A 55,712-nucleotide genomic window follows, 5' to 3' on the forward strand; every position below is an offset into this window, starting at 1 on the left:
GGGCCTGGGGCTGGTTCTGCTGGCCCCGGTTGCCGCGCTGGCGCTGCTGCCCTCGCCCGCCGTGGCCCAGGCCGATGCACGCGTCGTGTTTCCGGCCAGCGCCTCGCAGGGTGCGATGGTGATCGGCAAGGTGCCGGCCGGCAGCGTGGTCCGCTATGACGGGCGCACGCTGCGGGTGAGCGGCTATGGCAGCGTGGTGTTCGGGATCGGCCGCGACGCGCAGGGACCGCTGCAGGTGCAGGTGCAGCGGCCCGATGGCGGGAGCGAAACGGTGAGCATCGCGGTAACCCCGCGCGACTGGCCGGTGGAGCGCGTCAACGGCGTGCCGCCCAAGACCGTGAACCCGCCGCCGGCCATTGCCGAACGGATCAAGCGCGAACAGGCGCAGGTCACCGCCGCGCGTGCGCGCGACGACAACCGCACCGATTTCGCGCAGGCCTTCATCTGGCCGGTGCAGGGCCGGATCAGCGGTCGCTTCGGCAATGCGCGGGTGTACAACGGCCAGCCCGGTTCGGGGCATTCGGGCATGGATATCGCGGTGCCGACCGGTACGCCGGTGAAGGCGCCGGCTGCCGGTGTGGTGACGTTCGCCGGCCCGGATCTTTACCTGACCGGCGGCACCTTGTTGCTCGACCACGGGTTCGGGATCAGCTCGAACTTCCTGCACCTGTCGCGGATCGACGTGAAGGTGGGCGACCGGGTCGAACAGGGCCAGGTGATCGCCGCCGTCGGCGCCACCGGTCGTGCCACCGGCCCGCACCTGCATTGGGGCATGAACTGGTTCGATACGCGGATCGACCCGCTGTTGGTGCTCGAACGCAACCGGTGACGCCGCGCCCCATCCGATACGTCGTCGACGGGTCGCCGGTAGGGCCGGTTCCCAAACGGCCGCCGATAACGGTGATCGGTGCGACGAACGCATGACCCAAACCGAAGGGCGCGTTCCGATCAGGGGTCATGCCCCAACAGAACGATGCACAGGGATCGGCGGTCGATCGGGATGCGACCCTACCGGCGATGCGTGCAATTGCACGCATGAACGGATGTCGCGTTACCCCCGTGCTGCCCACCAGGTGCGCAGCAGCGTCCTCACCGGCGTCGCTTTGAGCTCCTGCCCCTGCGACCACGCCTGCTGGCGGGTGCGCGCCAGCGAGGCGTACAGGCGGCGCGGACGCGGGCCGGCGACGCGGGCCGGCCAATTTCGCAGCAGCTGCTGGCCCCAGCGATGGGTGGCATTGCCGTCGTCGTCGGCCAGCAGCGAACGCGGCACGGCGGCCACGCCGGCTTCGTGCAGGCGCTGGGCCAGGGTCTGCAGCACCACCGGGGTGGCGACATCACCACGCGCGGGGGTCTCGAACATCACCGCTTCCACCGCCGCGACCGCCGCGCCATAGGCCTGCAGCGCGCGTTGCGCCTGGGCCGGGTCGACCGGCACCGCACGGGCTTCGATCAGGTCCGGCAATGCCTGCGCCAGTTCCGCCCACGGTGCGCGTACCGGCTCGAGCATCCGCCCCAGCGGATGCCGCGAGCGCTGCGCGGCCCAGCTGCGCAGTTCCTCGCCCCACCACGCCAGCTTGGCGTCGGCCGGCATCGGGTCGCCGCTGGTGTTGAGGATGTCGTCGAATTCCTGCAGCAGCGAGAACCAGGCCACCACCAGCGTGCGCTGGGCTTCGGGCACGAACGGTTCGGCGACCTGCCATTCCGGCCAGCGGGTACGCCATTTGTCGAGGAAGCTGTCGAGGGCGGTGGAGGTGGTCATTGCGGGTTCCTTGCCGCCGGCCAGGCGCGCGCGTGCTGCAGCTCGGCAGGCTGTTCGACCATGACCTCGGCGCCCCAGGCCAGCGGATTGTCTTCGTCGAGGCGGTAGCCCCACAGGGCGGCTACCGAGGCCATGCCGGCGGCGTTGGCGGCGACGATGTCGCGCTCGTCGTCGCCGACGTAGATGCAGGTGGCCGGGTCGATCTGCATGCGCTCGGCGGCGGCCAGCAGCGGCAGCGGGTGCGGCTTGCGCTGGGCCAGGGTGTCGCCGCCGATCAGCACCGCGCAGCGCGTTTCCCAGCCCAGCTGCGGCAGGATCAGCCGAGCCAGGTATTCGGGCTTGTTGGTGACGATGCCCCACACGCAGCCAGCGGCTTGCAGCGCGTCCAGCATGCCTGCCACGCCGTCGAACAGCACCGCGTGCTGGCCGATCAATGCTTCATAGCGCTGCAGGAATTCGGGAATCAGCGCATCGCGAGGTGCCTGCTCCAGCTCGGGAAACGCGACCGAGACCATCGCACGGGCGCCCTTGGACACTACCGGGCGCAGTGCGTCCAGCGTGATCGGTGCGCGACCGCGCGCGTCCAGCATGGCGTTGGCGGTGGCCAGCATGTCCGGCGCGCTGTCCAGCAACGTACCGTCCAGGTCGAACAGCACGGCGGCAGGAAATGCCGCAGCGGTCGAGTCGATCTCAGACACCGGCGCGGTCTTCCGGCTTGACCGCATGGGCCAGGTAGTTGATGTCGGTCCGCGAGCTCAAGCGCGCGCGGTTGCGCCACGGCTCGTAGGCCATGCCGCTGACATCGCGCAGCGTGAAGTCGGCTTCGCGCAGCCACCTGCCCAGCTCGGCCGGCTTGATGAAGTCCTGGTAGTGGTGCGTGCCCTTGGGCAGCAGGCGCGCGACATACTCCGCGCCCACGATGGCCACTGCGAACGCGGCCGGGGTGCGGTTGATGGTGGACAGGAACAGCTGGCCACCGGGCTTGAGCAGGCGGTGGCAGGCGGCGATGATCGCGCCCGGGTCCGGCACGTGCTCCAGCATTTCCATGCAGGTGACCACGTCGAAACTGGCCGGCTGTTCGGCGGCCAGGTCTTCCGCAGCCTGCACGCGGTAGTCCACGCTCACGCCCGACTCCAGCCCGTGCAGGCGCGCCACCTTGACCAGCTCGGGAGCCAGGTCGATGGCGGTCACGTCGGCACCGGCCTGGGCCAGCGCTTCGCTGAGCAGGCCGCCACCGCAGCCGATGTCGAGCACGCGCGCGCCGCGCAGCGGTGCGCGGTCGGCCACGTACTTCAGCCGCACCGGGTTCAGCGCATGCAGCGGCTTCTGCGGGCCGTCGGCGTCCCACCAGCGGTTGGCGAGCGCGGCGAACTTGTCCAGTTCGGCCTGGTCGAAATTGGTGGAAGCGTGGGGAGCGTTCATGGGGGTCCTCAAACGTTTAGCGGACGTGGCGGATGCGCTCGCGCCACTGGCGGGCGTTGGCCACGAGGGCGGCAGTGTCCATGCCGACCAGCTCGCGCTGGACCAGCTTGGGCTGCCCGGCGATCCACACGTCGCTGACCTGGTGGCGGCCGGCGGCGTACACCAGCTGCGAAAGCACGTGGTGCAGCGGCTGGGTTTCCAGCGCCGAGAGGTCCACGCAGACCAGGTCGGCCTGCTTGCCCACTTCGATCGAGCCGATGCGGTCGCCGAAGCCCAGCGCGCGGGCGCCACCCAGGGTGGCCGCACGCAGCGTGGTCGCCGCGTCCAGCGCGGTGGCGTCGTTGGCCACGGCCTTGGCCAGGATCGCCGCGGTGCGGTTCTCGCTGAACATGTCCAGGTCGTTGTTGCTGGCGCAGCCGTCGGTGCCGATCGCCAGGTTGACCCCGGCGCGCTGCAACGCGCAGGCCGGGCAGAAGCCCGACGCCAGCTTCAGGTTGGATTCGGGGCAATGCACCACGCTGACGCCGCGCTCGGCGCACAGGTGGATTTCCGCTTCGGTCAACTGGGTCATGTGCACCGCGATCAGGCGGTCGTTGACCAGGCCCAGGCGGTCCAGGCGCGCCAGCGGGCGCTGGCCGTGCAGCTTGATCGAGTCGCTGATCTCCTGCGCGGTTTCATGCGTGTGCAGGTGCACCTGCATGTCCAGCTGGTCGGACAGCATGCGCACGCGTTCGAAATTGGCGTCGTTGACGGTGTACGGCGCGTGCGGGGCGAACGAGGTGCCGATCAGCGGGTCGTTGCGCCACTGGTCGTGCAGTTCGCCGGCCTTGGCGAAGTACTCGTCGTCGCTCTTGGCCCAGGCGGTCGGGAAATCGATGATCACCGCGCCGACCAGCGCACGGAACCCGTGCTGCTTGTACACGGCGGCCTGGACGTCGGCGAAGAAGTAGTTTTCGTTGGCGCAGGTGGTGCCACCGCGCAGCATTTCGGCAATCGCCAGGGTGGTGCCGTCGGCGACGAATTCGGGGCCGATCACCGCCGCTTCCACCGGCCAGATGTGCTGCTGCAGCCACACCATCAGCGGCAGGTCGTCGGCAACGCCGCGCAGCAGGGTCATCGGGTTGTGGGTGTGCGCGTTGACCAGGCCGGGCATCAGCGCCGCGTCCGGGCGCGAGACGGTCTGCTTCGGGGCGAAGCGCGAACGGGCCTCGGCACGGGGCAGGATCGCGACGATTTCGCTGCCGCGCACGGCCACGGCATGGTCTTCCAGCACCACCGCATGCGGTTCGATCGGGACCACGTAGCCGGCTTCGATCAGCAGGTCACAGGGTTCGGGAATGCGGGGGGTGTCGGTCATGCGGGCTCGCTTGGGATCTCGGCGATCCGGCAATGCGAATCACCGCGGTTGTTCGGGGTGGGTAGCGCCGGCCGTTGGCCGGCCCAGGCGATCCGTGGGCCGGCCAGCGGCCGGCGCTACCCGTAATTCGACCGTCGGTCGAATTACTTCGCAGCGCGTGCGGAGTATTCGCCCGAGCGGGTGTCGACCTTGATGATTTCATCCTGGTTGACGAACAGCGGCACGCGGACCACGGCGCCGGTTTCCAGGGTGGCCGGCTTGCCGCCGCCGCCGGAGGTGTCGCCACGGACGCCCGGGTCGGTTTCGGTGATCTTCAGTTCCACGAAGTTCGGCGGCTGCACGAAGATCGGCTCGCCGTTCCACAGGGTGACGATGCAGGACTCTTCGCCCTTCAGCCACTTGTCGGCGCCGCCCATGCCGGCCTTGGTGGCCTGGACCTGCTCGAAGGACTCCGGGTCCATGAAGTGCCAGTACTCGCCGTCGGTGTACATGTAGTTCATGTTGGTGTCGACAACGTCGGCCTTCTCCACGTCATCGGTCGCCTTCATGGTCATTTCGACCACGCGGCCCGACTTGATGAAGCGGTACTTCATGCGGGTGAAGGCCTGGCCCTTGCCCGGCTTGACGTACTCGGTCTCGGTGATGACCGCCGGTTCATTGTTGATCAGGATCTTCATCCCGTTCTTGACGTCGTTCATGCCAACAGTGGCCATGCTGAAACTCCTGAATGGGCAAACGCCGCGCGGGCGCGGCGAGCCGGATAGAATGGAAAGGCTTTCCCTATGATAACCGCAGGCCCCCATTCCATGCAGCTTTCCGCCACGCCCCTGCCCACCCCCGTCCGCTGGCAGCAGCTGTGGCGCGAGGCGGTCCGCGACCCGCGGGCCCTGCTGGAACAGCTGGGGCTGGACCCGGACGCGCTGCCGATCTCTGCCGAGGCTGCCGCACAGTTCGCGGTGCGGGTGCCGCAGGGCTTCATTTCCCGGATGCGCAAGGGCGACCGCCATGACCCGCTGCTGCGCCAGGTGCTGCCGGTGACCGACGAGCTGCAGCATGCGCCCGGCTTCACCTTGGACGCGGTGGGCGACGGGCTGGCGCGCAAGGCCACCGGGGTGATCCAGAAGTACCACGGCCGGGCCCTGCTGGTGACCACCGGCAGCTGCGCGATCAACTGCCGCTACTGCTTCCGCCGCCATTTCGACTATGGCACCGAGAACGCGGCCCGCGAGGGCTGGCGCGAGGCGGTGGACGCCATCGCCCAAGACCCGGGGATCGACGAGGTGATCCTGTCCGGCGGCGACCCGCTGTCGCTGGCCACCCACAAGCTGGTCGAGCTGACCCAGGCGCTGAAGCAGGTTCCGCACCTGCGCCGGCTGCGCATCCACAGCCGCCTGCCGGTGGTGCTGCCCGAACGCGTGGATGACGAGCTGGTGCAGTGGATCGCCGGGCTGCCGTGGCCGGTCGCGTTCGTGATCCACGCCAACCACGCCAATGAATTCGATGACGCGGTGGACGCGGCGATGGCGCGCCTGCGCGGTGCCGGCGCCACCCTGCTCAACCAGGCGGTGCTGCTGCGCGGGGTGAATGATTCGCTGCAGGCGCTGCAGGACCTGAGCGAACGCAGTTTTGCGGCGGGCGTGCTGCCGTATTACCTGTACCAGGTGGACCGGGTACAGGGCGTGGCGCATTTCGAGGTGGACGATGCAACGGCCAAGGCGCTGCATGCGCAATTGACTGCGCGGTTGTCGGGATACCTGGTGCCGAAATTGGTGCGGGAGATTTCCGGGGATGCGAGCAAACGCCCCGTGTAACGGGGCCCATCACCGCCCGGATTCAATCATCTCCACGACCTCGGTGGCGGTGATCGGCACGCTCAGCCAATAGCCCTGCGCCAGGTCGCAGCCGCGCTGGCTCAGCAGGTCGAACTGCACTTCCTGTTCGATGCCTTCGGCCACGACCGTGATGCCCAATGCATGCGCCATGGCGATGATCGCCGTGGTCAGGGCCAGGTCGTCGGGGTCGCGCTGCATGTCGGCGACGAAGCTCTTGTCGATCTTGACCCCGTCCACCGGCACCTGGCGCAGGTGGCTCAGGCCGGAGAAGCCGGTGCCGAAGTCGTCCAGCCAGACCTTCACGCCGGTGCGGTGCAGCTTGTCCAGCAGTGCTGCGGCCAGCATTTCATCGCCGATCACCGCCGTTTCGGTCAGCTCCAGGTGCAGGCGCGAGGCCGGTAGGCCGGTGTCGCGCAGGCAGTCGGCCACCAGCGCGGGCAATTCGCCACCGCGCAGCTGGCGCGGCGACACGTTGACCGAGACGAACATGCCTTCGCCGTCGACCGAATGCGGCCACTGCACGGCCTCCATGCACGCCGCGCGCAGCACCTTGGGCCCGATCACTTCGATCAGGCCGCTTTGCTCGGCCACTTCGATGAACACCGACGGCGGAATGGTGCCCAGGGTCGGGTGCTGCCAGCGCAGCAGTACTTCCACCCCGACCATGCGGCGGTCGCGGGTGCGGAAGATCGGCTGGTAGACCAGGCGCAGCTCGCCGCGCTCCCACGCGCCGCGCAGTTCCTGCTCCATGTGCACGCGGCGCTCCACCGCGTGGTCCATAGCCCGGCTGTAGTAGCGGTAACAGTTCTTGCCGGCGACCTTGGCCTGGTACATGGCGATGTCGCCATTCTTCAGCAGGGTGGTCGCATCGGCGGCATCGTCGGGGAACAGGGTCACGCCGATCGAGGTGCCCAGGAACAGCTCCCTGCCCTGCACCACCAGCGGCTTGCTGAGCTCGCGCACCAGCAGTTCGGCCAGCTGGCGTGCCCCGGCGGCAACGTCGCCGTCGCCGATCAGGATCACGAACTCGTCGCCACCAAACCGCGCCAGCAGCGCTTCATCGCCCCCGGCCTGCGCCACCGCAGCACTGATGCGCTGCGCGAACTGCAGCAGCGCTTCGTCGCCGGCCTCGTGGCCCAACGTGTCGTTGACCCGCTTGAAGTCGTCCATGTCCGCGAACAGCAGGCCGAGGCGGTGCCCGGAGGCACGCGCGGCCATCAGCCGGTGGTCCAGCGCCTCGCGGAACGCCAGCCGGTTGGTCAGCCCGGTCAGGGCGTCGGTGTAGGCCATGTGCCGCACTTCGCGGTCATGCCGGGCAATCGCCTCGCTCATCCGGCCGAACGCGCGGACCAGCTCGCCCACTTCATCCTGGCGGCTGTTGTGGCTGAGCTGCGGGCGGTAGTCGCCGGCCTCGATCTGGCGCGCCGCCGCGGCCAGGCCACGGATCGGCGCGACCAGGGTGCGCTGCACGTAGACGATGACCATCGCACCGATCACCAGCAGCAGCCCGAGCATCAGCAGCAGCCAGCCCAGGTGGCGCTTGCCGACCTGCTGCAGGCGCTCACCCAGGGTGGTGTTGGCGCGCTGCTCCATCGCCTGCACGTCGTCCAGCGCCATGCCGACGCGGACCCCGCCGATGCGCTGGTTGCCGACCATGATCGGCATGGCGTTGTCGAGCACCTTGGGCGATTCCTGCACCACCAGCTTGCGCGCGGCCACCGCACCGGGTGCCAGCGGGTCCTGCATGGACTTGCCGAAGTCGATCACTTCGGTGCTGCCGTCGTGGATCAGCTTGCCGTCTTCGTCGAACACCAGCACGTAGCGCACCACCTGCTGCCGCGAGGTGTTGCGCACCAGCGCACCGACCTGGGCCAGGTCGTTGTAATAGAGCGGATTGGCCAGCGCGTCGGACAGCTCGCGCGCCAGGGCCTCGCCCCGGCTGCGCACGCTGCGGTCGAACAGCTCATGGATGACGCTGCCGCTGAGGCTCTTGACCTCATCCTGCATCGCCGCCTGGCGCCCCAGCACCACGGCCACGATCGCCACCACCACCACCATCGCCCCGCCCATCGCCAACACGAAACGGGACTGCATTCCGGAACCCAACGGCCTCATTCCACTTCCATCCGCACGCGTGTAAGACCCTGTTTCAATTCATCCAAACGGTGCTGCATCTGCGCATCGACCCGATGGAACCCGGACGTACCAAAAAACTTTTCCAGCGCGTCCTGCGCCTGCGGATCCGAGGCGGCATCCAGCAACACCTGCTGCAACCGGTCGCGCACCTTCGGGTCCAGCCCCGAACGCACCACTTCCACCGCACGCGGGTACGGCTCGGTGCGGAGGATGACCCGGAAATCCCGCCGGAACGTGGCCGGGATGCGGTGTTCGTCCGTCCAGTCGACGCTGCTCACGGCACCGGCGTCGACCACTCCCTTGTGCACGTAGGTGGCGATGTTCGCCTCCGAGCGCGCGAACACGTAGCCCACGGTGTCCGGTGCGGCCGCGTCGCGCGCGGACAACAGGATCTCCGGGGTCAGTCCGTTCTGCAACAGGGTCATCACCGGCACCAGGTAGGCGCTGGTGGAGGCCACGTTCTGCAGGGCCAGGGTGTGGCCCTTGAGGTCGGCCAGCGAGGTGATCGGACTCTCGCGGCGCACGAAGAACACGGTCTGGTAGTCGCGTACGCCGCTGCGTTCGGTCAGCAGCAGGGGCTGGGCGCCGCTGCGCAGGCCCAGCGCTACGGCGGTGCCAGCGGTCTCCGTGACCCAGTCGACCCGGCCACGGCGCAGGTAGCTGGCCATCTGCTGCGCATCCGGTGCCATCAGGATGCGGCCTTCGGTGATGCCGACGTCGCGCATGCGGGGGACGACGTAGTCGAGCAGGGGTTGCAGTTGCGCATAGTGTGACTTGGGATTGTCGCTGATCCGGCCCAGTACGAGGACGTTGTCAGGGCCGGCGGTCGCGGTTCCGGTCATCGCAACGATGCCCAGACACAGCAGACCTCCCTGCAACAGCCATCGCAGTACCGGCAATCCCATTCGCTCCCCCCAAGGAATGGCCACAGCCTACCCGAAAAAGTGAGACGTGCGTCAGGTCATTCGGGCTTGGCGTTGGCCAGGCGGGCCATCCGCTGGGCATCGGCAAGGATGCCGCGCAGCAGGCGCACTTCCTGTTCACTGAGTTCCGAGCGCAGGAACAGGCGGCGCAGCTTGCGCATCGCCGAGTCCGGGGCGCGGCCCTTGTGGAAGTCGATCTCATCCAGGGTCTGGCCGAGCTGGCCGAACAGGCCCTCGACCTGGGCATGGCTGGCCGGCTGTTCACGGTGTTCAGGATCAGCCGGGGCGGCGGCTTCGATCCCGCCGAGGCTGGCCATGCGCAGTTCGTAGGCCAGCACCTGCACGGCGGCGGCCAGGTTCAGCGAGCTGAACTCGGGGTTGGAGGGAATGTGCACGGCCAGGTGGCACAGCTGCAGTTCCTCGTTGGTCAGGCCGGTGCGCTCGCGGCCAAACACGAAGGCCACCTCGCCTTCTTCTTCGGCGGCCTTGGCCAGGCCGCGCTGGGCGGCCACGGCCGGCAGCAGTTCCTCCAGCTGGACCCGACGGGCACGCGCGGTGCAGCCCAGCACCAGCCGGCAGTCAGCCACGGCTTCGGCCAGTGTGGCGACCACGGGGGCGTCGCCGAGCACGTCCTCGGCGCCGGCCGAGCGGCGGAAGGCCTCTTCGTCCAGCGGTTTTTCAGGCGCGACCAGCACCAGCCGGCCCAGTCCCATGGTCTTCATGGCACGGGCGGCGGCGCCCATGTTGCCGGGGTGCTGGGTGCCCACGAGGACGAATCGGATGCGGGATTGAACGGAATGTGCGGACATGAACAGGCCAAACGCGAGCAGGACAGTCACAAATGGTAAACTGTGCGACCGGCCTTTGCGCCGGAACCGCTCTTTTCCCCCGCCAGTACCCCATCTCTGCCTTTCCGGGAGCTTTTCGCCATGCAGAAACCCGCCGTCACCGTCATGGTCAAGGCCGCCCGCCTCGCCGGCAACGTCCTGTTGCGCAACATCAACAAGCTGGAGGCGTTGAACGTCGTGCAGAAGGGGCGCATGGACTACGCCAGTGAAGTCGATGCAGATGCGGAAAAGGTGATCGTCAAGGAACTCAAGCGCGCCTACCCGGACTACGGGATCATGGGCGAAGAAGGTGGCGTGCAGGCCGTGAACCGGTACATGTGGGTGATCGACCCGCTGGACGGCACCAGCAACTACCTGCGCGGCTTCCCGCATTACTGTGTGTCGATCGCGCTGGTGGAAAACGGCGAGCCGATCGATGCGGTGATTTTCGATCCGCTCCGCAATGAACTGTTCACCGCCAGCCGTGGCGCCGGTGCCGTGCTCAACGACCGCCGCATCCGCGTGGCCGACCGCAAGGACCTGTCCGGCGCGATGATCCACACCGGCTTCGCCCCGCGCGAGCGCAACCGCACCAGCGCCCAGCTGAAGGCGGTCGACGCGCTGCTGGTGCAGGCCGAAGACGTGCGCCGCACCGGGTCGGCGGCGCTGGACCTGGCCTACGTGGCCTGCGGCCGTGCCGACGCCTACTTCGAAGCCGGCGTGAAGGCATGGGACATCGCCGCCGGCGTACTGCTGGTCCGCGAAGCCGGCGGCCGCGTCTGCGACTTCAAGGGCGCCACCCCGGCCCGCATGGACAGCCGCGGCCCGGAAACCCAGCAGATCGTCGCCGGCAACGTGAAGAACAGCGAGATCCTGCAGAAGGTCCTGGTCAACACCGGGTATGCCGCAGAGTTCGACGCGAAGTTCTGATCGGTTTGAAATGATCATCCAGCAACGGCGCCTTCGGGCGCCGTTGTTGTTTTCGGGTCCCGCCGGTAGAGCCGGGCTCTGCCCAGCTGCTTCACGGCTCGCTGGGCTCCGCGCGAACAGCCGGCGCCTCGCTGCCACGTGCAGGGGCGGCCGCCGTGAAATCATCCGCGTTCGGTAAGGCATGACCGCAAACGAAGAGACGCCGTTGCCGTTGCTATTCCCAAGGCCACCGACCGCCTGTGGGAGGGACGGCGGCTGTAGGGGTACGGGGGGCTTTACGAAACATGGATGTTTCGTAAGAGCCTCCATGGAAGGATTCACGGCGCCCCCCCGTACCCCTGCAGCCGCCGGCCCTCGGCGCGCGATTTCGCAGACGTTGGCTTTGGCTTTGGCTTTGGCCTTGGCTTTGGCTTTCAACCCAAACAAAAACGCCCGACCAACCGGCCGGGCGTTTGTAGAACATCAAACCTCTGCCATTACGCCACAGTGCTGCTCGCGGCCTTCAGCGCAGCAATGCGCTCTTCCAGCGGCGGGTGGCTCAGGAAGAGCTTCTTGGCGGTGGAACCGGCAATACCGAACGCCGCGATCTGGGTCGGCAGCGTGCTTTGGCCGTGGTTGAGCTTCAGGCGCTCCAGCGCCGCGATCATCTTCTGGCGGCCAGCAAGATGCGCACCGCCGGCGTCTGCGCGGAATTCGCGGTGGCGCGAGAACCACATGGCGATCATGGTGGCGAACAGGCCGAACACCATTTCCAGCAGGAACACGATGATGAAGTACGCGAAGCCACGACCACCGCCCTCGCGGTTACCCGACAACGCGCTGTCCACGATGCCGCCCACAATGCGCGCCGCCACGATCACGAACGTGTTCAACACGCCCTGCAGCAGCGCCATCGTGATCATGTCGCCATTGGCCACGTGCGCGATCTCGTGGCCCAACACCGCCTCGGCCTCGTCCTCGCTCATGTTGTGCAGCAGGCCCGTAGACACCGCCACCAGCGCATTGTTGCGGTTCGCACCGGTCGCGAATGCATTGATTTCCGGACCGTCATAGACCGCCACTTCCGGCATCCCGATGCCCGCCTCGCGCGCCTGACGCTCCACCGTCGCCAGCAGCCAACGCTCGGTCTGGTTGCGCGGCTCCTTGATCACCACCGCGCCCGTCGAGCGCTTGGCCATCCACTTCGACATCAGCAGCGAGATCAGCGAACCGCCGAAGCCCAGGATCGCGCCGAACACCAGCAGACCGCTCATCTGGGTGGGATTGACGCCCAACAGTCGCATCACCAGGCTGGCCAGGAGCAGCACAGCAAAGTTGGTGGCGAGGAAGAGTGCAATACGGCTGAACATGGCAGAGGCTGCTTGTATGTAGGGGTTATCCGCAAATCTGCGGGGACTTCAGGTTGAATTCAAGCCACAACCTGACCGACGATTCATAGTTCATGTCCATGACTGCCTACCGAGGGCGTTTCGCCCCCTCCCCCACCGGCCCCCTCCACGCCGGCTCTTTGCTGGCCGCCTTCGGCAGCTGGCTGCTCGCCCGCCATGCCGGCGGCCGCTGGGCCGTCCGCATTGAAGACATCGATCCACCCCGCACCGTCCCCGGCGCCATCGACCAGCAACTGACTGCACTTGCCGCGTTCGGGCTGGCCAGCGACGACCCCATCGTCCACCAGAGCCAGCGTGATGCCCTGTACCAGGCCGCCCTGGACCGGCTGCTGGCCGAGGACAAGGCCTTCCCCTGTCACTGCAGCCGCACCGACCTGGCCGACCAGCACGGCATCCACCATTACTGCGTTGGACGTACGGAGCGGGCCCGACCGGCCATCCGCCTGCGCGTCCCGCCCGGCAGCCTCATCACCTTCCAGGACGGCCTGCGCGGCCCGATCCAGCAGGACGTGCATGCCGAGGTCGGCGACTTCGTCCTGCGCCGCGCCGACGGTTACTGGGCCTACCAGCTCGCCGTCGTCGTCGACGACGCCGACCAGCGCATTACCGACGTCGTGCGCGGCGCAGACCTGCTCGACTCCACCGCCCGCCAGATCCTGCTCCAGCAGGCCCTCGGCCTGCCCACCCCGCACTACCTGCACCTGCCCCTGCTGCTCGAGCCCGACGGCCACAAGCTGTCCAAATCCGACGCCGCCCGCCCGGTCGACCCGCACGCCCCGGTGCCCGCCCTCCAGCAGGCCTGGGCACAGCTCGGCCAGGACACCGCCGTGCTGGCCCAGGTTTCCGACGTCCCCGCGCTGCTCGACCGGGCCCGCGCCGGCTTCGATCCCGCGCGTTTGCCACCGGGCGACATCCGACTCGCCGCAGACCCGGCCTGAGCCGCCCCTTTTTCGCCGTGATGTTGCAGAATCGCTTTCCCCCCTGCTGGTCCCGGAGTAGCTGCTCATGACATCTCGCGTCGCACTGGTCACCGGTGGTACCGGCGGTATCGGTTCCGCCATCTGCCAACGTCTGGCCGACCAGGGCCATCGGGTTGCCACCAACTACCGCGACGAAGCCAAGGCCCTGGCCTGGCGCGACCGCATGCTGGCGCAGGGTCATGACGTCGCCATCTTCCCCGGCGACGTCTCCGAGCCCGAATCGGCCGAACAGCTCGTACGCGCCGTCGAAGCCGCGCTCGGCCCGGTCGAGATCCTGGTCAACAACGCCGGCATCACCCGTGACACCACCTTCCACCGCATGCGCGCCGACCAGTGGCATGACGTGATCAACACCAACCTCAACTCGGTGTTCAACGTCACCCGCCCGGTCATCGAAGGCATGCGCCGCCGCGGCTGGGGCCGCGTGATCCAGATCAGCTCCATCAACGGCCTCAAGGGCCAGTACGGCCAGGCCAACTACGCCGCCGCCAAGGCCGGCATGCACGGCTTCACCATCTCGCTGGCACGCGAGAATGCCGGCTTCGGCATCACCGTCAACACCATCTCCCCCGGCTACGTCGCCACCGACATGGTCATGGCCGTGCCCGACGAAGTCCGCGCCAAGATCATCGCCGACATCCCCACCGGCCGCCTCGGCAAGCCCGAGGAAATCGCGTACGCAGTCGCTTTCCTGGTCGCCGAAGAAGCCGCCTGGATCACCGGTTCGAATCTCGACATCAACGGCGGCCACCATATGGGTTGGTAACGGTTACATAACCGTTACCAACCCATTATCGCGAGGAGCCGGCCAGCGGCCGGCACTACGGATTCCCCCGATATTTCAATGAAGTAACCCTCCCTCCATCTGGAGGAGAGCCCCCTTTTTGTTAAAGGGGGCGCGCCGAAGGCGCGGGGATAAGGAAACATGCCGCAGGGGCCCACGTTTTGCGCAGCAAATCGTGGGCAGCGCAGCAGGCGTTGCGGGCACCAATTGCTGCACCCGATGCTGCGCAGCATGAAGAAATGCGAAATATGACCTAAGGAGGTTGCAACGCCTGCTGCGCTGCGCCATGCTTCGCGCCTACGCTTGCGAGTGATTGCTTCATGGCTGCGAACCGCATCATCAAGAAGTATCCCAACCGCCGTCTCTACGACACCGAAATTTCCAGCTACATCACCATCGAGGATGTGCGCCAGCTGATCCTGGACGGTGAAGACTTCGAGGTCCGTGACGCCAAGAGCGGCGACGACCTGACCCGTTCCGTCCTGCTGCAGATCATTGCCGACCAGGAACAGGACGGCGAGCCGATGCTCTCCACCCAGCTGCTCAGCCAGCTGATCCGCTTCTATGGCGACTCCCTGCAGGGCTTCATGGGCAACTACCTGGAGCGCAGCATGCAGGTGTTCCTGGACCAGCAGCAGCAGTTCCGCCAGCAGATGGGCAACCTGCTCGGCCAGACACCGTGGGCGATGATGAACCAGCTCACCGAACGCAACCTCGAACTCTGGCAGGATTTCCAGCGCAACATGGGCGGCGGCTTCGGCCCGCGCCCGCCGGGCACCTCCACAGGGACCGGCACCGGCACCGGCAAGCCCGAGGCCCCGGCCACCGGCAAGACCCGCCGCTGATCCACGCGCGGCACCATAAAAAAAGGCGCAGCCCCCGGGCCGCGCCTTTTTTCGTTTCCGGCTGAAGGGTTCAGCGCTTGGTCTTGGGCTTGGCACAGCCGCTGCAGACCCGCTCCACCTGGTAGCCCCGGGCGCGCAGCTTTTCGACCACGCCGTCCTCGCCCAGCAGGTGCAGCGTGCCCACCACCACCAGCGTGCCGCCCTGCCCGGCCTTGAGCTGCTGCTCCAGCTTGGGCACCCAGGCGTCGTTGCAGTCGGTGTTGATGCGCTTGTACAACTGCGGATACTCGCCGCGCATCTCCGCAGCCATCGAGGTCCACAGCAGCTTGTCGTCGCCACGACGCCACGCATCATGCAGCTTGCGGCCTTCCGCGTCGGCCTGGTCGGCCTGGTCCAGCGCCTCGGCCACCATCTGCTGCTGTTCCTGCAGCGACATGCCCGACAGCACCGCCACCTGGGTGTCGATGTCTTCCAGTCCACTGGTCGGCTTGCCGGCGTCCGCGGCGCGGGCCATGAAATGGCGGTCCAGGCCCAGTTCCGGGTCCAGCCCCATCTTGGTGAACTGCGACAGCGTGATGGTCAAGCCCACGAACCACGGCTTCATGCCCTGCAGCTGGGCCAGCGGCAGTTTGTTGTCGGCCGCGTACTTCTGCAGCTTGGTCCAGGTTGCCGCGTCCAGGTCGCGCTTCAGCTCGCTGCCATCGGTACGCATCGCCGCCTGCAGCATCTTGCGGGTCAGGTCCGGCGACTGCATGTCCTGCGGCGAGAGCTCGAACACCACCCGCTTCGACGCCGCGAAGGCCTGGTCCACGTCGGCCGCCAGCGGATAGTCCTCGGCGCGCAGCAGGTGGAATGAACCCAGCAGGTACAGGCGGCTGTCGCCTGGCCCGGTCACCTTCCACAGCAGCGGCACCGGCGCGGTCGACGCGGCCGGGGGCGTGGCAGGCTCGGCACTGGCCGCAGTGCCCAGCAGCAGGCCGGTGGCAAGCAGCAGCGGCGCCGCCAGTCGCTTCAACATCATCATGGTCAAGCCCCTCCCTGGGGCGGGTGATAGGCCTTTTCGCCCGCCTCGACCGGCAGGTCCAGGCGGTTTTCCGGCGGCGTCAGCGGGCACGTGGCGAACGGCGTGAACGCACATGGCGGGTTGTAGGCATGGTTGAAATCGATCACCAGGTTGCCGCTGGCGTCCGGCGGCGGCAGGTCCAGGTAGCGCCCGGCCGGATAGCTGCCGTGGCCGCTGGTGCGGTCGCCGAAGATCACGAACAGCTCGCGGCCCGGCTCGCCCAGCGCTTCCAGCCGCCAGGTCTTTCCGTCGCGCTCGAACTCCAGCGCACCCGCGTTGGGCATGTCGGTGGTGAGCCCGGTGATATCCACGATCGGCAGGGTCTTGCCCACCGGGTGCGGCACGAAGCGCGCCTTGACCCGCCAGTCCGGACCGCCCGGCCAGTAGTCCAGGCCGGTGAAGCCGCTGCGCGAGTACGCATCGGCGTGCTTCACGCGCAGCGCGAAGCGCTCGCCGCGATGGATCAGGCTGAGCTGGCCCTTGCCGTCGTCGAAGGCGATCTTCGTAGGCGCAGCGTCGCGGTCGCTGTAGAAGCGGATGCGACCGGTCAACGGCTTGCCGTCCACGCTCAGCGCCACGCCACGCTCAGGCGTAAAGGTGACCGTGTCGCCATTGCGCGCCACCATGCCCAGCTTGGCCGGACCCACCGCCAGGCGGATGCCGCTGCCGGGGCCGCTGCCGATGTAATGCGCCTTGTGTTCCAGCCAATGCAGGCCCACCAGGCTGGTCCAGCCATCGGGCGCGTGCAGTTCGTTGTAGCGCTGCAGGCGCCATTGCTGCTGTTCGGCCGCGAACGCCGGATCCACCGCCGCCTTGACCGGCGCAGCCTCCTTGTCGCCGCAGCCTGCCAGGCCCAGCGCCAGCAGTGCCGCGCCAAGTCCCCATCCCCAGATACGCATCGTGCTCCCCTTCAACGTCCGCGCAGGAACCAGCGGTCGATTTCCGCCAGTGAAAAACGGGCCCAGGTTGGCCGGCCGTGGTTGCATTGGCCGGACCGTTCGGTAATTTCCATGTCGCGCAGCAGCGCGTTCATTTCCGGCAGGGTCAGCCGCCGGTTGGCGCGCACCGCACCGTGGCAGGCCATGGTCGACAGCAGTTCGTCGCGTGCACTGGCAATGCGCCGGCTCTGGCCGTGTTCGCGCAGGTCGGTGAGCACATCGCGCAGCAGGCCTTCCGGTTCGGCATTGGCCAGCAGCGCGGGAATGCTGCGCACATGCAGCGAGCCAGGACCGGAGCGGGTGATTTCAAAGCCCAGCGCGGTCAGCGTTTCGGCTTCGCGCTCGGCGGTGTCGGCATCGCGCTCGCCCACCGCCAGGGTGATCGGCACCAGCAGCGGTTGCGCGTGCAGGCCGGTGGCGTCGTGCGCGGTCTTCAGCCGCTCGTAGCCGATGCGTTCGTGCGCGGCATGCATGTCCACCACGATCAGGCCTTCGGCGTTCTCGGCCAGGATGTAGATGCCGTGCAGCTGCGCCACCGCGTAGCCCAGCGGCGGTACGCCGCTGTCGGCCGCGGTCACCGGCAACCCCTGCTCGCTCGGCATCGGCGGCAGGCTGCTGTCGTCGCTGCCGGGCGGCCGCGCGTACAGCGCCGCATATGCGGACGGCGCATCGGCCACGCGCAGGCCCAGCGGCGACTGCTGCGGGCGCCAGGCCTGGCTGCCCATGCCGCCACCGCCGCCGCCGCCGCCAGCGAGCGCGTAGCCGTTGCCGGGGGGCGCGGTGGCGTACATCGCAGCGGCGGCTTCAGCCACGCCTTCGGCGCTCGCGCCCACGGCGGTCATGCCGGCGCGGGTTTCGGCCAGCGCTTCCTTGAGCGTGCGGTAGACGAAGTCGTGGATCAGGCGCGAATCGCGGAAGCGCACTTCATGCTTGGCCGGGTGCACGTTGACGTCGACCCGGGTGGGATCGAGTTCCAGGAACAGCACGTAGGCCGGCTGGCGGCCATGGAACAGCACGTCGCCATAGGCCATCTTCACTGCATGGGCGACGCTGCGGTCGCGCACCGAACGGCCGTTGACGTACAGGTACTGCTGGTCGGTACTGGCGCGCGAATAATGCGGCTGCGCGATCCAGCCATGCAGGCGCAGGCCGGCCCCGCTGTGGTCCACGCGCATGGCCTGGGTGGCGAAATCCTCGCCGAGGGTTTCGCCCAGGCGCGCATCCGAATACAGATCGCCGGGCTTGTAGCGGCGCGAGGGCTTGCCGTTGTGCGACACGCGCAGTTCCACATCCGGGCGCGCCAGTGCCAGCGAGCGGAGCCATTCTTCGATGTGGCCCAGCTCGGTACGTTCGGCGCGCAGGAACTTGCGGCGCGCGGGCACGTTGTAGAACAGCTCGCGCACTTCCACGGTCGTGCCCGGCGCATGCGCACGCGGGGTCACCTCGCCCAGCTTGCCGCCCTCGATCTGCAGCGCCGAGCCATGCTCGTCGCTGCGCCGGCGCGAGGCCAGGGTGAACCGGCTCACCGAGGCGATCGACGGCAGCGCTTCGCCGCGGAACCCGAGCGTGGCCACGGCTTCAAGGTCATCCAGGCTGGCGATCTTGCTGGTGGCATGCCGGGACACCGCCAACGGCAGTTCCTCCGGCGCAATGCCGCCGCCATCGTCGCGGATACGGATCAACCGCACCCCGCCCTCTTCCAGGTCGATATCAACCCGGCTGGCGCCGGCATCCAGCGCGTTTTCCACCAGTTCCTTGACCACCGAAGCAGGTCGTTCGACGACTTCGCCGGCAGCGATCTGGTTGATGAGGATTTCGGGGAGTTGGCGGATGCTCATGTGTAGATGATAGCGAAATGCGGCGGCCCGCTATCCGCTGAGAGCAGCGTTTCAGTTCATCCGTGCTGGGGCGGCCGCCGGGCAGCCCCGCTCCGGGACACGCCGCAAGTACGTCCATGTAGGCTGCTAGAAAACATCCATGTTTTCTAGCGTCCCTCCGGGGGCTACCCGGCGGCCGCCCCCATACATGGTCGCGAAGCGGTGAGAAAGAGCAGCCGGGCAGAGCCCGGCGCTACGCGTTTCCCTAGGCTTCCTGTGCACTGTCGAGGGGCCGGCGGGTGGAGGGTACGGGACCGTGAAGGCACATGGATGTGCCGCCCGAGCCTAACGGGAGATTTAAGGCGTGTCCCGTACCCCCCGCCCGCCGGCCCCACCCCAGGCAATGTCTCAGCCGAGGGCTGTTCGCCCAAATCCAACAGCAGCCGGGCAAAGCCCGGCACCACGCACCCCGTCGAATACCGCACCCAAACAAACAAAAACCCGCTTTCGCGGGTTCTTATTTACTACCCCCGGCAACCGTGCCGGCGGCGTCTATTTCGGCCTGGGCGCGGGCCGCGTAAAGCGTGCCTGGCGGAGGCTGGCGGCTGAAGAACGTGTGTACGCCATCAAGAACCGCACCCGCGATCTGGCGCTGGTAGGCCGGGTCCATCAGGCGGCGCTCTTCATCCGGATTCGAAATGAACGCCGTTTCCACCAGCATCGCCGGCATGTCCGACGTGCGCAGCACCGCGAAGTTCGCGCGCTCGATGTTCGGCTTGTGGTTCTTGCCAATGCGCTTCAACCCACCCAGCACATGCCCCGCCGCATCTTCCGAGGCCTTCATGTAACCGCTCTGCGCCAGGTCCAGCAGCACGTTGGCCAGCGTGCCCTCCGTCTGCTGCAGGCGCACGCCACCGACCAGATCCGCCGCGTTTTCCTTGTCCGCCAGCCAGCGCGCACGCTGCGAAGACGCACCCTTCGTCGACAGCACATACACCGACGACCCCGTCGCCGCGCGGTTTTCCGCCGCGTCCGCGTGGATCGAAATGAAGATGTCCGCCTTCGCCGAACGCGCCTTCTGCGCACGCATCGGCAGCGGAATGAACACGTCCGTATCGCGGGTCAGGTACGCCTTCAGGCCCGGCGTCGCATTGACCTGGCGCGCCAGCTCACGTGCCACCGCCAGCGTGATGTCCTTCTCCCGCTTCCCGGTCGGCCCCACCGCTCCCGGATCCTGGCCGCCATGGCCCGGATCGATCGCCACCACCAGCGGGCGCATGCCCGACTGCATCTTTACCCGCGACGCATCGCTCGGCATCACCGGACGCGGCGGTACCACCGTCGTCTGCACCGGCGTCGGCGCAGGCTGCGCCGGTGCCACTGCCGCCGTCGGCTGCCCGGCCAGGATCGCCGCCGGCGACGCCGCATTGCTGGCCGCGTTCGCGGTTCCGGCTGCGGCCACATTGGTCGTAGTTACTGCGGTCGGCGCTGCCGGCGTCGGCACCGCCGTCGCCGCACTCGCACTCGCCTGCTGGCGAACCGTAGCAGTCAGCAGCGCCGCCGCGCGGGCCGCATCGGCACGCGCCTGCGCCTGCGCCTGCGCGGCTTCCGCCGGCGTCGGCGGCAAGGTACGGGTCGTTTGGACAACCGGCGCCGGCGTCGGCTGCGCGGCCACCGGCGTAGACGCGGTCTGGGAGGTTGCCGGCGTGGTCGTTCCAGGCGCGGACGCAACCGGCGCACTCGCTACGGGCGCCTTGGCCACGCTGGCCGGCGCATCGCCCGGCCACTCGATCACCAGCCGCGAATCCTGGCCCTGCTTCACCATCTGCGGCTTGAACGGCGCCACCGACTCGGCCAGGTCGAATACGACCCGGAACGTGCCCGGCACCGGCTGCCCGGTACGCACCGCCGTGACCACGCCCGTGGGCGCAGGCAGCTTCAGGTTGCGCACCGCGCTCGAATCCGGGAAATCCACCACCAGCCGGTTCGGACCGGACAGGCTCAGCGTCTTGTAACCGCCGCTGCCGGCCAGCGCGATCTCCGCGCGGGTGCCGGTCGAACCGGTCTCCAGCGCAACCTGACGGACCTCGCCAGCCCACGACATCGCGCTCGCCAGACAGAGTCCGACGGCGGCAAAGAGGGCGGTGAGTGGTTTCCCCATTGGCATGGCTGAGGATTCAATCACCGCGCTGAACGAAATGCAACCGCTTTTTCCTTAATAATCCGTAACCTGGGGGTCTTTCCTACTGTCAGCCCACAGATAGGGCCTGCAAGTCGCCCCCTTGCGGCAGCCGTTCCAGCCATTCATGTCCGGCCGCACTGACCCCGGAGAGCCGCGCGCGACGGCCCTGCCCCTCGATTTCCAGCGCCACGATCAGGTCGGTCGCCGGCAGCGCACCGGCGCCGCGCTCGGGCCACTCCACCAGCCACAGCGACGCGCTGCCCTCGTCCAGCCCCAGGAAATCCAGCTCCTCGGCCTGGCCGATCCGGTACAGGTCCAGGTGCCAGGCCTCGTGCCCGTCGGCCAGCGGGTAGCGCTCCACCAGCGTGTAGGTCGGGCTGCGGATGCCGCCCTCTACCCCCAGTGCGCGCAACAGCGCCCGCGCCAGTGTCGACTTGCCGGCACCCAGGTCGCCCTGCAGCTGCACCACCGCATGCGGCGGGCGGGTCGCGGCCAGCCATTGACCCAGCAGGTCGGTGTCCTGCGGTTCGGCCAGGAAGAAATCGATCATGGGCATCACGGTTCCGGATTCGCCCGCCGGCGCAGCGGCACCAGCAGGTCGGTGGGGAGCAGGCCACGCTGGCCGTCGCGGGCCGCGTCGTCGCCGGCCAGGGCATGCAGCAGCGCGCCGCCGCTGGCGGCGTCGAACGCGTCCAGGCCCTGCGCACGCAGCGCCGCGATGATGCCGGTAAGCAGGTCGCCCATGCCGCCCACGGCCATGCCGGGGTTGCCTGCAGCGATGCGCCTGGGCCGCCCGTGCGGCGCGGCCACGAGTGTTCCGGCGCCCTTGAGCACCACCACCGCGCTGAAGCGTGCCGCCAGCGCGGTAACGGCGGCAACGCGGTCAGCCTGCACGGTAGCGGTGTCGGTTTCGAGCAGGCGCGCGGCTTCGCCCGGGTGCGGGGTCAGGATCGCGTCGCGCAGCGGCTGCGGATGGGCAGCCAGCAGGTTAAGCGCGTCGGCGTCGATCACCAGCGGCTTGCCGCAGCCCAGCACCTGGCGCCACAGCTCACGCGCCCAGTCGTCCTGGCCCAGTCCGGGGCCGATCGCCACCACCGAGGCGCGCTTCAGCAACGACGGCAGGTCACTGCTGTCTTCCACCGCGTGCACCATCGCTTCCGGCAAGCGGCTGAGCAGGGGCGCGATGTGCTGTGGCTGGGTGGCCACACTCACCAGCCCGGCACCGGCACGCAGCGCCGATTCGGCCGCCAGCATCACCGCACCGCCGCTGCCCGCATTGCCGCCCACGCACAGCACATGGCCGTTGCGGCCCTTGTGGCTGTCCACGGGCCGTGGCGGCAGCAGCGGCACCAGGCGCTGCGCTTCCCACAGGTCATACGGTTCAGCAAGCTCGGACATGCCGGGATTCTATACTTGTCGCCATGTCCGCGGTTCCCCTGCCCACGCCCGTCCACCTGCCACGCGCTGCCGAGCGCGTGCGCGCACTCGCGCGCGAACACGGGTTCCAGCGCTGCGGCATCGCCGGCATCGAACTGGGCGAGGACGAAGCACACCTGGCCGACTGGCTCGGCAAAGGCCTGTACGGCACCATGGAGTGGATGGCACGCCATGGCACCCTGCGTGCACGCCCGGCCGAACTGCTGCCCGGCACCGTGCGCGTGATCTCGGTGGGCATGGATTACGGCCACAAGGACGACACCCAGGCCTGGGACACCCTGCACGACGGCGACCGCGCCTACGTGGCGCGCTACGCGCTGGGCCGCGATTACCACAAGCTGATGCGCAACCGCCTGCAGAAGTTCGCCGACGCGCTCGCAGCGGAGATCGGCGCGTTCGGCTACCGGGTATTCGTCGATTCCGCGCCGGTGCTTGAGCGCGCCCTGGCGCGCAACGCCGGACTGGGCTGGATCGGCAAGCACACCTGCCTGATCGACCGCCACGGCGGCTCGTGGTTCTTCCTGGGCGAGATCTACATCGACCTGCCGCTGCCGGTGGACACACCGGCCACCGCGCACTGCGGCACCTGCACACGCTGCATCGACGTGTGCCCGACCCAGGCCATCATCGCGCCGCAGCGACTCGACGCGCGGCGCTGCATTTCCTACCTGACCATCGAACACGACGGCGCCATTCCCGAAGACATGCGCGTGCCGATGGGCAACCGCATCTACGGCTGCGACGACTGCCAGCTGGTCTGTCCCTGGAACAAGTTCGCGCGGCGCACCGACGAGCCGGATTTCCGTGCGCGCAATGATCTGGATACGGCCACCCTGGCCCAGCTGTTCGCGTGGGAGGAAGACGAATTCCTGCGCCGCACCGAAGGCAGCCCGATCCGGCGCAGCGGCCATGAGCGCTGGCTGCGCAATATCGCGGTGGCGCTGGGCAACGCGCCCGGCCATGCCGATACCCTGGCCGCGCTGCAGTCGCGCGTGGAACACCCCTCCGCGCTGGTGCGCGAGCATGTGCAATGGGCGCTGCAGCAGCACGTCACGCGCGGCAACGCCGGCTGACCGCCGCCTGCACGCCGCGCGCCCGGGCGTGCGACCATGGACGCCCGTTCGTACCGTTTGACCCGTCATGGACCGTAGCGCGCAGATCCTCACGCCCAGCCAGCTCAACATCCTGGCCCGCGACCTGCTGGAAGGCGCGTTCCCGTCGGTGTGGGTGGAAGCCGAGCTGGGCAGCGTGACCCGCCCCGCCTCCGGCCACATGTATTTCACCCTGAAGGACGCGCGCGCGCAGATCCGCGCGGCCCTGTTCAAGCCCAAAAGCCAGTGGCTGAAATTCGTGCCGCGCGAAGGCATGCGCGTGCTTGCGCGCGGCCGCCTGACGCTTTACGAAGCACGCGGCGAGTACCAGATGGTGCTCGACCACATGGAAGAAGCCGGCGAAGGCGCACTGCGCCGTGCCTATGAGCAGCTCAAGGCGCGGCTGGACGCCGAAGGCCTGTTCGCGCCCGAACGCAAGCGCGCCCTACCCGCCCACGTGCGCCGGCTGGCGGTGATCACCTCGCCCACCGGCGCGGCCGTGCGCGACGTACTCAGCGTGCTGGAACGACGCTTCCCGCTGCTGGAAGTCGACCTGCTGCCCAGCCTGGTGCAGGGCGACAGCGCCGCCGCGCAGATCACCGCGCTGCTGCGCAGTGCCGACGCCAGCGGCCGCTACGACGTGATCCTGTTGACCCGCGGCGGCGGCTCGATGGAAGACCTGTGGGCCTTCAACGACGAGCAGCTGGCCCGCGCAATCGCCGCCAGCACCACGCCGGTGGTGTCGGCGGTGGGCCACGAAACCGACTTCAGCCTGGCCGATTTCGCCGCCGACCTGCGCGCACCGACGCCGTCGGTGGCGGCCGAACTGCTGGTGCCCGACCAGCGCGACCTGCAGCTGCGCCTGCGCCGCCAGGCGGCACGATTGGTGCAACTGCAACGGCACGGGCTGGGCCAGGCCATGCAGCGCGCCGACCGCGCCCTGCTGCGGCTCAACGCGCAGAGCCCGCAGAACCGCCTGCAGTTGCTGCAGCGTCGCCAGCAGGACCTGGCGCGGCGGTTGGCCGGCATCTGGCAGCAACAGCACGAACGCCGCCTGGCGCGCCTGCGGCATGCCGCCGTCGTGTTGCGCAACGGCCACCCGCAACGACAGCTGGATGCCTTGGGACAGCGCCTGCAGCGCGCCCTGCCGCGCGTGGAAGCGGCGATGGCGCGGCAGCTGCAGCGCGACACCCTGCGTCTGCGCGCGTTGGCGCGTTCGATGGAAGCGGTGAGCCCGCTGGCGACGGTGGCGCGCGGCTACGCGATTCTTACGCGGGAAGACGACGGCCGGTTGGTGCGGTCGCCGTTGGATGTGGCGCCCGGAGATGCGTTGAAGGCGCGCGTGCAGGACGGGGTGATCGACGTGGTGGTGGCGGACCGGGACATGTGAATCGCCCGGATGCGTAGGGACACGCCATGCGTGTCCGCTCTTCGTTCAGGCATCATGAACACCTGACGCGCGCTTCGTTCGGGGTTAAACGCCGGCCAAAATGTTGCCGACGATTGGGAATCGTCTACGGATGCTCGAGCCGCGCTGCGCGCGGTTGACACGCATGGCGTGTCACTACGAATTGTTACGGGCTGGCGGGAAGATGGCGTTCAACGCATCGCCGTTGATCCGCCTGCCGTTTCACAGAACCGTTGGCGGTACTCCATTGCCTTTGGCATCAATGCCTGCAGGTTCTGGATGCGCGTGCCGGGGTTGGGATGCGTGGACGAGAACTCCAGCGGCGCCTGGCCGCCGCTGGCCTGGCCCATGCGCTCCCACAGCGGTATCGCTTCGCGCGGGTCGAAACAGGCGGCCGCCGCCAGCATCAGGCCTACCTCGTCGGCCTGGGTTTCATGGCTGCGCGCGTACGGCAACAGATACCCATAGCCCATCGCCGACATCACCATCTGCTGCTGCCCCGGGTCCATGCCACTGGCCGCACCGGCCATCTGCCCGATCTGGGTGAGCTTCTGCTGGGCCATGCGCTGGGCGCCGTGGCGCAGCAGTGCGTGCGCGATTTCATGGCCCATCACCACTGCCATCGCGTCCTGGGTCTGCGCTACCGGGACCAGCCCGGTGTACACCGCCATCTTGCCGCCGGGCAGGCAGAACGCGTTGGCCTGGTCGGACTGGATGACGTTGACTTCCCACTGGAAATCACGCGAGAAATGCGCCGGCTTCAACCCGTGCTCCTCGGCCAGCGAGGTTTCCACCACGTCGACCTTGCGGATCAGGCGTTCGGCAATGGCGCGGACGTCGCGCGAGACCTGCGCGTTGGGATCCAGCGGGCGCTCCTGCTGGAGTATCTCCTGATAGGCCTGCAGGCCCATCGCCATTTCCTGGTCGGCATCGAGCGAGCTGTCGATCAACACGCTTTCGCCGGTATACGGGTCCACGCTGCGGTTGGAGAACCAGTAGAACGCGGCATAGCCGGCGAACGCCAGCAGGACCCACCAGCGGATGTTGCCGAACAAACCCGGGCGCCGCGCCCGTTGCTGCTGCTGACCGCCGAAGGGATCGCTGCGCATGCTGGTGGTTCCTGAGGGTTGAGGGAAATGCTACCGCCAAATCCGCCCGGTCAGATACCCCGGACCAGGCGGAACCCGATCCTGGCGCTGGTCGTGTCCGAATCCTGTGATTGTCGCCACGCGGCCCGGGTCTGCTCCGGCGCATTGGCCCAGTTGCCGCCCCGGATCACCCGCTGCCGGCAGCCCGGGTTGAACCAGGCCAGGCCATCGGCCGGCGCCCGCCGGTAGCTGGCATGCCAGCAATCGGCCACCCACTCGCTGAGGTTGCCGGCCATGTCGTGCAGGCCCCAGGCGTTGGGCTCGAAGGTGGCCACCGGGGCCGGGCCCCACCAGCCGTCGCCATAGCCGACGAAGGCATTGAACCAGCGCCGGCCGGACGGCGAGACGTCTTCGCCGCCGGTGAAGTTGCCCGACAGCGGCGGCGGCGTGCCCTCGTTGCCCCACGGATACCGGCCGCTGGTGCCGGCGCGCATGGCGTATTCGAATTCGGCTTCGCTGGGCAGGCGGTAGGAGCGCCCGGTCTGCTCGGACAGCCACATCGCATAGTGTTCGGCATCACGCACGCTGACGTGCATCACCGGCGAATTGGCGATGGCCGGGGTGCCGTCGTAGCCCGAGCGCCAGTCCACGCCGCTGCTGCGGGTGAAGTTGCCGCTGCGCTCGTCGTAGATGATCGAATGGCCGCGCCGGGTAGCACGCGGGCGGGCGTTGCTGGCCTGGACGTAGCGGCGGTAGTCGGCCACGGTGACTTCGGTGATCGCCATCGCGAAGCCGCGCTCGAAGCGCACGTAATGCGCGGGCTTTTCCGCATCGCTGGCGCCCAGCTCGCTGTCGCCGGCGCCCATCTGGAAGCCGCCGTGCGGCACCACGATCATCTGTGGACCGCGGCCGCCATCGCGCAGCGCGTCGCTGAACACCTGGCGTGGGCGGAAACTGCCGTAATGGGTGGCCAGCTCGATGCGCTCGCGCAGCTGCGCCACCACCGGGTCGCCCGGCATCGCGATGCGCAGCGCGTCCTCCAGCTTCTCGCGCGCCGGCTTGAGCCCCTGCGGGGTAGCCAGGTCACGCAGCCCCTGGTCGCGCAGGCGGACCAGGGTCTGGGCACGGATCGATTCGATCCGCTCGAAGGCGTCGTCGATGGTCGGCGCCGAGTCGCGCACTTTGGCCGCTTCGGCCAGCCAGGTGCCAGCGGCGGTGAAGTCGGCGCTGCGCGCGGCCGCTTCGGCGCGCCGGATCAACGCGCTTTCGGCCGCCGCCAGGCCCTGCCGCGCCCGCGGGCTGTCGGCCTGCAGCGCCAGCGCCTCGCGGAAGTTGGGAATGGCACCGTCGCCATCTTCACCGACCCGGCCGGCACGCAGGTCGTCTTCACCCGCACGGTTGTAGGCGATCACCCGCTGCGCGAGTTCCACCCGGGACTGCAGCTGCCGCACCTTGGGATCGTCCGGCGCCACGGTCAGCAGGACCAGCGCCATCTCGCCCGCTTCCGCCACCGCCTCGCGCTGCTTCAGCGGGCGCTCCAGCAGGGCCGAAGCGTCACCGAGCAGGCGCTGGCGGGCCTTGGCCAGCCCAGCCTGGGCCTGGCGGTCCTTCGGGTCGCGCTCGAGCAGCGCCAGCCAGATCGGGATGGCGTCGGCAGCCGTCGCATACAGCCGGTCTCCGGCCAGGGCCTTGTTCGCATCCCGCCGCGCCTGGGCCACGCCGTCGTCGGCAATGACCACCGCTGGCGGCTGCCAGCGCTGCGCAGTCTCGGCGGCGTCTTCCCCGCCGATGGTGACCTGGGCCGGCGCCGGGGCGGCGCGTTTGGCCGGTTTGGCCGGCGCTTTCTGCTTCGCCGGCTCGGCCTGGCGCGCCGTTGGCGGCGTCGGGGCAGGCGTGTCGGGCGAGCACGCGGTCGTGGCCAGCAGCAGCGCGGCCAGCAACAACGGGGCGGGGCCTGGAATACGCAATTCGGGATCCTTCGGCGGGGCAGGTTCGACGTTAGGCTATTCTCCCTCACCTGAGCAAACCTGCAGTAGACGGAACCCCTACGTGGCCTATTGGATCAAAACCCCGGCGGAACTGGACGAGCGCTACCGCCAGCGCCCCACCCGGATCGGGCTGGACACCGAGTTCATCCGCGAACGCACCTACTGGCCGCAGCTGGCCCTGGTGCAGATGGCGGTCGGCGATGAAATCCTGCTGATCGACCCGCTCATCCCGGGCATGAACGAAGCGCTGGCCAAGTGGCTGGCAGACACCTCGATCACCAAGGTGATGCACAGCGCCAGCGAAGACCTGGTCACCTTCAAGGTGGCCTGCGGCGTGCTGCCCCGTCCGCTGTTCGATACGCAGATCGCCGCCTCGCTGGCCGGGATCGGCGGGGGCATGGGCTACCAGAAGCTGGTCACCGCGATCACCGGCGTGACCCTGGCCAAGGGCGAGACCCGCTCGGACTGGATGCGCCGCCCGCTTTCGGACGCGCAGCTGGAATATGCCGCCGACGACGTGGAGTACCTGTTCGCGATCCACGACGTGGAAGAAGCGAAACTGGCCGAACTCGGCCGCCGCCAGTGGCTGCAGGACGACGCCGAGCGCCTGCTGGCCAGCGTGGAGCACGACGAAGAACGCTGGCCGCACGTGGCGATGCGTTCGGCGCAGTTCATGGACGCGGCCGCGCAGCGCCGCCTGCTGCGCCTGCTGCGCTGGCGCGACGTGCAGGCGCGTGCCAGCGACAAGCCGCGCAGCTGGATCCTGGACAACGAGCTGGCCGCCCTGCTCGCCCGCACCCCGCCGGCCGACGCGGCCGCACTGGCGAAGGTGATGGAAGGATTCCCGAAGGCGCCGCGCAAGCTCGCCACGCAGGTGTGGGAGGCGCTGGACACTCCGCTGCACGACGAAGCCGAGGCGCCGCTGGCGCTGCCTGCCAACGACGCCAACAAGCAGGCCCTGAAGCGGTTGCAGGACGCAGTGAGCGCGCGCACCGCCGAACTCGGCCTGCCCGACGGCGTGCTGGCCTCGCGCAAGCACTTGGAAAGCTACCTGGAAAGCCGAAAGTGGCCGCAGGCCCTGGCCGGCTGGCGACAGGCGGTGCTGGAACCGGTGCTGGCGCCGTTGTTGCCGGCCGCGACCTGATAGCGCGCAGCCACGCAGGGCGTGGCTCTACCGGCGTTGGTGGGCCCCGCACGCGCGGGGCCCCGCTTCACTGTAGTGCCGGCCGGCTCCACGCATTACCAGTTGAGATTCAACGAAACCCCCACGGTCCGCGGTTCGTTGTACACCGCCGCCATGTAGTTCTCGATCACGCCCTTCAGGTTCTTCTCGTTGGTGATGTTGCGCGCAAACAACGCCGCCTCCCACGCACCATAGTTGCCGGAGTAGCCCAGCTTCAAACCACCCTCGAAGCTCCCCTTCGAATTGAACTCGGCAGTGTCGTACAGCACGAAGCTCGTATACCCCTGCTTGTTCCAGTCGGTGGAAATGAACACCGCATCGCTGTCGTTCACCGGCATGTCGTAACGCGCCGCGAAGTTCAGGTTGTACTTCGGCGCGTTCGGCAGCGGGCTGCCATCGATCTGCGCAAAGGTATTGGCGCCCACCTTGATGGTCGGGTCGTTCACCGTACACACCACCACGCCGTTCAACGCGCACACCTGCGCATACACGCGGTCGTCCTGGATCTCGCTGTGCAGCAGGCTCACGCCGGCGGTCAGGCTCAGGTTCGGGATCGGGCGCAGCTCCATGTCCGCTTCCAGGCCGTAGGCCTTGGCCTTGTCGGCGTTGAACAGCACGCCGTTGCCGTTGGAGTCGTTGCCGTTGAGCTGGATGTCGTTGACCGTGTAGGTGAACGCCGTGGCATTCAGTCGCAGGCGGTTGTCCCACAGGCTGCTCTTGACGCCCGCTTCCCACGACAGGATGGTTTCCGAATCGGCCGTGGTGAAGTCGGCGTTGAACACCGCCGAACGGCCCTGGATGGTCGGGCCACGGAAGCCGCGCGCGACCTTGGCGTACACGCTCACCTGCGGGTTGAACGCATACATCGCGCTCAGGTCCCAGCTCGGGGTGGTGTCGGACATTTCCACGTCGGTGCGGCCACGGTAGGTGACCACGCCGGCGGCGGTGTCGGCGGTCTTGAGCAGGCGCGTGCGCTTCTCGTCGCGGGTCTGGCGCAGGCCGGCGGTCAAGGTGAACCTGTCGGTCACGTCGTAGCTGAGCTGGCCGAAGCCAGCGAACGAGGTGTTGGTGTTGCGCAGGCGCACCCAGTTGTTCGGGTTGCGCGCGGCACCCTGCAGGAACCAGGCGCGCTGATAGAAGTCGGTGGTGTCGCGGCCGTCGAAGTAGTACGCGCCGACCTGCCACTTCAGGCGGTTGTCGTCGGCGTTGGCCAGGCGCACTTCCTGGGTCCACTGGTCCAGGTCGCGGACCTGGCCCATCGACTGGCCGTAGCCGTTCGGCACGCCGTTGACCGGGAAGTTGACCGCCGCGCCGCCGTCGGTGTCGCCACGGCTGTAGCCGGAGGTGGTTTCGTAGGCGGTGATCGAGGTCAGCGAGACATTGCCGAAGTCGTAGATCGCCTTCAGCGAGCCGCCGTAGGTCTTGTACGCCTGCGGGTTGTTGTCGGCTTCGTCGTAGGCCACCTGGTCGCGCGGCACGTCCACCCGGTTGGAGCCGTTGCTGATCGCGCTGCGCAGGAACAGGGTCGAGGTGCCTTCGTAGTCGCGCGCATGCGCCGAGGCCAGCAGCGAGAAGTTCTCATTGGGCTGCAGCAGCAGCTGCGCGCGCACGTTGCGGTCGTCGAAGCCGCCCATCGCGTTCTTCTTCGGCGCCACCGTGCCGTCGGCGCTGGGGCCGCTGTAGGTGTTGTCCACGTAGTCATCGCGATGCTGGTACAGCGCCGAGACGCGGAACGAGGCGATGTCGTTGATCGGACCACCGAAGCCGCCGTCCACCGCCACGCTGCCATGGGTGCCATAGCTGGCCTGCACGCGACCGGCGTAGTCCTGGCTGGGCTTGATGCTGTCGAACTTGACGATGCCGGCGGTGGTGTTGCGACCAAACAGCGTGCCCTGCGGGCCACGCAGCACTTCCACCTGGTCCACGTCGAAGACCGGGTTGGACTTGAGCACCACGTGTTCCAGCACCACGTCGTCCTGGATGATCGAGACCGGCTGCGAGGCACCCAGGTAGAAGTCGATGTTGCCCAAGCCGCGGATATAGAAGCGCGGGAAGATGCGTCCGGTGGTGGTTTCGGCGTAGAAGCTCGGCACCCGGCCACTCAGGGCCAGCAGGGTGTCGTCGCCACCGGCGGTGAACTCGCGCAGGCGTTCGCCCTGGACCACGCCGACCGAAACCGGCACCTCCTGCAGGTTGCGCTCGCGGTGGTCGGCGGTGACGGTGATGGCGTCCAGCGAGGTCGGGCTGGCGTCCTGGGCACGCGCGGTGCCACTCAGGCCCAGCAGCGCGGTGCAGGCCAGCGCCAGGGCATGCGGGCGCGGCTGACGCAGGGTCGAAGCAGAAACAGTGCGATGGAAAGACATTCGGTGGGCTCGGGTAGCGCGTTTGAGATGCGGCACGATATTGCGCCGATGTTTCAAACGAGTTTCAAGCCCACGTTGACCCGGCAGTGGCGTCTGCGACTCCCCATCGCAGACGCCACCGCACCCGATCAGGCCGCAACGCGCTCCCTGCGCGCGGGCTGCGCGTCGGCCAGGCGGAACTGCCCGACCGATTGCTGCAGCTCGGACGACTGCGCATTCAATGCACGCGCAGCGGCCGAAGCCTCCTCGACGAGGGCAGCGTTCTGCTGGGTCACACCGTCCATCTGCACGATGCCCTGGTTGACCTGCTCGATCCCTGCCGCCTGTTCCTGGCTGGCGCTGGCGATCTCTTCGATCAGCCCGCCCAGCTCGCCCACCGACGCCACCACGCGCTGCAGGGTCTGCCCCGCCTGGTTGGCCAGTTCGCTGCCGTCGGCCACCTGGGCCGCCGACGCTTCGATCAACGTCTTGATTTCCTTGGCCGCGCTGGCCGAACGCTGCGCCAGCGCGCGCACTTCCGAAGCCACCACCGCAAAGCCACGGCCTTCCTCGCCTGCTCGCGCGGCTTCCACGGCCGCGTTCAAGGCCAGGATGTTGGTCTGGAACGCAATGCCGTCGATCACCGTGGTGATGTCGGCAATGCGGCGCGAGGACGCTTCGATGCCGCTCATGGTCTCCACCACCTGGGCCACGGCGGTGCCGCCCTGCTCTGCCACCTGGGCCGCTTCGGCCGCCAGGCGGTCGGCACGGCGCGCGTGGTCCGCGTTCTGCTTCACCGCGGCGGTCAATTCTTCCAGCGACGCTGCCGACTCTTCCAGGCTGGCCGCCTGCTGTTCGGTACGGCGCGACAGGTCGTCATTGCCGGCCGCGATCTCCGCAGACGCGGTCGCCACCGACACCGCCGCCTGCTGGATCCCGCCGACAATGGCAGTCAGCTGGGCCACGGTGGCATTGGCGTCGTCGCGCATGGTGGCGAACACGCCCTGGAACTGGCCATCGATACGGCCGCGCAGGTCGCCCTGTGCAAGTGCACGCAGCAGCCCGGACAGCGCGCTGAGATTGCGGTCAGCGGTGACCATCAGGGTATTGAGGCCATCGACCATGACCCGGAAATCATGCTGGTAGGCCTCGGCATTGCCGCGCACGCTGAAGTCGCCGGCGGCGGCCGCTGCCACCAGGTGCTTGATCTCGCCATTGATCGCCTGCAGGCGGTCGCGCACCCCGTTGACTGCTTCGGTGATGCGGGCCTTCTCGCCCGGCAGCTCGTCCATCGACTGCGACAGATCGCCATCGGCATAACGCCGCACCAGGTCGACCATGCGCATCTTGACGTCGATATGCGCGGCGACCAGTTCGTTGGTGCCGGTGACCATCGTGCCGAACTCACCTTCAAAGCGGCTGGCGTCGATGCGGTGGCTGATCGCACCCTCGGCGTGGCGCTGGCTCATCTCATTCTGCGCGTGGATGATCTCGCGCAGCTTGTCCTGCATCTGCTGCAGCGCGCCCATCAGGCGGCCCACTTCATCCTGGCTGCGCACCACGATGCGCTGGTCCAGGCGGCCGGCGGCCACGTCACGCGCCACTTGGCCGGCCTGCGACAGCGGCGCACTGATGACACGGCGGACCACCACGATCAGCGCCACGATCACCGCCAGCAGGCCGAGGCCGGACACCACCACGATCTGCAGCATGAGCTTGTGCAGTACGGCCTGCAGTACCGAGGTCGGCTCCAGGCCCAGCACGGTCCACTGCCACGGGCCGTAGCTCTGTGCGCTGACGAAATACGAGGTGGCCGGTGCGTCCTTGGCGGTGCGCAGGTGCAGCGTGGCCTGGCTCGCCTTGCCGGTCAGCAGCGCCTCCAGCACGGGCTGGTCGGCCGGGTCCACCATCGCGGAAAGGAGTTCGCCTTCGCCGGCCGTGGCGGCCACCACGGTGCCGAACTGGTCGCCAGCGCGCGTGTTGACCGCCAGGAACTGCCCTTCCTTGCCGAGCTTCGACTCCCGCAGGCGCGTTTTCAGCGCCGCCAGGCCTTCGGTATGGTTCTGCCCGACGAAAGCGATGCCGGCCACTTCACCGGCGGCGTCCTTGATCGGCATGTAATGGGTCATGTAGTCCACGCCGAACAGCCGCACCGGACCGGTGAAGCCTTCGCCGGCCAACATCTTTGGGTAGGCCGGGCTGGCGTGGTCGAGCACGGTGCCCATGGCGCGCGCGCCTTCGGCATTGCGGACCGAAGTCGATACGCGCACGAAATCATCGCCGTCGCGAACGAAAACGGTCGCCACGCCACCGCCGGTGGCCTCGGCGAAACGATCCACGGCCGCTTCCTGCAGGTTCAGCACCTCCTTGCCGAACTGCAGGGTCGGCGTTTCCCGCTCGCCCACGATGACCTTCTTGCCCGGGTCCACGCTGACCTCGCCGTCCGGCAGCATGGCGCGGAAAATGCCCGCCATGCGCTCGGTGCTGTCGCTCAGGCTGCGGTCGTACAGCTCAACCGAGTCGCGCATCAGATCGGTGGAGTTCTGCATGCCCGCTTCAACGCGCTGCTGGTAGCTGCTGGCAGCCTGGCGGTAGATCAGCACCGCCAGCGCCATGAACGCCAGGGTGGTGATCAGACCCATCAGCAGCGCGAGGCGCGCGCCGATGGAAGTGGAGAAAACGGTGGCGGCACGGGTCGTCATCGTTGGGACTCGGAGGGGAGGATTGGATTGAGAGATACGTCACACTTCTTATCGGCACCGAAGTGGTCCTCTTTACGTAAAAAAAGACAGAATCGATACACCTTTCGTTTCACCCAAGTGATTGATCCACAAGGGATGTCCTCCGGTCGCATCTTCACGAAGCCGGTGATCCGTTCAGAAATGGTCGAAATCTCTCAAGTTGCGAGTGGGTCTGCCGCAGACGGCGACGGCCTCGATGTCCGTAGTCAGACTCTTGGCAGCGCGGGGTACGCAGCGCTACACTTGGTCCCTCGCGGCACCCACGCCGCGTAGCAGCACACATGGGGCCATAGCTCAGCTGGGAGAGCGCGTCGTTCGCAATGACGAGGTCAGGAGTTCGATCCTCCTTGGCTCCACCACATTCCCGCAGTCATCCCATGGATGGCAGCGAAACGAAAAAGCCACCTTGCGGTGGCTTTTTTTTGCGCGGTCCGATGGCGCGAACCTAGACCCGGTAGGGTCGCATCCCAATCGACCGCACGTAGTATCACCGCGATCGACGAGGGCATGAACGTTGACGGAAAAGGCCGTTGCCGTTCGCAGGTCATGCGTCACCGAACGGAGAACCGTTCACTGCGGTCGTTCGGGAACCGACCCTACCCTCACGCGTCCGGGTTGTCCTTGGTCGGCGGACGACGGCTCTCGGACTCGCGGATCTGCTCGTCGGTCTGGCCCTGACGGGTCTTGGCGACCTCGTCCTGCTTGCGATCCTGCTGGGCCTCTTTGACGCCCTGCTGCTTGCCGGGCCGTTTTTCAGTATTCATGGTGCGCGCTCGTTGTGGCCAGCCCTGTCTGGGCATGGCCACAACCTAGCCATTGGCGCGTGACGCAGGGGTCAACCTTCGACGAACGCCAGCAGTTCCGCATTGATCGCGTCGGCGTGGGTGGTGCACATGCCGTGCGGATAGCCCGGGAAGACCTTCAGGGTGCCCTGCTTCAGCAGCTTGATAGTCAGCAGGCTGGCATCGGCGATGGGTACGATCTGGTCGTCATCGCCATGCAGCACCAACGTCGGCACGTTGATCGCCTTCAGGTCCTCGGTGAAGTCGGTTTCCGAGAACGCCTTGATGCCTTCGTAGTGCGCCTGCGCGCTGCCCATCATGCCTTGGCGCCACCAGTTGCGGATGGTGCCTTCGAACACGGCGGCACCGGTGCGGTTGAAACCGTAGAACGGGCCGCTGGCCAGGTCCAGGTAGAACTGCGCGCGGTTCTGCGCCAGCTGGGCGCGGAAGCCGTCGAACACCGACAGCGGCAGCCCGCCCGGGTTGGCCGGGGTCTGCAGCATGATCGGCGGCACGGCGCTGATCAGCACCGCCTTGGCGACTCGGCCTGGCGCCGCCTTGGCCACGTAGCGCGCCACTTCGCCACCGCCGGTGGAGTGGCCGACATGCACCGCGTTCTTCAGGTCCAGATGGTCGGCGACTGCGGCCGCATCAGCCACATAGTGGTCCATGTCGTTGCCCTCGCTGACCTGCGCGGAACGGCCGTGGCCGCGGCGATCGTGGGCGACCACGCGATAGCCCTTGGCGAGGAAGAACAGCAGCTGGGCGTCCCAGTCGTCGCTGGACAGCGGCCAGCCGTGGTGGAACACGATGGGCTGGGCGCCTTTCGGGCCCCAGTCCTTGTAGAAAATCTCGACGCCGTCTGCGGTGGTGAGGATGCTCATCGGTGCTGCTCCTGGAGTAGTGGGGACTGCAGGAACAGACTAGGTGGAGGCGATCCAGCGCGACATCGTACGCTTGGGTCGCTGGGTCATACCGAGGTATGGATGCCCAGCGCCTCGCCCAGGCACCGCGCCATGGCGTCGCCATCCACCGGTTTGACCAGGAACGCCCGTGCGCCGCGTGCCATGACGCGGGCGCGCAGTGCTTCGTTCGGGAAGCCGGTCATGAAGATCATCGGGTAGGTGCAGCCACGGGCCAGCAGCTCGGCCTGCAGCTGGTCGCCGTCCATCTGCGGCATCTGGATGTCGGTGAGCAGGCAGTCCGGCGCGTCGCCGTCGTCGGCGAGGAAGGCGGTGGCGGAGGGATAGGTGCGCACTTCGTGGCCCAGCGCGCGTACCAGGCTCGAGAGGGACTGGCGCACGCCGTCATCGTCGTCAACGATGGCAATGCGATGGATCGGCTTCATGCCCCCATTTATGCCTGATCCGCCGGCGCTCGGGAACCATACACAGGTTTGGTCCTGCGCCTTCAGGCCGGCGAATGCCCCACGCCCAGCGCTTCGGCCTGCCGCACCAGGTCGGCCAGCGCGCGCACGCCCATCTTGCGCATGACGTTGCCGCGATGGATCTTCACCGTGATCTCGCTCAGGTTGAGCTCGCCGGCCACCTGCTTGTTCATCAATCCCGCCACGACATGCGCCATCACCTCGCGTTCGCGCGGGGTCAGCGTTGCGTAGCGCGCTTCCAGCGAATCGCGCGCGGCTCCGGCCTGGCGGCGACGGGTGTCGCGCTCGATCGCCGCGCTGACCGCGTCCAGCATGTCCTGGTCGCGGAACGGCTTGGACAGGAAGTCGACCGCACCGGCCTTCATCGCGCGCACGGTCATCGGTATGTCGCCGTGCCCGGTCATGAACACGATCGGCAGGTGGATGCCCTGCGCGGCCAGTTGGCCCTGCAGGTCCAGCCCGCTGATGCCGGGCAGGCGCACGTCCAGAACGATGCAGCCGGGCACGTCCGGCAGCTCGGCCTGCAGCAGCTCGGCCGGCGATCCCAGCACCCGGGTCTGCAGGCCTACCGAGCGCAGCAGGCTGTCGAGTGCGTCGCGCACGGCAGCGTCATCGTCGACCACCACGACCAGGGGCACGGCCGGGATCGTGGAACCGCGATGGGGAGTGGTTGGATTCATGACGGCATGCCTTCAGGGATCGGGGTGGCCAGCACCAGCCGGAAACGGGCGCCGCGGCCGGGGACATTGTCCACCGACAGCTGCCCGCCATGCGCCTCGGCGGTGGACCGGCAGATCGCCAGCCCCATGCCCATGCCCTGCGGCTTGGTGGTGAAGAAAGGTTTGAAGAGGGTGTCCAGGTGGTCCTCGGGAATACCGGGACCACTATCGGTGATGTGGATGACTACCTCGCCCGGCGCACCCGCGCGCGCATCCACCTGCAACTGGCGCGCGTCGTCCTGCCCGGCCATGGCCTGGCTGGCGTTGATCAGCAGGTTCACCAGCACCTGCTGCAGCTGCACCGCATCGCCATGCAACGGCGGCAGGTTGCCGGCCACGGCCACGCGCAGCTGCACCGCTTCGCGGTTGAGTTCGTGCTGCACCAGGCGTACTGCGTCGTCGATCAGGGTTGCAGTGTCCAGCGTTTCGCGGGGCGTACTGCGCTTGGCCAGGAACGCGCGCACCCGCTTGACGATCTCGCTGGCGCGGCGCGCCTCGCCCACGGTGCGGTTGATCGCCGCATCCACTTCGTGCAGGTCAGGCGTATCACGGTGCAGCCAGCGCAGGCCCGCCTCGCCGTTGGTTACCACCGCCATCAGCGGCTGGTTGACCTCATGCGCCAGCGTGGCCGCCAGTTCGCCCAGGGTGGCCACGCGCGTGGCATGGGCCAGCTCGGCCTGCGCGCGCAGCGCTGCATCCTCGGCCTTGCGGCGTTCGGTGACATCGGTATGGGTTTCCATCACGCCCGCTGCCCGCCCCTGGCCATCGCGCTGGATCACCCAGCGGCTGTCCAGCACGCGCCACTGCCCCTCGCGGGTGCGCTGCTCCAGCGTGCCTTCCCAGCTGCCATGTTCAAGCAGCGCGGCCTCCACCGCTTCGCGCGCTTCCGGGTACCGGGTGGAGAGCAACACGTCCGCGACCTGGCCGATGGCCTCGTCCGCGCTCCAGCCATAGAGCTGCGCGGCGGTGCGGTTCCAGAACGTGATCACGCCGCCCCGGTCGCGCACGAAGATCATGTCGTGCGACAGGTCCAGCAGCATTGCCTGGCCACGCAGTCGCTGCATGGCGTGCTGATGCTGCAGCGCCAGCACCGCCGTGATGCCGATGGCGGCCAGGCTGACCAGTGCGCGGAAGGTCTGCGCGCCGACATGGTTCACCCCGTGCGAATCCACGTAGGCCACTACGGTAAGGACAATGCCCGCCATGGCCGCAATGACAATGTCCGCACGCCGCCCGGTGCGCGCCACCAGCAGCACGGCCACCACGTACAGCACCGCCACCGCGCCCTCCAGCGTGCTCAGTACATCGATCAGGAAGATGCCGAGGGTCAACAACGCAGCCGCTACGCGGAACAGCGTGCGCCGACGCGGCGAAGCCCCGACCACGCGCTCGCGGTCGGGGCGGGTGCTGGGCACGGTCTGGCCGGGGGGCATCGCGCAGTCACCTTCGGTGGGATGGGCGCAGTATCCCCCGCCCTTGCGCCCGGTTGATCCCTCAAAAGAGGGATGCGCCGCCGCCCGGCCCAAACCAACGTATGAGCCGGGAAAACGATGGCGCAATACCGGCGCCGCGCGCCCCTGCCTAGTCTGGATCCGTCGGCCCCACCCGCGCTGCCAGCGGACCAGGCCCACCACCCCAGCTACCGAGACCCGCCATGAACGAGCTTTCCCCGCAGGCACGCCAGACCGCCCCGCTGCGCACCCCGTCCGACCTCAGCCAGCAGGCCGGCAAGGACATCGCCGGCGCGCTCACCGTGCTGCTGGCCGACGTGTTCGCGCTGTACCTGAAGACCAAGAACTTCCACTGGCACATGTCCGGCCCGCACTTCCGCGACTACCACCTGATGCTGGATGAACAGGGCGACCAGATCTACGCCACCACCGATGCCATCGCCGAACGCGCCCGCAAGGTGGGCGGCACCACCCTGCGCTCGATCGGGCAGATCCACCGCATCCAGCGCCTGCTCGACAACGATGCCGACTATGTAACCCCGCAGGACATGCTGGCCGAGCTGGCCGACGACAACCGCCGCCTGGTCCAGTTCCTGCGCGCCACCCACGAGGTCTGCGACACGCACAACGACGTGGCCACCGCCAGCCTGATCGAGAACTGGATCGACGAGGCCGAAGGCCGCAGCTGGTTCCTGTTCGAAAGCACCCGCCCCACCCGCTGAGCCGCGCTTCCTTCCCCCACAGGAGTCCGCCATGAACAACGCATCACGCAGCGCCGCGCCGGTGGGCGCCCCCGCGCCGCCGTTCCAGCTGCCCGCTACCCCCGACCAGCGGCTGAGCCTGGACGAACTGCGCGGCCGCCCGGTGATCCTGGCGTTCTATCCCGCCGACTGGAGCCCGGTCTGCGGCGACCAGTTGGCGCTGTACAACCAGCTGCTGCCCGAGTTCCAGCGCAGCGGCGCGCAGCTGGTCGGCATCTCGGTGGACGGGGTGTGGTGCCATGCCGCGTTCTCCGGGGAGCGCCACCTGCACTTCCCGCTACTGGCCGACTTCGAACCCAAGGGCGAAGTCGCCCGACGCTACGGCGCCTACCGCGAACAGGACGGCGTGTGCGAGCGGGCGCTGTTCGTGATCGACGCCGAAGGCATCGTGCGCTGGCGCTACCTCTCGCCCTTGGGCATCAATCCCGGCGCCGACGGCATCCTTGAAGCGTTGGCGCAGCTTCCCTCCACCGCCGTACTTCCTGCAGGAGCAGCATCATGAAAGGACTGTCCATAGCGGTCAGCGCGAACGACCACAGCCAGGGCCCGCGCGACGCGCCGATCACCCTGGTCGAATACGGCGACTACCAGTGCCCGTACTGCGGCGCGGCGTACCCCGTGCTCAAGGCGGTGCAGCGGGCCATGGGCACGCGGATGCGCTTCGTGTTCCGCAACTTCCCCATTACCGAAAGCCACCCGCATGCGCTGGCCGCAGCCCGATTTGCCGAAGCCGCTGCCGAGGGCGGGAAGTTCTGGGAAGCGCACGACCTGCTCTACGCGCGCCAGGACGCGCTGGCCCCTGACGATCTGAAGGCCTATGCCAGCGAGTTGGGCTTGAACAAGGCGCTGCTGGACGCCGCCGACAACGGTGCGTTCGATCATCGGATCGAGAGCGACTTCATGGGCGGCGTGCGCAGCGGCGTGAACGGGACACCGTGCCTGTTCATCAACGGCGAGCGCTACGACGGCTCCGTCGATGTGGACAGCCTGATCGAATTCATGACCGCACTGGCCTGACCTGTTACGCCGGCGCGCCGGGGCACGCCCCCCTCCCCCACCCGGGGCGCGCCGGCACCTGCATAGGATCCTGCAATGTCCGCATCCCGCCACGTCCGGTCGTTATGGACGGCCCCCACCGTTCATGACGACGCCCTGGGTTCGATCCGCCGGCTCAACGCCGACGACTTTCCGCTGCTGGAACGGATGTCGATCAAGCGCATGCTGCTGGCGCCCGGCAGCATCCGCGAACCGCACTGGCATGCCAATGCCAACGAGCTCGGCTACGTGCTGGCCGGAAGCGTGCTGATCACCATCGTGGGCAACGCCGATGCGGTCATCACCCTACGCGTGCGCGCGGGTGAAATGTTCCATATCGACAGCGGCGCGCTGCACGCCATCGAAAACGTTGGGGACGACAGCGCCGAGTTGGTGATCGTGTTCAGCCATGAGCGGCCGCAGGACTTTTCGCTGCATGCGGCGTTCGGTGCGATGTCCGACGCGGTGTTGGGCAACACGTATGACGTGGATGCGGTTGCGTTCAGCACCCTGCCCCGCGACACCGGCTCGCCGTATCTGGTGAAGCGCAGCGGGCCGTCCGTGGTACCGGACGGGGCCGACCGCGCCGACCCGCATCGCTTCGCCATCGAAGCGCAGTCGCCGCCGGTCGACTTTCAGTACGGCCAGGCGCGGGTGTCGCGCACGCAGTTCTGGCCCGCGCTGCGGAACCTCTCGATGTACTCGCTGCGCATCGCCGATGACGGCATGCGCGAGCCACACTGGCACCCGGAGACGGCCGAGCTGGGCTACGTGCATCGCGGCCAGGCAAGGATGAGCATCCTCGACCCGGACGGCTCGGTGGACACCTACCTGCTGCAGCCCGGCGATATGTACTTCATTCCGCGCGCCTACCCGCACCAGATCGAAGTACTGGGCGACGACGTGCATTTCCTGGTGTTCTTCGACCAGCCCACCCCGGGCGACGTCGGTTACCGACTGGCCGCCACCGCATTCGCGCCCGGCGTACTGGCCGCCACCTTCGGCGTGGACGCGGCCGCGCTGCCAACCTTCCCACGCACCACGCACGACCCGTTGATCGTGGCGCGTCGGAATGCGTTGGATCCGGTGTGAGCCTTCATGCAGGCTGACGCGAGCGCCGCCACTGCAATGGGCTCATCCCCATTTCCACGCGGAACATGTAATTGAACGCCGAGGCTGAGGCGTAGCCCAACTCATGGGCAATCGTCGTCGGCGAACGCCCCTGCGCCAGCCACTCGATCGCGCGCAACAGGCGCAGCCGCGTGCGCCAGGTCCGCAGGCTCATGCCGGTTTCGCGCTCGAAGTGCCGCGCGAGCGTGCGCGGCGATGCGCCCAGCACGCTGGCCCATTCCTCCGCGCTGCGCGCATCGGCAGGCTGGTCGTGCAGTGCTTGGCACCAGCGCTGCAGCCGCGCTTCCTGTGGCCATGGCAGGTGCCGCACGTGCTGGCGCTGGCGGCGCAGCTGGGTGGTGACCAGCGCGCACAGATGCGCGTAGTAGTCCGCATCGTCTTCCGCGCGCACCTGCCCCAGTTCCACGATCAACTCACGCAGCAACGGCGTTACATCCAGCACTGCGCAGTGGTCGGGCATCCCGAGTGCGGGATCGTCGGCCACATACAGGTTGCGGAACGCCGCCGCACTCACCGCGCCGGTGTGGTGCACCATCCCGGTCGGCACCCACAACGCCTGCTGCGGGGTGATCACGTGACGCGCGTTGCGCGCGGTGACCTGCAGCACGCCCTCGGTGGCGAACACCACCTGGTTCCAGTCGTGCGCATGCGGCGGGAAGCGCTCGCCTGCAGCCAGGTGCTGGCTGCGCGCCACCACCGGCCACGGCAGCGTGCGCAGCGGCGGCACCGGCACCTCTTTCCAGAGGCCGCCGGGCGCGGAAGTCGGGGCGTGGCTGCTGATCGACATGATGCGGCATTCTATCGAAAGACAGCCGCACCGGCCTGACTGAGGATGACCTCACTCTTCCCCGGTCGCGTCCATGCCCGCCCCCACGCCCCACTCCGCTTCCCTGAAACCCTGGCAGGTCATCGCCGCCGGCATCTGCGCGCTGGTGCTCACCGTCGGCCTGGCCCGCTTCGCCTACACCCCGCTGCTGCCGCTGATGCGCGTGGATGCCGGGCTCAGCGCCGCGCAAGGGGGATGGCTGGCGACCTTCAACTACCTGGGCTACCTGTGCGGCACCCTGCTGGCGGCGCGGGTCGGCGACATGCAGCAGAAATTCCGCTTCTACCGGATCGGCCTGCTGCTGGCAGTCGGCGCCACCGCGCTGATGGGCGTCACCACCCTGCCCTGGCTGTGGAGCCTGCTGCGCTTCGTGGCGGGCCTTTCCAGCACGGCCGGTCTGCTGCTGGCGTCCGGGCTGGTGCTCAACTGGCTGCTGGCCCACCAGCACCGTCCGCGCCTGGGCCTGCACTTTGCCGGGCTGGGGCTGGGCATCGTGGTCTCCGGCGTGGCCACCGGGCTGCTGGCCGGGCACGCCAGCTCGAGCGCGCAGTGGATCTGGCTGGGCCTGCTCGGGCTGCTGTTCCTGCTGCCCGCCTGGGCCTGGATGCCCCGCCCCACCCCCACCTCCGCCCACGGCGCCACCCAGGCCCCGCCCCCGCCCAGCCAGCGCTGGCGCCGCCTGCTGATCGCCGCCTACTTCTGCGCCGGAGTCGGTTTTGTGGTCAGCGCCACCTTCATCGTCGCCATCCTCGAACAGACCCAGGCCTTCCGCGGCCACGGCAGCGGCGTATGGGTACTGGTCGGGCTGGCCGCCGTGCCCTCCACCTTCGCCTGGGACCGCATCGCCGCCCGGATCGGCCTGATCCGCGCCCTGATGCTCGCCTTCGCCCTGCAGGCCGCCTCGTTCGTGCTGCCGCTGCTGGACGATGGCCTCGCTGCTGGCATCGGCAGCGCCCTGCTGTTCGGACTGACCTTCGCCGGCATCGTCAGCCTCACCCTCACCGTGGTCGGGCGCCACTACCCGCACAACCCGGCCAAGGCGATGGCCAACCTCACCCTCAGCTACGGCGTCGCCCAGATCCTGGCACCGGCACTGGCCGGCACCCTGGCCCGCAGCAGCGGCAGCTACCAGGCGTCGCTGCTGCTGGCAGCAATCTTCATGGCGATCGGCATCGTGTTGTTGGCAGCGATGCCGGATGACACGGCAGATCACGCACGGACGTGACTGCGCGCGACGAGCTCACATGAACGTCGATTCATGCATACGCCGTACGAACGATCAAGCACTTAAGCCCGCGTACCAAGGCCGCAGCAACGAATGTGAAATTTTTTGGTCGAAACGCTTGCCGAACCCTGCAGACCTCCGTATTATTCGCGTCCTCGCCAGCGGCAACGCAGCGATGAAGTGGCCGAGTAGCTCAGTTGGTAGAGCAGGGGATTGAAAATCCCCGTGTCGGCGGTTCGATTCCGTCCTCGGCCACCATGATTTCGAAAAGACCTGCAGAAATGCGGGTCTTTTTTTTTTGCCCGCTGAACTTTGGACGGCGTAGCGCCAGGCTCTGCCAGGCCGCTCTTCGTTCGATCGTCATGAAATCTGACAGATGTCTTCGGTCGCGGTTACACCCGGCTCCTGTATCTGGCCCGTGCCTCACCCCTTCAACATCAAGGCAAGGTTCCATGCAGGAAGAACCACACCTAGTACCGCGAAGGCGACTGCTCCCACGCCCAACATCCATGAGCGCTGCCGGCGGGACGCGCGCGCCCAGAGGCGATTTGCCATGTATCCCGCGATGCAAGCTGACAGAAGGCCGAAGGCGCCCCAAGCCCACCAGACGAATTCAGGGCCCACCAACATGTAGAGAAGGTATCCGCCGATTGCCAAGGAGAACCATAGCCAGAAAAGAGCACCCAGCAGCACATAGACCGCGACGCAGAGTTTTCTCATGGTTTGGCTCAAGACGGCGTGGGCCGACTACCTCGAGGCATTGGATAGCCCAGAGTAATCGAAGGCTGCTGCGTTGAACGTAGAAATACCCTTAGCTGGCTCTGAGTAGGCGCGAGCGGTGCGCCCCTACAACGTGTCTTTGGACGCCGTGTAGCGCGAAGCATTGCAGAAGCAGTTGGGCCTGCAGAAATGTTCCTTTTTCACTCCATTTGCAATCATATGGAGAAATACTCGAACACGGCGATTCGATTGACTCAGTCAATGAGGGACGCTGCGAGCGTCACGGTATTGGCAGTGCAACCCGTGGCAGGCACACTACGGCCCCCGTCATTGAACAAGGATGTCTCATGCGAGCTGTTGCACTTCTGCCGTTGCTTCTCCTCACCGCCGGTTGCGCGCACCAGACGGCGATGACCGCACCGAAGTCGCCGGTTGCGACGATGGTGCCAGGTTGGATCACCCCAGCCGAGGCCGTGTTCGCAGCCAACGAAGATCCGCAGCGCGGCATCAGCGGCACCTTCGTGTTTACCGTCAAGAACACCGACGTCACCGAGCACCGCCTGTACCTCAACAGCGAGCGCGACTATCGCCACCAGCTCGCGTTGAACGTGTCGCTGGACGCTGCACAGCGCGAAGCACTGCAGAAGCAGCTGGGCATGCCTTTGGAGCGCTTGGTCAACCGGCGGCTGCTGGTGACGGGTACGGCACACCGCGCGCGGATCGACTTCACCACCGACGGGAAGCCCACCGGGAAGTACTACTTCCAGACCCAGGTCAAGATCAACGACCCGCGCCAGGTGCGTTTCGCGCCCTGAGGTCAGACGTCTCGTAGCGCCGGGCTCTGCCCGGCGGCTTTTGCTGCAGGCGTCCATGATCCCTGAAACACGACTTCGTTCTGGCTGCACACCCGGACGCTGACCGCGACGGATGGCATACCGGGCTTCGGAATTTCGGGCCGCGCTGCGCGCGGTGTCCGGCCAGCGGCCGGACCTACGAATTGTTACGTAACGCCCGTATATCTGGACACGTCATTCCGGCAGTTCCGAGATCGCGCAATGCCATGGGCCCACGGCTGACGAAACCTTTACATCCGCTTTCACGCCGCCCCCTAAGCTCGGGCCTCCTGTCGGGAGACCCGTTCATGCGCCTTCGCCCTGCCCTGCTTGCCGCCGGCCTGCTGCTGTCCTGTCTCACCGCCCATGCAGCGGAGCCAGTGCGTTCGGTGCCGACGCTGGACATGGGACGCTACGCCGGGCAATGGCATGAGATCGCGCACCTGCCGGTGTCGTTCCAGAAGAAGTGCGTGGGCGACATCACCGCGACCTACGCGCTGCGGGGCGATGGCCGGATCAGCGTGCACAACGCCTGCCGCACCGGCGACGGTGAACGCATCGCCGCCGAAGGCGTGGCGCGCCCGGTGGAGGGCGAACCCGGCCAGCTGCAGGTGCGCTTCGTCCCCGACTGGCTGGCCTGGGTGCCGTTAGTCTGGGCGGACTACTGGGTGATTGCGCTGGATCCGGACTACCAGTGGGCGGTCGTAGGCGATCCGGACCGCAAGTACCTCTGGATCCTTTCGCGCTCGCCGAGCATGGATGCCACGCTGTTTGCCAGCCTGAAGGCCAAGGCCGAAGCCATGGGGTATGACCTGGGGCCGCTGAAGGTGATGGCGCCTGTGGAGTAACCCCAGGGCGGTAGAGCCACGCCCTGCGTGGCTGCCAAGCGGTTTGTGCCACCTCGGGCATTCAGCCACGCAATGAATCATTTCCAGTGCTGACGCGGCAGACTTATGGCGCGTGGCGACGCGTTCATCAATATGGCGCCCGTCGGTCATGGGGCGCGGCGTGGCTCTACCATTCATGGACGCCCTCGGGCACATCTGCACAACCACCATACGCCGTAGTATGCTCACACCTGCAAGAGGACTTTCACCCATGTTCCATCGCCTCCGCCCCGCCCTCACCGTGGCCCTGCTGGCCGGCATCGCCGTTGGCCTGGCCGCCTGCAGCACCAACGTCAAGCGCGTGTCGCCGCCGGCGGCCAGCGTGCAGCAGCTCACCGTGGGCGCCAATGGCAACTGGACCCTGGCCCTGCGCCTGCAGAACTTCAGCTCCATGCCGATGACCTTCGACAGCGTGGACCTGCAGATGCAGGTGGGCGACCAGGACGCCGGCAAGGTGAGCGCACGCCCGGCGATCTCCATCGGCGGCGTTTCGGCCGACGTCATCAACGTTGAACTGCAGCCGACCTCGGCCGCGCGCATCGTGGTCGCCGACGCGCTGGCCGGCAACCGTACCCTGGCCTATTCGCTCAAGGGCACCGTTGCCGCCACCCCGCAGGAAAAGAAGCAGCGCAGCTTCGATATCGACAACCGCAGCACCCTCAACCAGGCCCCCGGCCTGCCCGGCGTGCTGCGCTGATTTCCCCATCTATTTGCATCTGATCGAGACCTGACGATGAGCAGCTACACCGCCCCGCTTTCCGATATCCGCTTTGCCCTGAACGACGTGCTGAAGGTGGAGTCGCTGTTCGCCCGCCTGGGTTTCGCCGACGCCACCCCCGACGTGGTCGACGCGGTGCTGGAAGAAGCAGGCCGCTTCAGCGGCAGCGTGTTGGCGCCGCTCAACAGCGTGGGCGACGAGATCGGCTGCGTGCTCGACCAGGCCAGCGGCGAAGTGACCACCCCGCCCGGCTTCAAGCAGGCCTACACCCAGTTCGTCGACGGTGGCTGGACCGGCCTGACCGCCGCGCCGGAACTGGGCGGCCAGGGCCTGCCGCACACGCTGGGCGTGCCGCTCAACGAAATGATCAACGCCGCCAACCTGGCCTGGGGCAACTTCCCGCTGCTCTCGCACGGCGCCATTGAAGCGCTCAAGCAGCATGGCGAAGCCTGGCAGCAGGACGCCTTCCTCAAGCCGCTGATCGAAGGCCGCTGGACCGGCACCATGTGCCTGACCGAACCGCATTGCGGCACCGACCTGGGCCTGCTCAAGACCAAGGCCGAACCCAATGCCGACGGCAGCTACGCCATCACCGGCACCAAGATCTTCATCACCGCCGGCGAGCACGACCTCACCGACAACATCGTGCACCTGGTGCTGGCCAAGCTGCCCGACGCCCCGGCCGGTGCCAAGGGCATTTCGCTGTTCGTCACCCCGAAGTTCAAGGTCGACCGCGAAGGCAACGTCGGCGAGCGCAATGCGCTGCGCTGCGGTTCCATCGAACACAAGATGGGCATCAAGGGTTCGGTCACCTGCGTGATGAACTTCGACGGCGCCGAAGGCTACTTGGTCGGCCAGCCGCACAAGGGCCTGCAGGCGATGTTTACGATGATGAACACCGCGCGCCTGGGCGTGGGCCTGCAGGGCATCGGCCTGAGCGAGCGTGCCTACCAGAACGCGCTGAAGTACGCGCGTGAGCGCCTGCAGTCGCGTTCGCTGAGCGGCCCGAAGAACCCGGACAAGCCGGCCGACCCGATCCTGGTCCACCCGGACGTGCGCCGCATGCTGCTGTCGATCAAGTCGCTGATCGAGGGCAGCCGCCTGCTGGCCCTGCACGCGGCTACCCTGATCGACGTGGCCCACCACGCCGAAGACCCCGCCGAGCGCGAGCGCGCCGAGACTTTGGTGAGCTTCCTCACCCCGATCTCCAAGGCCTGCCAGACCGAATGGGGCATCGAGAACACCTACAACGCGCTGCAGTGCTTCGGTGGCCACGGCTACATCCGTGAGCACGGCATGGAGCAGCTGGCCCGCGATGCGCGCATCACCACCCTGTATGAAGGCACCACCGGCATCCAGGCGCTGGACCTGATCGGCCGCAAGACCGCCGCCAGCCAGGGCGCCGGCCTGAAGCTGATGCTGGCCGAGATCGAAGCCTTCGCCAAGGCCAACGAAGGCAACGCCGCGCTGGCCGAGTTCATCGCCCCGCTGCGCGCCAAGGCCGACGAGTGGGGCAAGCTGACCCTGGCCACCCTGCAGCGCGCGGCGGCCAACCCGGACGAACTGGGCGCGGCCAGCTTCGATTACCTGTTCTATTCCGGCTACGTGGTCCTGGCCTACTGGTGGGCCCGCAGCGTCGCCGCCGCCGAGGAATCGGCGCAGAGTGAAGCGTTCAAGCAGGCCAAGCGCGAAACCGCACGGTTCTATTTCGCGCGGATGCTGCCGCGCACCCTGAGCCACGCCGCCGCCATCCAGGCCGGCGCGGAGTCGCTGATGGCGATGGAGGACGTGCGTTTCGGGGAGTAATCCGTTGCGCACACAGGTCCGTTGCCTCGAGTGGTGACGGGCCTGCCTGGGCCGCCCTACGGGCGGCGCTACCGGGGCGAGGGGCGCCGACAGGCGCGGGGTATGGAAGGTATGCCCCAGACTGGATTGGATACGGTTTGGGTACAGGCGCGACGCGCCTATACCCAAACCGTAACCAATCCGGTATAAGCTGTTTTCCCGATGGAGACAGACACTACACGCTTAGGTCTGATCGATACCGGAGCCTCGCCAGCCCCGGTCGCCGAGGTATCGCCGATCGCCACGCTGCATCGGCCCGGCAGCGTCCGATTGCTGTCCCTGGACGCCCATGGCCGCGTCCTCGACTGGATCACCTGGCAGGACGCCGCCTGCCTCTACTCGCGCGACGCGGTCTCCTGGACCCTGGGCGACCCCTGCCTGCATATCCACGGTGGCATCAACCGCCTGACCGGCCTGCAGAGCGGGATCGACCTGCACCCGATCATCGCCGCGCGCGGCCATGCCCGCTCGCGCGCCATCGACCCTACCCCGAACCTGTCCAACCAGGCCCTGTTCGCGCGCGACGCGCACCTGTGCATGTACTGCGGCCAGCAGTTCCACCGCCCGCAGCTGACCCGCGACCACGTCATGCCGCTGTCCAAGGGCGGCCTGGACGTCTGGGAAAACGTGGTCAGCGCCTGCTTCCACTGCAACTCGCGCAAGAGCGACCGCACCCCGCAGCAGGCCGGCATGCCCCTGCTGGCGGTGCCGTACCGGCCCAGCTGGATCGAACACATGATCCTGTCCAACCGCAACATCCTGGCCGACCAGACGGCCTTCCTGAAGGCGCAGCTGCCCAAGCGCTCCAAGCTCGCCGCCTGACCCTGCGACCACTTGTCGCAGGGCACCCTCACTGTCTGCTCACCGGCACAGCGGTTTGCTTGCCCCACCCCGCTTTGGGGGCGAAAATAGGCGCTTGAGAAGAAGCGCGAAAAACATGATCGATTCCGCACGCTATCCCCGCCTGTCGCGCATCCAGAACCCGGATGACCTGCGCAGGTTCGATGAATCCGAACTGCCCGCCATCGCAGATGAACTGCGTGCCTACCTGATCGAGTCGGTCGGCAAGAGTGGCGGCCATTTCGGCGCCGGGCTGGGCGTGATCGAGCTCACCGTGGCCCTGCACTACCTGTACCAGACCCCGGTCGACCAGCTGATCTGGGACGTGGGCCACCAGACCTACCCGCACAAGATCCTCACCGGCCGCCGCGACCAGATCCACACCGTCAAGCAGAAGGACGGCGTGGCGCCGTTCCCCAAGCGCGAGGAAAGCGAGTACGACACCTTCGGGGTCGGCCATTCCTCCACCTCGATCTCGGCCGCGCTCGGCATGGCCATCGCGCGCCAGCGCGAGGGCGACGACCGCCGCGTGGTGGCGGTGATCGGCGACGGCGCGATGACCGCCGGGATGGCCTATGAGGCACTCAACCACGCCGGCGGCATGGACAACGAGCCGAACCTGCTGGTGATCCTCAACGACAACAACATGTCGATCTCCGAGGCGGTCGGCGGGCTGACCAAGATCCTGGGCCGCGCCACCGGCAGCCGCACCCTCAACGCACTGCGCGAGGGCGGCAAGAAGATCCTGGGCGACAAGAAGAAGTCGCCGTCGGCGCGCTTCGTCAAGCGCTGGGAAGAACACTGGAAAGGCATGTTCGTGCCCTCCACCTTCTTCGAGGAAATGGGCTTCCACTACACCGGCCCGATCGACGGCCATGACGTACCCGCGCTGGTGGCCACGCTGAAGACGCTCAAGGGCCTGAAGGGCCTGAAGCTGCTGCACGTGATGACCACCAAGGGCAAGGGCTACGAGCGCGCCGAAGGCGACCAGATCGGCTACCACGCGGTCGGCCCGTTCGACCCGGACAAGGGCCTTGTTTCCAAGGGCGGCGCCAAGAAGCCCACCTACACCGACGTGTTCAGCGATTGGCTGTGCGATGCCGCCGCCGCCGAACCGCGCCTGCTGGGCATCACCCCGGCCATGCGCGAAGGCTCGGGCCTGGTGCGTTTCAGCAAGGAATACCCGGAGCGCTACTTCGACGTGGCCATCGCCGAGCAGCACGCGGTGACCCTGGCCGCCGGCATGGCCACCCAGGGCGCCAAGCCGGTAGTGGCGATCTACTCCACCTTCCTGCAGCGCGCCTACGACCAGCTGGTGCATGACGTGGCGGTGCAGAAGCTCGACGTGCTGTTCGCGATCGACCGCGCCGGCGTGGTCGGCCCGGACGGCGCCACCCACGCCGGCAACCTGGACCTGAGCTTCCTACGCTGCGTGCCGAACATGGTGGTGATGGCCCCGTCCGACGAGGCCGAGTGCCGCCAGATGCTCAGCACCGGCCTGCAGTACGAGGGTCCGGCTGCGGTGCGTTACCCGCGCGGCAGCGGGACCGGCGTGGACGCCGGCACGGACCTGTCCACGCTGGAGATCGGCAAGGCCGACCTGCGTGTGCAGGGCAGCCGCATTGCGTTGCTGGCCTTCGGCAGCACCGTACCGGCGGCCGAGGCCGTGGGCCGCGAGCTGGGGCTGACCGTGGTCAACATGCGCTTCATCAAGCCGCTGGATCGCACGCTGCTGCTGGAGCTGGCCAAGACCCACCAGGGCTTCGTGACCATCGAAGACAACGTGGTGGCCGGCGGCGCTGGTTCCGGCGTGGCTGAACTGCTCAACGCCGAAGACGTGCTGCGCCCGTTCCTGCACCTGGGCCTGCCCGACAGCTTCCAACACCACGCCAGCCGCGAAGACCTGCTGGCCGAAGCCGGGATCGACGCGGCCGGCATCCGGGCGGCGGTGTTGAAGCGGTGGCCGAAGGTGGCAACGCAAGCCGCGTAACGGTTACCGGATTTCAAACTCCGCCCGGCACCCACCGTTCACCCACACCCCATCGCGATCATGACCCCACGTACGGCCTTCAACGCAGGCCGTACGTGAAGTCTGGCGCACCAGCCGCACGTCGCGGCGCACGCTCACGTTGCAGCGGCGCATGCGCTGGTCGTTGGAATCGCAGCTGATGATCTGGCCGCGCCCGCCGCCCCAGCCGCCGCCATTGTTGCCATTGTTACCCCAGCCGCCCCCATGCGAGGGACGGCCGCGCTCGGCAATGAACTCGGCGCGGCAACCGCGGGTCACCCACACGCCGTTACGGGCCTGGCCCCAGGTGTCGCCCTCGATACAGGGCGACCCGGACAGCTGGCGCACCAGGCGCGCACGGCCATCGATCGGGCATTGCTGGGTACGGTTCTTGATCGACTCGCAACGCACCGGGCCGTCGTTGTAGCGGTCGTCGTAGCGGTCGTCGTAGCGCTGCGCCTGCGCGCTGCCGGCCAAGGCCATCAGGGCTGCCGGCAGCAGGGCCCACATTCCGATCTGCGTTGTCTGCTTCATTGCGGTGTTCCTCGTGCCGGTGGATGAATAGGCACAGGATCAGCGAAATTCCGCACTTCGCCTATAGGCCGGAAGGGGTTATTTCAGGCGCGATTCAACAAGCCGACGCGGAGCTGAAACTCAGTCGTACTGAACGGCGTCCACGAACGCCTCGCCCACTTCCACCCGTACCGCGCTGCTGTCGCCGGTTTCGGCATGGTGGGCGCGGGCCAGGTCGTTGGCGAAATCGAAGGCGACTGCGCCACTTTCAAAGGGGACCGGCGCAGCATCAGGCTGGACGACCTGCCATTGGTGGTCCTGGTGTTGCACTTTGATCATCATGGGAGCGGCCTCGGTTGGCTTCCTGCGGGGGCAAGGCGCGGCCTGCTGCTGGGCAGGGTCCGCGCGGGGGATCTTGCGTGGCGTGGGTTCCTTCCCGACGCTGGAGAAAAGATACGTGCGGACTGCCTGCCGGACTATCGGATTAATCTGAATTTATTGCCCGCCAGTCCCCAGAAAGTTGAATGGCCTGGAGGGTTTGAACTGGGCCAGGGCATCGCCGGCGAACACATTGCGCTGGTCAGGGCCCAGATCCAGTTTCAGGACCTGACCGGTGGCCGCGCTGAAATCGACCTTGTTGAGGTCCACCCAGAAGGTATTCGGGGTCAGCGCGGATTCGAAGAAATACAGTTTCCGCTTATGGTCGGCCACGGTTCGCCAGCGCGTGGAGGAAATATTGGGCTCATCCGGCGTGGTGATCCCGAACGGCACCGACGCATTGCGGATCACGCTGAACACGCTGGCCAGCGCCACGCGCGGATCCTCGCTCTTGGGAATCGCGTTGATATAGAACTTGGCGCGGGTAAACCGGTCCGACGCGCGGTTGGTACCCGGCAACATCACCGTGCCGCCGATCTGCTGCCAATACGCATTCAACGCCAGCTGCTGGTCGAACACCGGCGAGTTGGTCATGACCTGGTATTTGCGGTCATGGTGGATCACCTGCTTGCCGCCGATGTATTCGATGATGGCGCTATCACCACTGGCATCGGACAGCGAAAGGTGCAACGTGGCAGTGCGGTCTTCGCCAGGCAGTTTGTCCGTCACCAATGTGTACGGCTCGCCCTCCAACGCCTTGACCGCTTCGGCCACGCTGGCGAAGTTGTCCAGCACGTACTGCGCCCACAGCGAAATGGCCAGTCCGGGCTTGCCGTTGCCGTGCTGCGGATACTGCGACTCCACCAGCCACAGCACGTTGGCGGCCAGCCCCTTTTCATTGAGCCCATCGGTAGTGGAAATGTCGTAACCGCTGGCGATCACGCTGCCGTATTTCGACGTCCATTCGATCGACTTCGGCCCGGCCTGCCCGGTCCGCTTCATGCCCTGCGGGAACACCCACAGGTTCGTTGCAACGTCCTCCTTCCAGTCCATGGAACGTGCGGTAATGACATCGTCGTTGGCCCCCAGGTACACCACCCGGGTGCAGGCATCGGCCTGGGCGGCAACCAGGGTCAGTGCAACGGCCAACAACGTGGGGCGCAACGACAGCGGAAAACGCATGGCAACACCTCGTGTGCAGGAGAACCTAGAAGCGCCACTCCAGGCCGAGCCCGGGGCCGGCCATCGCAGCGTCGAAATCGAGATAGCGGTTTACCTGGCGCATCGCGAGATAGCGGTAACCCAGCCGCAGCCAGGCGTGGTCGGTGACGCGCACGCCGTAGCTGGCCATCAGGTCCCAGCGCACCGCATCGCTGGCGCTACCGAGCGCCCACACCGTAATGCCCTGCCGGTCGCTCAACGTCCAACCCAGCCGCACGCCGAGCACCGGGTCCACCCAGTTGCGGGAAATATCGACCCCGCGGCCCAACGCCGGCACATCCACCTTGCCGCGCAGGTGCCAGTAGCGCGCACCGCCGATGACATCCATGCCCCAGCGGGTTTCGTCGATGAAGCGGTAGTGCCCCATCAGGGCGGCTGTGGCAACACGCGTTTCGAGCGTCGCAGGCAGCCCAACACGCGGCACCACGGCGTCTTCGCTGGTATCGACCCAGGTGAAATCCGAAAGTATTCCCCAGCGTCCATGGCGCGCATCGATGATCGCCATCGCCGCCATGTCCAGATGCTCGAAGGTGTCGCTGAAGGACTTGTGCACCGTCACCGGCGCCAGCGGTGGCGCATTCACGTCTGCCTTCACGCTGGCACCCCAAACGTAGGGCACCACGCTGAGCTGCCAGTCGTCCTGTGCGAACGCAGTGCACGGCAACAACAGGCACGACAACCACCAACCGCGCATATCCGATCCTGGAGTGGAGGGGTGTTCAACCCCATCACACCGCAATCACGGTGATGGCATGGTGAACCGGTGCGCTTAGCGCTCTACCGGCAGCGACATCACAAAGCGCGCGCCACCGCCCGCGGCCTCTTCGGCCACGATGCTGCCGCCATGACGCAACAGGATCTCGCGCGCCAGGTACAGGCCCAGGCCGCTGCCGCTGCCACTGGGCCGCAGCCGGTGGAATGGCTCGAAGATCGACTGCCGTGCCTGTTCGGGCACGCCATCGCCTTCGTCGCTGACCGACAACAGACCGGTGGGCTGCAGTTCCACCATCACCGTTCCGCTGCCACCGCCATGCGCGATGGCATTCTGCAGCAGCCCGCTGATCACGCGGTGCAATGCGTCCGGATCGCCGCGCACCCACACCTCCGCATCCGGTGCATCCACCTCGAATGCGTAACCGGCGTCGATCAGCAGCGGCGCCACGTCGCCGGCCACCTCACGCGTGAGTGCGGCCAGGTCGACCCGCTGGTGCTGGCTGCGGTGATGGTCCAGCCGCTGCAGGTCAAGCAGCTGCTCGGCGATGTTGCTCAACCGGCCCAGGTCGCGCTGCAGGCGTGCGCGCACCTGCCCGGGTGGCAGGTCGGCAATGCGCGTTGCGAGGATCGCGATCGGCATGCGCAGCTCGTGCGCCGCGCCGACCAGGAAGCGGTCCTGCGCGTCGTAGCTTTCACCAATGCGGCGCACCGCGGCATTGAACGCGTCCACCAGCGGCACGATCTCGCGCGGCACCGCGTGCGTGTCGAGGCCACGCCCGCGTTCGGTGATCTGGATCGCCGCAGCCTGCGCAGCGACCCGGTTCACCCCGCGCAGCGAGCGGTGGATCGCCCACGGCGCCACTACCAGGGTAATCACGATCAGCGGCAGCGTGATCCAGCCACCGAGGTAGCCGATCACTACCAGCAACTGCCGCCAGAAGCCGCGCTGCGGCAGCCCGCCCACCATCACGTGCAGGCGCCCTTCTTCGTGGTCGGACACCCACACGCGCATTGCCAGCTCCAGCCCGCGGCTGCGGGTGCGCACGTCGGTGGGTTCCACATGCGCCAGCTGGTCGGCCAGTGGGCGATACACCGCCGGGACCGTGCCGTGTTCGAGGCGATGGCCCTGCTCGTCGGCGGCGGCAAACCAGAAGGTTGCCGGGCGGTCCGGCGCCGCCGCGTCCACTGCCGCCCAATCCACCTGCAGTCTACTGCCCTGCAGCCGGATCGCATCGGCCACCGCTTCGCTGGTCTTCC

General features: G+C 67.6%; 50 protein-coding genes, 2 tRNA genes and 1 pseudogene (2 of these 53 running past the window's edge). 22 read left to right on the forward strand and 31 right to left on the reverse strand.

What is annotated here, in order from left to right; all coding sequences use genetic code 11:
* A protein-coding gene (locus tag PDM28_RS12650) for a M23 family metallopeptidase (RefSeq protein WP_311182294.1) crosses the window boundary here: on the forward strand, positions 1 to 829 show its 3' portion. Its footprint begins 17 nt before the window's first position; 829 of the gene's 846 nt are visible here — the last part of the coding sequence; the start codon falls outside the window, past its left edge; it ends in the stop codon at positions 827 to 829.
* Between the two features lie 222 nt (positions 830 to 1,051).
* Here the strand turns inward: PDM28_RS12650 and PDM28_RS12655 are convergent, their stop codons facing one another.
* The 5 genes from PDM28_RS12655 to efp form a co-directional block, all read right to left on the reverse strand.
* Positions 1,052 to 1,759 (reverse strand): squalene/phytoene synthase family protein, encoded by a 708-nt coding sequence (locus PDM28_RS12655; protein ID WP_311182295.1) that lies wholly within the window; start codon positions 1,757 to 1,759, stop codon positions 1,052 to 1,054.
* Positions 1,756 to 2,457 (reverse strand): phosphoglycolate phosphatase, encoded by a 702-nt coding sequence (locus PDM28_RS12660; RefSeq protein WP_311182296.1) that lies wholly within the window; start codon positions 2,455 to 2,457, stop codon positions 1,756 to 1,758. Before PDM28_RS12660 ends, PDM28_RS12655 begins: the two co-directional genes overlap by 4 nt.
* Entirely contained in the window at positions 2,450 to 3,181 is a 732-nt protein-coding gene (gene ubiG / locus PDM28_RS12665; RefSeq protein WP_311182297.1) for a bifunctional 2-polyprenyl-6-hydroxyphenol methylase/3-demethylubiquinol 3-O-methyltransferase UbiG, read from the reverse strand. The genes PDM28_RS12660 and ubiG overlap by 8 nt, the downstream gene beginning before the upstream one ends.
* 16 nt (positions 3,182 to 3,197) lie before the next feature.
* A complete protein-coding gene (locus PDM28_RS12670; RefSeq protein ID WP_102944603.1) occupies positions 3,198 to 4,538 on the reverse strand; it encodes a TRZ/ATZ family hydrolase in 1,341 nt (446 codons plus the stop codon).
* Positions 4,539 to 4,681: 143 nt separating this feature from the next.
* Positions 4,682 to 5,251 carry an elongation factor P gene (efp, locus tag PDM28_RS12675; RefSeq protein ID WP_311182298.1) on the reverse strand — a complete coding sequence of 190 codons (570 nt, stop codon included), beginning with the start codon at positions 5,249 to 5,251 and terminating at the stop codon, positions 4,682 to 4,684.
* A 69-nt stretch (positions 5,252 to 5,320) separates the two neighbouring features.
* On the opposite strand from efp, the gene epmB reads away from it, so the two are divergent.
* Positions 5,321 to 6,349, forward strand: coding sequence for an EF-P beta-lysylation protein EpmB (gene epmB / locus PDM28_RS12680; RefSeq protein ID WP_311182300.1), 1,029 nt, complete (start codon positions 5,321 to 5,323; stop codon positions 6,347 to 6,349).
* A gap of 9 nt (positions 6,350 to 6,358) precedes the next feature.
* On the opposite strand, the gene PDM28_RS12685 is transcribed toward epmB, so the two are convergent.
* Genes PDM28_RS12685 through PDM28_RS12695 form a run of 3 tightly spaced genes read right to left on the reverse strand, consistent with a single transcriptional unit; the run spans position 6,359 to position 10,238 of the window.
* Positions 6,359 to 8,485 carry an EAL domain-containing protein gene (locus tag PDM28_RS12685; RefSeq protein ID WP_311182302.1) on the reverse strand — a complete coding sequence of 709 codons (2,127 nt, stop codon included), beginning with the start codon at positions 8,483 to 8,485 and terminating at the stop codon, positions 6,359 to 6,361.
* Complete coding sequence (locus PDM28_RS12690; RefSeq protein WP_425507599.1) at positions 8,482 to 9,411, reverse strand: phosphate/phosphite/phosphonate ABC transporter substrate-binding protein; 930 nt, start codon at positions 9,409 to 9,411, stop codon at positions 8,482 to 8,484. The genes PDM28_RS12685 and PDM28_RS12690 overlap by 4 nt, the downstream gene beginning before the upstream one ends.
* A gap of 56 nt (positions 9,412 to 9,467) precedes the next feature.
* Positions 9,468 to 10,238, reverse strand: a complete 771-nt coding sequence (locus PDM28_RS12695; RefSeq protein WP_311182306.1) for an RNA methyltransferase — start codon at positions 10,236 to 10,238, stop codon at positions 9,468 to 9,470.
* A gap of 120 nt (positions 10,239 to 10,358) precedes the next feature.
* Here PDM28_RS12695 and PDM28_RS12700 point away from each other — a divergent pair, with 120 nt between their 5' ends.
* Positions 10,359 to 11,186, forward strand: coding sequence for an inositol monophosphatase family protein (locus PDM28_RS12700; protein WP_102944600.1), 828 nt, complete (start codon positions 10,359 to 10,361; stop codon positions 11,184 to 11,186).
* 476 nt (positions 11,187 to 11,662) lie between these two features.
* Here PDM28_RS12700 and htpX read toward each other — a convergent pair whose 3' ends face one another.
* The gene (htpX, locus tag PDM28_RS12705; RefSeq protein WP_070208529.1) at positions 11,663 to 12,535 is read right to left on the reverse strand and encodes a protease HtpX; all 873 of its coding nucleotides are present in this window, start codon (positions 12,533 to 12,535) and stop codon (positions 11,663 to 11,665) included.
* Between the two features lie 92 nt (positions 12,536 to 12,627).
* On the opposite strand from htpX, the gene gluQRS reads away from it, so the two are divergent.
* From gluQRS to phaR, 3 genes are all read left to right on the forward strand, one after another.
* Positions 12,628 to 13,512, forward strand: a complete 885-nt coding sequence (gene gluQRS, locus PDM28_RS12710; RefSeq protein WP_311182307.1) for a tRNA glutamyl-Q(34) synthetase GluQRS — start codon at positions 12,628 to 12,630, stop codon at positions 13,510 to 13,512.
* 67 nt (positions 13,513 to 13,579) lie between these two features.
* Positions 13,580 to 14,320: a beta-ketoacyl-ACP reductase gene (gene phbB, locus PDM28_RS12715; RefSeq protein WP_311182308.1), complete on the forward strand. Its 741-nt coding sequence runs from the start codon at positions 13,580 to 13,582 to the stop codon at positions 14,318 to 14,320.
* A gap of 338 nt (positions 14,321 to 14,658) precedes the next feature.
* Entirely contained in the window at positions 14,659 to 15,183 is a 525-nt protein-coding gene (phaR, locus tag PDM28_RS12720) for a polyhydroxyalkanoate synthesis repressor PhaR (RefSeq protein ID WP_102944597.1), read from the forward strand.
* 70 nt (positions 15,184 to 15,253) lie between these two features.
* On the opposite strand, the gene PDM28_RS12725 is transcribed toward phaR, so the two are convergent.
* From PDM28_RS12725 to PDM28_RS12750, 6 genes and pseudogenes are all read right to left on the reverse strand, one after another.
* Positions 15,254 to 16,204 (reverse strand): TraB/GumN family protein, encoded by a 951-nt coding sequence (locus PDM28_RS12725; protein WP_311184687.1) that lies wholly within the window; start codon positions 16,202 to 16,204, stop codon positions 15,254 to 15,256.
* A gap of 5 nt (positions 16,205 to 16,209) precedes the next feature.
* Entirely contained in the window at positions 16,210 to 17,145 is a 936-nt protein-coding gene (locus PDM28_RS12730; RefSeq protein ID WP_311182310.1) for a DUF1684 domain-containing protein, read from the reverse strand.
* A gap of 11 nt (positions 17,146 to 17,156) precedes the next feature.
* Positions 17,157 to 19,022, reverse strand: coding sequence for a DNA mismatch repair endonuclease MutL (gene mutL, locus PDM28_RS12735; RefSeq protein ID WP_311182312.1), 1,866 nt, complete (start codon positions 19,020 to 19,022; stop codon positions 17,157 to 17,159).
* A gap of 496 nt (positions 19,023 to 19,518) precedes the next feature.
* The gene (locus PDM28_RS12740) at positions 19,519 to 21,168 is read right to left on the reverse strand and encodes an N-acetylmuramoyl-L-alanine amidase (RefSeq protein ID WP_425507600.1); all 1,650 of its coding nucleotides are present in this window, start codon (positions 21,166 to 21,168) and stop codon (positions 19,519 to 19,521) included.
* Positions 21,169 to 21,250: 82 nt separating this feature from the next.
* Positions 21,251 to 21,733, reverse strand: coding sequence for a tRNA (adenosine(37)-N6)-threonylcarbamoyltransferase complex ATPase subunit type 1 TsaE (gene tsaE / locus PDM28_RS12745; RefSeq protein ID WP_311184689.1), 483 nt, complete (start codon positions 21,731 to 21,733; stop codon positions 21,251 to 21,253).
* A gap of 5 nt (positions 21,734 to 21,738) precedes the next feature.
* Positions 21,739 to 22,551, reverse strand: a pseudogene (locus tag PDM28_RS12750) (NAD(P)H-hydrate dehydratase); the annotation flags it as partial.
* Positions 22,552 to 22,604: 53 nt separating this feature from the next.
* Between PDM28_RS12750 and queG the strand changes: the two are divergent.
* Positions 22,605 to 23,693 (forward strand): tRNA epoxyqueuosine(34) reductase QueG, encoded by a 1,089-nt coding sequence (queG, locus tag PDM28_RS12755; protein WP_311182314.1) that lies wholly within the window; start codon positions 22,605 to 22,607, stop codon positions 23,691 to 23,693.
* 67 nt (positions 23,694 to 23,760) lie between these two features.
* The gene (gene xseA, locus PDM28_RS12760; protein WP_311182315.1) at positions 23,761 to 25,101 is read left to right on the forward strand and encodes an exodeoxyribonuclease VII large subunit; all 1,341 of its coding nucleotides are present in this window, start codon (positions 23,761 to 23,763) and stop codon (positions 25,099 to 25,101) included.
* 209 nt (positions 25,102 to 25,310) lie between these two features.
* Here xseA and PDM28_RS12765 read toward each other — a convergent pair whose 3' ends face one another.
* Positions 25,311 to 26,228 carry a M48 family metallopeptidase gene (locus PDM28_RS12765; RefSeq protein WP_311182316.1) on the reverse strand — a complete coding sequence of 306 codons (918 nt, stop codon included), beginning with the start codon at positions 26,226 to 26,228 and terminating at the stop codon, positions 25,311 to 25,313.
* Between the two features lie 50 nt (positions 26,229 to 26,278).
* Positions 26,279 to 28,174, reverse strand: coding sequence for a formylglycine-generating enzyme family protein (locus PDM28_RS12770; RefSeq protein ID WP_311182317.1), 1,896 nt, complete (start codon positions 28,172 to 28,174; stop codon positions 26,279 to 26,281).
* A gap of 82 nt (positions 28,175 to 28,256) precedes the next feature.
* Here PDM28_RS12770 and rnd point away from each other — a divergent pair, with 82 nt between their 5' ends.
* A complete protein-coding gene (gene rnd, locus PDM28_RS12775) occupies positions 28,257 to 29,339 on the forward strand; it encodes a ribonuclease D (protein WP_311182318.1) in 1,083 nt (360 codons plus the stop codon).
* Between the two features lie 95 nt (positions 29,340 to 29,434).
* On the opposite strand, the gene PDM28_RS12780 is transcribed toward rnd, so the two are convergent.
* Positions 29,435 to 31,741 carry a TonB-dependent receptor gene (locus PDM28_RS12780; protein WP_311182319.1) on the reverse strand — a complete coding sequence of 769 codons (2,307 nt, stop codon included), beginning with the start codon at positions 31,739 to 31,741 and terminating at the stop codon, positions 29,435 to 29,437.
* A 128-nt stretch (positions 31,742 to 31,869) separates the two neighbouring features.
* Complete coding sequence (locus PDM28_RS12785) at positions 31,870 to 34,422, reverse strand: Cache 3/Cache 2 fusion domain-containing protein (protein ID WP_311182320.1); 2,553 nt, start codon at positions 34,420 to 34,422, stop codon at positions 31,870 to 31,872.
* 322 nt (positions 34,423 to 34,744) lie between these two features.
* Here PDM28_RS12785 and PDM28_RS12790 point away from each other — a divergent pair.
* Positions 34,745 to 34,820: transfer RNA gene (locus tag PDM28_RS12790), tRNA-Ala, on the forward strand.
* A 243-nt stretch (positions 34,821 to 35,063) separates the two neighbouring features.
* Here the strand turns inward: PDM28_RS12790 and PDM28_RS12795 are convergent.
* From PDM28_RS12795 to PDM28_RS12815, 5 genes are all read right to left on the reverse strand, one after another.
* Positions 35,064 to 35,225: a hypothetical protein gene (locus tag PDM28_RS12795; protein WP_311182321.1), complete on the reverse strand. Its 162-nt coding sequence runs from the start codon at positions 35,223 to 35,225 to the stop codon at positions 35,064 to 35,066.
* A 71-nt stretch (positions 35,226 to 35,296) separates the two neighbouring features.
* Positions 35,297 to 36,127 carry an alpha/beta fold hydrolase gene (locus tag PDM28_RS12800; protein WP_311182322.1) on the reverse strand — a complete coding sequence of 277 codons (831 nt, stop codon included), beginning with the start codon at positions 36,125 to 36,127 and terminating at the stop codon, positions 35,297 to 35,299.
* Between the two features lie 86 nt (positions 36,128 to 36,213).
* Positions 36,214 to 36,591, reverse strand: coding sequence for a response regulator transcription factor (locus PDM28_RS12805; protein WP_311182323.1), 378 nt, complete (start codon positions 36,589 to 36,591; stop codon positions 36,214 to 36,216).
* A gap of 62 nt (positions 36,592 to 36,653) precedes the next feature.
* Positions 36,654 to 37,310 carry a response regulator transcription factor gene (locus PDM28_RS12810; RefSeq protein ID WP_311182324.1) on the reverse strand — a complete coding sequence of 219 codons (657 nt, stop codon included), beginning with the start codon at positions 37,308 to 37,310 and terminating at the stop codon, positions 36,654 to 36,656.
* The gene (locus PDM28_RS12815) at positions 37,307 to 38,782 is read right to left on the reverse strand and encodes a sensor histidine kinase (RefSeq protein ID WP_311182325.1); all 1,476 of its coding nucleotides are present in this window, start codon (positions 38,780 to 38,782) and stop codon (positions 37,307 to 37,309) included. The genes PDM28_RS12810 and PDM28_RS12815 overlap by 4 nt, the downstream gene beginning before the upstream one ends.
* Positions 38,783 to 39,003: 221 nt before the next feature.
* Between PDM28_RS12815 and PDM28_RS12820 the strand changes: the two genes are divergently transcribed.
* From PDM28_RS12820 to PDM28_RS12835, 4 genes are all read left to right on the forward strand, one after another.
* Positions 39,004 to 39,522 carry a Dps family protein gene (locus PDM28_RS12820; protein ID WP_070209378.1) on the forward strand — a complete coding sequence of 173 codons (519 nt, stop codon included), beginning with the start codon at positions 39,004 to 39,006 and terminating at the stop codon, positions 39,520 to 39,522.
* Positions 39,523 to 39,553: 31 nt separating this feature from the next.
* Positions 39,554 to 40,063 (forward strand): redoxin domain-containing protein, encoded by a 510-nt coding sequence (locus tag PDM28_RS12825; RefSeq protein WP_311182326.1) that lies wholly within the window; start codon positions 39,554 to 39,556, stop codon positions 40,061 to 40,063.
* Positions 40,060 to 40,578, forward strand: a complete 519-nt coding sequence (locus tag PDM28_RS12830; protein ID WP_102944577.1) for a DsbA family protein — start codon at positions 40,060 to 40,062, stop codon at positions 40,576 to 40,578. The genes PDM28_RS12825 and PDM28_RS12830 overlap by 4 nt, the downstream gene beginning before the upstream one ends.
* Before the next feature lie 75 nt (positions 40,579 to 40,653).
* Positions 40,654 to 41,688, forward strand: a complete 1,035-nt coding sequence (locus tag PDM28_RS12835) for a cupin domain-containing protein (RefSeq protein ID WP_311182327.1) — start codon at positions 40,654 to 40,656, stop codon at positions 41,686 to 41,688.
* A gap of 4 nt (positions 41,689 to 41,692) precedes the next feature.
* Here PDM28_RS12835 and PDM28_RS12840 read toward each other — a convergent pair whose 3' ends face one another.
* The gene (locus tag PDM28_RS12840) at positions 41,693 to 42,514 is read right to left on the reverse strand and encodes an AraC family transcriptional regulator (protein WP_311182328.1); all 822 of its coding nucleotides are present in this window, start codon (positions 42,512 to 42,514) and stop codon (positions 41,693 to 41,695) included.
* A 73-nt stretch (positions 42,515 to 42,587) separates the two neighbouring features.
* Between PDM28_RS12840 and PDM28_RS12845 the strand changes: the two genes are divergently transcribed.
* Both PDM28_RS12845 and PDM28_RS12850 read left to right on the forward strand, forming a co-directional pair.
* Entirely contained in the window at positions 42,588 to 43,778 is a 1,191-nt protein-coding gene (locus PDM28_RS12845; protein ID WP_311182329.1) for a YbfB/YjiJ family MFS transporter, read from the forward strand.
* Between the two features lie 182 nt (positions 43,779 to 43,960).
* Positions 43,961 to 44,036 (forward strand) — tRNA-Phe (locus PDM28_RS12850).
* Positions 44,037 to 44,201: 165 nt separating this feature from the next.
* Here the strand turns inward: PDM28_RS12850 and PDM28_RS12855 are convergent.
* Entirely contained in the window at positions 44,202 to 44,498 is a 297-nt protein-coding gene (locus PDM28_RS12855) for a hypothetical protein (protein ID WP_311182330.1), read from the reverse strand.
* Positions 44,499 to 44,845: 347 nt separating this feature from the next.
* Here PDM28_RS12855 and PDM28_RS12860 point away from each other — a divergent pair, with 347 nt between their 5' ends.
* From PDM28_RS12860 to dxs, 6 genes are all read left to right on the forward strand, one after another.
* Positions 44,846 to 45,313: a hypothetical protein gene (locus tag PDM28_RS12860; protein ID WP_311182331.1), complete on the forward strand. Its 468-nt coding sequence runs from the start codon at positions 44,846 to 44,848 to the stop codon at positions 45,311 to 45,313.
* A 326-nt stretch (positions 45,314 to 45,639) separates the two neighbouring features.
* Positions 45,640 to 46,179 carry a lipocalin family protein gene (locus PDM28_RS12865; RefSeq protein WP_311182332.1) on the forward strand — a complete coding sequence of 180 codons (540 nt, stop codon included), beginning with the start codon at positions 45,640 to 45,642 and terminating at the stop codon, positions 46,177 to 46,179.
* A gap of 250 nt (positions 46,180 to 46,429) precedes the next feature.
* Positions 46,430 to 46,915, forward strand: coding sequence for an LEA/WHy family protein (locus PDM28_RS12870; RefSeq protein ID WP_070209387.1), 486 nt, complete (start codon positions 46,430 to 46,432; stop codon positions 46,913 to 46,915).
* A 36-nt stretch (positions 46,916 to 46,951) separates the two neighbouring features.
* Positions 46,952 to 48,742 carry an acyl-CoA dehydrogenase C-terminal domain-containing protein gene (locus PDM28_RS12875; protein ID WP_311182333.1) on the forward strand — a complete coding sequence of 597 codons (1,791 nt, stop codon included), beginning with the start codon at positions 46,952 to 46,954 and terminating at the stop codon, positions 48,740 to 48,742.
* 201 nt (positions 48,743 to 48,943) lie between these two features.
* Entirely contained in the window at positions 48,944 to 49,603 is a 660-nt protein-coding gene (locus tag PDM28_RS12880) for an HNH endonuclease (protein ID WP_311182334.1), read from the forward strand.
* Between the two features lie 115 nt (positions 49,604 to 49,718).
* Positions 49,719 to 51,611, forward strand: a complete 1,893-nt coding sequence (gene dxs, locus PDM28_RS12885) for a 1-deoxy-D-xylulose-5-phosphate synthase (protein WP_311182335.1) — start codon at positions 49,719 to 49,721, stop codon at positions 51,609 to 51,611.
* A 3-nt stretch (positions 51,612 to 51,614) separates the two neighbouring features.
* Here dxs and PDM28_RS12890 read toward each other — a convergent pair whose 3' ends face one another.
* From PDM28_RS12890 to PDM28_RS12910, 5 genes are all read right to left on the reverse strand, one after another.
* A complete protein-coding gene (locus PDM28_RS12890) occupies positions 51,615 to 52,163 on the reverse strand; it encodes a DUF3011 domain-containing protein (RefSeq protein WP_311182336.1) in 549 nt (182 codons plus the stop codon).
* Between the two features lie 120 nt (positions 52,164 to 52,283).
* Entirely contained in the window at positions 52,284 to 52,484 is a 201-nt protein-coding gene (locus tag PDM28_RS12895; protein ID WP_102944566.1) for a hypothetical protein, read from the reverse strand.
* A gap of 153 nt (positions 52,485 to 52,637) precedes the next feature.
* Complete coding sequence (locus PDM28_RS12900) at positions 52,638 to 53,702, reverse strand: linear amide C-N hydrolase (protein ID WP_311182337.1); 1,065 nt, start codon at positions 53,700 to 53,702, stop codon at positions 52,638 to 52,640.
* 25 nt (positions 53,703 to 53,727) lie between these two features.
* Entirely contained in the window at positions 53,728 to 54,435 is a 708-nt protein-coding gene (locus tag PDM28_RS12905; protein ID WP_311182338.1) for a hypothetical protein, read from the reverse strand.
* Positions 54,436 to 54,510: 75 nt separating this feature from the next.
* A protein-coding gene (locus tag PDM28_RS12910) for a sensor histidine kinase (RefSeq protein WP_311182339.1) crosses the window boundary here: on the reverse strand, positions 54,511 to 55,712 show its 3' portion. 136 nt of this gene lie beyond the right edge of the window; 1,202 of the gene's 1,338 nt are visible here — the last part of the coding sequence; its start codon lies off the right edge, out of view — the gene reads right to left on this strand; the stop codon is at positions 54,511 to 54,513.

The sequence above is a fragment of the Stenotrophomonas aracearum genome (genome assembly GCF_031834615.1).
In the GTDB taxonomy this organism is placed as follows: Bacteria; Pseudomonadota; Gammaproteobacteria; order Xanthomonadales; family Xanthomonadaceae; genus Stenotrophomonas; species Stenotrophomonas aracearum.

Excerpts from the sequence above, each read along its gene's own strand:
- PDM28_RS12655 (WP_311182295.1), bottom strand. The coding sequence starts at position 1,759 with ATGACCACCTCCACCGCCCTCGACAGCTTCCTCGACAAATGGCGTACC.
- ubiG (WP_311182297.1), bottom strand. The coding sequence starts at position 3,181 with ATGAACGCTCCCCACGCTTCCACCAATTTCGACCAGGCCGAACTGGAC.
- PDM28_RS12670 (WP_102944603.1), bottom strand. The coding sequence starts at position 4,538 with ATGACCGACACCCCCCGCATTCCCGAACCCTGTGACCTGCTGATCGAA.
- efp (WP_311182298.1), bottom strand. The coding sequence starts at position 5,251 with ATGGCCACTGTTGGCATGAACGACGTCAAGAACGGGATGAAGATCCTG.
- epmB (WP_311182300.1), top strand. The coding sequence starts at position 5,321 with ATGATAACCGCAGGCCCCCATTCCATGCAGCTTTCCGCCACGCCCCTG.
- PDM28_RS12685 (WP_311182302.1), bottom strand. The coding sequence starts at position 8,485 with ATGAGGCCGTTGGGTTCCGGAATGCAGTCCCGTTTCGTGTTGGCGATG.
- PDM28_RS12690 (WP_425507599.1), bottom strand. The coding sequence starts at position 9,411 with ATGGGATTGCCGGTACTGCGATGGCTGTTGCAGGGAGGTCTGCTGTGT.
- PDM28_RS12695 (WP_311182306.1), bottom strand. The coding sequence starts at position 10,238 with ATGTCCGCACATTCCGTTCAATCCCGCATCCGATTCGTCCTCGTGGGC.
- PDM28_RS12700 (WP_102944600.1), top strand. The coding sequence starts at position 10,359 with ATGCAGAAACCCGCCGTCACCGTCATGGTCAAGGCCGCCCGCCTCGCC.
- htpX (WP_070208529.1), bottom strand. The coding sequence starts at position 12,535 with ATGTTCAGCCGTATTGCACTCTTCCTCGCCACCAACTTTGCTGTGCTG.
- gluQRS (WP_311182307.1), top strand. The coding sequence starts at position 12,628 with ATGTCCATGACTGCCTACCGAGGGCGTTTCGCCCCCTCCCCCACCGGC.
- phbB (WP_311182308.1), top strand. The coding sequence starts at position 13,580 with ATGACATCTCGCGTCGCACTGGTCACCGGTGGTACCGGCGGTATCGGT.
- phaR (WP_102944597.1), top strand. The coding sequence starts at position 14,659 with ATGGCTGCGAACCGCATCATCAAGAAGTATCCCAACCGCCGTCTCTAC.
- PDM28_RS12725 (WP_311184687.1), bottom strand. The coding sequence starts at position 16,204 with ATGATGTTGAAGCGACTGGCGGCGCCGCTGCTGCTTGCCACCGGCCTG.
- PDM28_RS12730 (WP_311182310.1), bottom strand. The coding sequence starts at position 17,145 with ATGCGTATCTGGGGATGGGGACTTGGCGCGGCACTGCTGGCGCTGGGC.
- mutL (WP_311182312.1), bottom strand. The coding sequence starts at position 19,022 with ATGAGCATCCGCCAACTCCCCGAAATCCTCATCAACCAGATCGCTGCC.
- PDM28_RS12740 (WP_425507600.1), bottom strand. The coding sequence starts at position 21,168 with ATGCCAATGGGGAAACCACTCACCGCCCTCTTTGCCGCCGTCGGACTC.
- tsaE (WP_311184689.1), bottom strand. The coding sequence starts at position 21,733 with ATGATCGATTTCTTCCTGGCCGAACCGCAGGACACCGACCTGCTGGGT.
- queG (WP_311182314.1), top strand. The coding sequence starts at position 22,605 with ATGTCCGCGGTTCCCCTGCCCACGCCCGTCCACCTGCCACGCGCTGCC.
- xseA (WP_311182315.1), top strand. The coding sequence starts at position 23,761 with ATGGACCGTAGCGCGCAGATCCTCACGCCCAGCCAGCTCAACATCCTG.
- PDM28_RS12765 (WP_311182316.1), bottom strand. The coding sequence starts at position 26,228 with ATGCGCAGCGATCCCTTCGGCGGTCAGCAGCAGCAACGGGCGCGGCGC.
- PDM28_RS12780 (WP_311182319.1), bottom strand. The coding sequence starts at position 31,741 with ATGTCTTTCCATCGCACTGTTTCTGCTTCGACCCTGCGTCAGCCGCGC.
- PDM28_RS12785 (WP_311182320.1), bottom strand. The coding sequence starts at position 34,422 with ATGACGACCCGTGCCGCCACCGTTTTCTCCACTTCCATCGGCGCGCGC.
- PDM28_RS12795 (WP_311182321.1), bottom strand. The coding sequence starts at position 35,225 with ATGAATACTGAAAAACGGCCCGGCAAGCAGCAGGGCGTCAAAGAGGCC.
- PDM28_RS12800 (WP_311182322.1), bottom strand. The coding sequence starts at position 36,127 with ATGAGCATCCTCACCACCGCAGACGGCGTCGAGATTTTCTACAAGGAC.
- PDM28_RS12805 (WP_311182323.1), bottom strand. The coding sequence starts at position 36,591 with ATGAAGCCGATCCATCGCATTGCCATCGTTGACGACGATGACGGCGTG.
- PDM28_RS12810 (WP_311182324.1), bottom strand. The coding sequence starts at position 37,310 with ATGAATCCAACCACTCCCCATCGCGGTTCCACGATCCCGGCCGTGCCC.
- PDM28_RS12815 (WP_311182325.1), bottom strand. The coding sequence starts at position 38,782 with ATGCCCCCCGGCCAGACCGTGCCCAGCACCCGCCCCGACCGCGAGCGC.
- PDM28_RS12820 (WP_070209378.1), top strand. The coding sequence starts at position 39,004 with ATGAACGAGCTTTCCCCGCAGGCACGCCAGACCGCCCCGCTGCGCACC.
- PDM28_RS12825 (WP_311182326.1), top strand. The coding sequence starts at position 39,554 with ATGAACAACGCATCACGCAGCGCCGCGCCGGTGGGCGCCCCCGCGCCG.
- PDM28_RS12830 (WP_102944577.1), top strand. The coding sequence starts at position 40,060 with ATGAAAGGACTGTCCATAGCGGTCAGCGCGAACGACCACAGCCAGGGC.
- PDM28_RS12835 (WP_311182327.1), top strand. The coding sequence starts at position 40,654 with ATGTCCGCATCCCGCCACGTCCGGTCGTTATGGACGGCCCCCACCGTT.
- PDM28_RS12840 (WP_311182328.1), bottom strand. The coding sequence starts at position 42,514 with ATGTCGATCAGCAGCCACGCCCCGACTTCCGCGCCCGGCGGCCTCTGG.
- PDM28_RS12845 (WP_311182329.1), top strand. The coding sequence starts at position 42,588 with ATGCCCGCCCCCACGCCCCACTCCGCTTCCCTGAAACCCTGGCAGGTC.
- PDM28_RS12855 (WP_311182330.1), bottom strand. The coding sequence starts at position 44,498 with ATGAGAAAACTCTGCGTCGCGGTCTATGTGCTGCTGGGTGCTCTTTTC.
- PDM28_RS12860 (WP_311182331.1), top strand. The coding sequence starts at position 44,846 with ATGCGAGCTGTTGCACTTCTGCCGTTGCTTCTCCTCACCGCCGGTTGC.
- PDM28_RS12865 (WP_311182332.1), top strand. The coding sequence starts at position 45,640 with ATGCGCCTTCGCCCTGCCCTGCTTGCCGCCGGCCTGCTGCTGTCCTGT.
- PDM28_RS12870 (WP_070209387.1), top strand. The coding sequence starts at position 46,430 with ATGTTCCATCGCCTCCGCCCCGCCCTCACCGTGGCCCTGCTGGCCGGC.
- PDM28_RS12875 (WP_311182333.1), top strand. The coding sequence starts at position 46,952 with ATGAGCAGCTACACCGCCCCGCTTTCCGATATCCGCTTTGCCCTGAAC.
- PDM28_RS12880 (WP_311182334.1), top strand. The coding sequence starts at position 48,944 with ATGGAGACAGACACTACACGCTTAGGTCTGATCGATACCGGAGCCTCG.
- dxs (WP_311182335.1), top strand. The coding sequence starts at position 49,719 with ATGATCGATTCCGCACGCTATCCCCGCCTGTCGCGCATCCAGAACCCG.
- PDM28_RS12890 (WP_311182336.1), bottom strand. The coding sequence starts at position 52,163 with ATGAAGCAGACAACGCAGATCGGAATGTGGGCCCTGCTGCCGGCAGCC.
- PDM28_RS12895 (WP_102944566.1), bottom strand. The coding sequence starts at position 52,484 with ATGATGATCAAAGTGCAACACCAGGACCACCAATGGCAGGTCGTCCAG.
- PDM28_RS12900 (WP_311182337.1), bottom strand. The coding sequence starts at position 53,702 with ATGCGTTTTCCGCTGTCGTTGCGCCCCACGTTGTTGGCCGTTGCACTG.
- PDM28_RS12905 (WP_311182338.1), bottom strand. The coding sequence starts at position 54,435 with ATGCGCGGTTGGTGGTTGTCGTGCCTGTTGTTGCCGTGCACTGCGTTC.